This window comes from Vreelandella vilamensis (assembly GCF_031451755.1).
Classification (GTDB): domain Bacteria; phylum Pseudomonadota; class Gammaproteobacteria; order Pseudomonadales; family Halomonadaceae; genus Vreelandella; species Vreelandella vilamensis.
The window spans coordinates 1-57,671 of sequence record NZ_JARWAN010000012.1 but is presented as its reverse complement, the minus strand read 5'-3'; the positions used below and the strand labels follow the sequence as shown (position 1 = coordinate 57,671).

Genomic DNA, 57,671 nt, shown 5'->3' with positions numbered 1-57,671 from the left:
TTAAGCGGCCATTAAAGATCATTAGATAGCGGGTGTTTGGGTGAAGGTGCCGTCCCGATAATCGCGCAATGCTTGATCTAACTCATGTCGTGTGTTCATGACGAAAGGCCCGTAGTGTGCGATTGGTTCATGATGTGGCTCGCCTGTCAGTAGCAGTGCTTGAGCGCCATTGTCTGTTTCAAGCGTGAGCGTATCACCGACACTGAAGCGAATTAGCTCACCTGCGCGAGCCGTTTCGCCCGCGCAAGTGAGTTCACCGCGAAAGACATAGGTACACAGCGTCGTGGCGGACTGCGTCAGCTCGAACTTTCCGTTAGCGGCAAGCGTGAGGTGACTTACACCGCTGTGCCCGGCGAGCGCATCAAGCGGGCCGCTAATGCTTTCGCCTGTTTAAGTAGCGCCACCCTCAGCGATTAATTTGCTGGAATGAGGGACATTATTGACGGTTTCCTGGCATTCTAATGGGGTTTTTTCGAAAATTAAGCGCATAGTTTTGCTCTAATGCGTCGAGGAAATCGAAATGTCACGTGTCACCCTTGCCCAGTGGCAAATGTTAGCCGCCGTGGTGGATCATGGCGGCTTTGCCCGCGCGGCGGAAGCTGTGCATAAAAGCCCCTCTACGCTTAATCACGCCGTTCATAAGCTGGAAGAGCAGCTCGGTGTGCAAGTGTTGGAGCCCGTTGGGCGACAGGTGCGTCTCACCGAAGCGGGCGAATTATTATTGCGCCGAGCCCGCCAGCTCATCGAAAGTGCGTCCTCGCTTGAGGATGTTGCCTCTAGGCTTGCGTCAGGGTTGGAAGCCGAGGTGGTCGTCGCCATTGATCAAACATTTCCTGAAGCGGCACAGGCGAAAGCCTTGGAGGTGTTTTCTGCCACTTATCCGCAGGTGCGCGTTCAGCTGCACGAAAGTGTGCTTAATGGTGGTATCGAAATGCTCTACGACGGGCGCGCCGATCTGGTTGTTTCCGGCCTTGAAGCCCAGGGTTTTTTGGGCGAGCCGCTGGTGACCGTGCGCTTTATCGCGGTCGCTCATCCGCAGCATGCGTTGCATCGACTTGGCCGGGCACTGGATCTGCGCGATCTGGCGCAACATCGTCAACTGGTGGTGCGCGATTCAGCACTGCGTCAATCGGCTAACGCCGGCTGGCTGAAGGCAGAGCAACGCTGGACAGTGAGCCACCTCAATACGTCGCTAGACATGGTTAAGCGCGGCCTAGGGTTTGCCTGGCTACCCGAAACGCGCATTGCCGATGAACTTGCCAGTGGTGAGCTGAAGCCACTGCCGCTGACCGCCGGCGGTGTGCGTGAAGTGCCCATTCAATTGATCTTTCGCGATCGTGACCGCGCCGGCCCCGCAGCCCATGCCATGGCAGTCGCGTTTAAACAGTCGGTTAGCGCCTGCGTGTCGGACGATTCGAAAGCATCGAACGTTGCACGGTAAAACATCCGCTTGAGCCGTGAGGGTCGAGGCGTATCCTGTTAATCATCGAACGATGACGTTAAAAGGAGGCGTCTCATGGGGTTGTTAGTCAACGGTGAGTGGCACGATCAGTGGTACGACACCCAAAAACATGGCGGTGAGTTTGTGCGCGAATCGGCACAACTGCGCGATTGGGTCGGTACAGATGGACCTGACGGCGTTGCGTCGCATCCGGCGGAAGCAGGTCGCTATCACCTTTATGTCTCGCTGGCATGCCCTTGGGCGCATCGCATACTTATCATGCGCAAACTCAAAGGGCTTGAGTCGCTAATGGGGGTATCTCACGTTAGCCCCTTGATGTTAGATCAAGGCTGGACCTACGACGAAGGCGAAGGCTCAAGCGGTGATCCCGTCAATGGTATTACCTATCATCGCGAGCTTTATACTTTAACTGACCCGCACTACACCGGTCGTGTGACACTGCCGGTGCTGTGGGATAAAAAGCGCCGCGCTATCGTCAATAACGAATCAGCCGATCTGCTACGTATTCTTAATAGTGCGTTTGATGAGTTAACCGGTAACCGGTTGGATTTCTATCCGCAAGAGCTGCGCGAGGAGATTGATGCCGTCAATGCCGACGTGTACGAGCACATCAATAACGGCGTCTATAAATCGGGGTTCGCGACAGAGCAAAGCGTCTATGAGAAACACGTGCATGCGCTGTTTGAGGCGCTTGAACGGATGGAAAAACGCCTAAGCGAGAAGCGCTATTTGGCCGGGGAGTGGCTGACCGAGGCAGATATTCGGCTCTTTACCACGCTGGTGCGCTTTGATGCGGTTTACCATGGCCACTTCAAGTGCAATCTTAAGCGGATCGAAGACTTTCCGAACCTAGCGAACTACTTGCGCGAGCTTTATCAGTGGCCGGGCATTGCACAGACGGTCAATATGGACCACATTCAGCGCCACTACTATTACAGCCACGATACGATTAATCCCACGCGTATCGTGCCTGCCGGACCGCTTTTAAATTTCCATCGCCCCCACGACCGCGAAAGGCTAGCGGGACAAGGAATTTTTAACGCTAGCGACGTTGCGCCGGCGCGCTGAAAAATACTAGCCAGCAAACAAGTGTGGTGTTAGTATGAGCGTTCCTCGCATGTGTTGACCCCTCCATCATTATGAATGCTTGAGACAGAAGCGCTTGAGCTAACGCAAGAGTCTTCCCCTTATGGAAGCTCATTGATGTGTGAAGATGGCGCGCCGCTTACCAAGCCCAACGGCTTGCTTTACAAGCCGGCGCAGAAGGTCGCCACAGCGGCTAGTTCGCAATTGCGAATTAGCCCTTAATGCTAGGTGCGACCGGCGTCTCCGACTCACTTTGACGCATTCCGATAAAACGGAAGCGGTGACTGATTGCACATTCTTTTGCATAACGTTTTTGTACACTTTACTTGTACACGGTTTTTGCAAATAGCGATTTTATAGCGCTATGTGAGTCATCGAGTCAGAGACGCTTTTGATGTTTTTTGCCGTGATAACCACGGCCTACCAAGGTGTGATTAATGACCACGACTTCTGTCGCCTCGCCGAGCTTCGGCGATCTGGCTCTGTTGCCTGCCGTTCTGTCTGCTGTTGAAACACAGGGTTACGAAATTCCCTCGCCGATTCAGGCACAAACAATTCCTGCGCTGCTAGAAGGGCGCGATATGCTGGGCCAAGCACAAACTGGCACCGGCAAAACCGCAGCGTTTGCATTACCGTTATTGTCACGTTTAGAGCTAACGCGTCGCGAACCTCAGGTGCTGGTCATGGCGCCGACTCGCGAGCTTGCTCAGCAAGTTGCTGCCTCGTTCAGCAAATATGGTCAAAACCTTAAAGGTCTAGAAGTGGCCACTTTGTGTGGTGGTCAAGAGTACCGTGAACAGCTCGGCGCGTTAAAGCGTGGCGCACAAGTCGTGGTGGGTACGCCAGGCCGTGTGATTGATCACCTGGATCGCGGAAGCTTGAAGCTTGATGGCCTCTCAGCATTAGTGCTAGACGAAGCCGACGAAATGCTGCGCATGGGCTTTATCGACGACGTTAAGCGTGTTGTTGCCGATACTCCCAAAGACGCTCAGCGCGTGTTTTTCTCCGCTACGCTGCCGCCAGAAATCGAACGTATCGTTAACCGCTATTTAGTCGATCCGGTGAAGGTGGCGATTGAGTCGGGTACCACTACCGGTGAGAACATCGAGCAGCGTATCGTGCGCGTCGATGGCGGTGCCAAGCTTGAAGCCCTGTCGCGTATTCTCGAAGTGGAGCCGGTTGATGGGGCCATCGTCTTTGTGCGGACTCGTGCCGCCTGCACCACACTGGTAGAGCAGCTAACGGCCCGTGGCGTAAATGCGGCAGGCCTATCCGGCGATCTCGACCAGAGCCTGCGTGAGCGCACGATCCAGCGCTTAAAGCGTGGTAAGGTCGACGTACTGATTGCCACTGACGTCGCCGCGCGTGGCCTTGACGTGTCGCGTATTACGCACGTTATTAACTACGACCTGCCCCAGGATGCCGAAGCTTATACCCACCGCATTGGCCGTACCGGTCGTGCCGGGCGCAGTGGCATCGCGATTACCTTTGCCGGTTTCCGTGAAGGCCGCAAAGTCGGCTGGATGGAGCAGGCAACTGGTCAGAAAATGACCGAAATGCCGCTGCCGGATGAAAGCGCTATTCGCGCCCATCGCGACGATGTCTTCTATCACCGCGTCATCGCCTCCTTAACCAAGGGTGCCGAAGAGCAGCGTGCGCTGATTGAGCGTCTGATCGAGGAGGGTTACGACCCCATCGAGTTGACCTGTGCATTTGCCGCCATGGCGCGCGCTGACGAAGCGCCGATTGGCCGCCTGCAGGCGCCGCGTAAAGAGAAGCCTTCGCGTGAGGGCGGCGGTAAGCCCGCTGGTCGTCGTGAGCGTGGAAGCGCCCCGAGCGAAGGCATGACCCGCTACCGCGTTTCCGTGGGCCATAAAGACGGTGTTAAGCCCGGCCAGTTGGTTGGCGCTCTGGCCAATGAAGGGGGTATCGAAGGCGCGCGTATCGGTCGTATCGATATTCGCAATGCTTTCTCTGTCGTTGAGTTACCTAACGGCTTGCCAAGCTCGATTCTGGCTAAGATGTCGCGCGCTCGTGTTGGCGGTCGTCCGTTGGAAATCAGCGAAGACAGTGCTCCAGATCGCGCACCGCGCCGCCGCCAAGAAGGCGATGCGCCGGTACGCCGCCGTGAGCGTGCGTGATCGGCTAGTGCTCAGGCGCTAAAAGGGGCTCGCGCTTTAAAAGCGTGAGCCCTATCGTTCCGTCTGGCACCGTGCGTTATCTGTGCCGACCCCATTGACCCCGTCGAGCCATCGGCGGGGTCAATGTCGTTTTATCACAGTTGCGCAATAAAATGCGTGAATAGCCGCGTGGCTTCCGGTGTTTCGCTAACCCCCTCCTGCAACGCGTGACTGTCTTGCCCCTGTTTTGCTAATGCGTCGCGCTGATGGGCTAAATACGCTCGCATCACCGGCGGGGTGAACTCCGGGTGAAACTGCACGCTCCACTGTCGCGGCCCGTAGCGCAGCGCTTGATACGCATCATGGGTGTTATTTGCCAACACCGTGGCGCCCGGTGGCGGCGTAATGACCGACTGTGCGTGAGTTAAGTGGGCAGGAAACGCGCTGGTCAGTTGGCGAAAAAGCGCGTCTTCCGTGCCCGCTGGCGTCAAGTAGACGTGGTAAGTGCCCGACTCGCGCCCCGCCGGGTGGTAGTCGCTAACCCCGCCAAAGGCCGCTGCCATTAGCTGATGGCCATAGCAAACGCCGAGCATCGGCACATTGGCGGAAAGCGCTTCGCGCAGCCAAGGTTTGAGGTTCTCGCTCCAGGGTTCGGCGTCGCTAACCATGCTGTGCGAGCCGGTAATCACGATGCCCGCAAGCGTCGATAGCTCGGGCAGCGTTTGGTCGCGTGGCGCGTCAACCACCCTAAGCGTCATATTGGCTGAAAGCGCCGGACGTATCTGTTGGGCGAATAGGGCTTCGAAGTCGCCGTGCTGGGCTACCACATCAGGAAAGGCGTCGCCGGTTTTGATAATCGCAATGTGTTTGACGGCTGAATCACAGGGCATTGAACGTCCTTCTCGGGTGTTAATCGATGTCGAGCTGCTATATTCGCTTCAGCGGCTGATTAGCTGTTAAGATTTTAAATGATTATGTTTCCCATGACGAAAGAGGATTGAACCATGCCACAAGTGACTCGCGCGGGTGAACCGATGGAAGTAGCCGGCACGCTGCCGACGGTGGGCGAGACGGCCCCGGCATTGACGTTGACCAACGTTGAGCTAAAAGACGTCACGCTTGATGATTACGCTGGCAAGCGCAAGGTGCTAAACATTGTGCCGAGTGTTGATACGCCCACGTGCGCCACGTCAGCGCGGCGATTTAATGAGGTGGCATCAACACTCCCTGAGACCGTAGTGCTGGTGATCTCGGCGGATTTGCCGTTTGCGACGCTGCGCTTTTGCGGTGCGGAAGGTTTAGACGATGTTGAGACGCTTTCGACGTTCCGCCATCCGGAATTTCGCGAAGCTTGGGGCGTGGCGTTTAAGAATAACCGGATGGAAGGGCTCTGCGCTCGTGCGGTGGTCGTGCTTGATGCTGATGACCGTGTACTGCATAGCGAGCTGGTCAGCGAGATCAAAAACGAGCCGGATTACGACGCCGCGCTTGCCGCGTTAAAGTAGCCGCCGTTTCGCCGCTTTCACTAAGGCGCTGATAAGGCGCTGCTGGGGGCGGTTGAAAATGAGCCACTCAGGATGCCATTGCACCCCGATGAGAAAGTCGTGGTTTCGTGACTCAATCCCTTGCACCAAGCCATCACGGTCGCGTGCCACGATATCGACGCCTTCCCCGGTGTGGTTAACCGCTTGATGGTGGAGGCTGTTGACGCGGCACCATGTCACTCCTAACAACCGGTGAAGCTTGCTATCTCCAACGATATCGACGGTCTTGCGTGGCAATACCGTGCGCCGCTGTTTTAACCCTTCATGGGTGGTATAGATGTCGGTATCCAGCGTGCCACCCAGGTGTATGTTAAGTAGCTGCGCGCCACGGCAAATACCCAATACCGGCGTTTGTTGCGGGATAAAGCGCGCTAACAGGGCCAGTTCTAGCTCATCTCGGTCAGGGTCGACGCGCACATCAAGCTGCACTTCCGCATCGTAAAGATGTGCTTGAATGTCATCCCCGCCGCCGATGATCAAACCGTCGAGATGTTCCGGGCGTGGGCGAGATGGGGAAAGCCGAACCGGGCGACCACCGTGTCGCCAAACGGCAAACCAATCAAACCAATAAGCCAAACGGCTTTTGCGGTCAGACGTAGTAATTCCAATCAATGGACGTGGCATTCAGCGGCACTCTCTGTTTAATCTGCAAATTCGATCAGTTCGACGCTATTAGCGCGTTTTAAGCGTAGCGCGGTTATACGCGTCGACGTTGCCACCAACGGCGGATATGCTCTGGCCAGCGAACATAGAAAGGCCGGTTTTGATCGCTGATATACGCCGCGCAGCATTTGTCGAGTTTATCGCGGTCCGCGGCGAGTTCTTCCACGTTGACCCAGCGGTTCCACTCTGTCACGGCTCCCCAATTGGGTTCGGATAGCTGCGCGTTAGGCAGGCGGTAATGGAACGTGGGGCGAGGTTTGGTGAGTTTGCTGTGCAGCAATTTATGTGGGTGATCCGGACAGCTGTGAGCAAATAGCGGCAACATATCCAATTCGCGGTTACGTGTCGGGTTGTCGTGTAAGTAGTCGTCAATCAAGGTCGTAAGATCAGGCCGATAAGACGCGGCGAGAATCTTGAGCGCGTACTCTTTGGGGAAAGGGTTGGCGTGAGGCAACACTTCGCGCGTGATGTCGACGTTGATTTCCTCGCGTAGCCAAGGAGCGAGCAGAACATAAGCGCGTAGCATCGAAAGCAGGTAATCAGCATCAAGCGACGCGGCTTCCGGGTTTAAGTGCAGGCCAAACCCGTAAAGTAAGCTGGCATCCGTGCCTTTGGCGCCGTGCGTGCGCAGGGCTTCGAAAAGCTCGTCAAGCTTAGGTAGCTCATCCCACGGCACGGGCGGGCAAACAATCTCGGTGGGTACCAGGCCGGTCACCATATCGCCGATCAGTTCACGTGTCTTTTGGTGAAACTCCACTCGCATCTGGTGCTGTTGGCGTGCCCATTCCGTATCAAGATACGCGCTATCATCCAATATCTTGCTATCCGGGTGAGCGTACTGGGTGTCGAGTTCAATACTGAAATTGCCCCAGCGCGTATCGTTGACTTCTAGCCGGTGGGGGCTGACAACGTTAAGCTCGCCGCCGAATATGTCACTGACAAGTTGCGCTGTATCGCGGGGCGGTAAACCGGCAAATTCAATTTCTACGCCAACTCGGCGGGTTTGGCCGTCAGCATTGACCTCGGCGGGAGGGGTTTTCAGCGTCATCTCGACATCCTGTGAGGTGAACAAATAAGTGCCCCAGCCTATCATAGACGGGCGTAGGGCGGTGAGTGCCATCGATGAGGAACGTTAAGAGTGAGGAGAGTTACGTGCGACAGCGCAAAACGGCAGTGAATGTGGCTGCCACCATGAGACGGGGCATGCTTGGAATACTGCTATTTTGCTTTTTGCTCGTGCCGCAAGCCAACGCGCAATTAGTTTCGCTACCTGGACTCACTAGCAGTGAAGAACAAAGCGAGGAGGTCAGCAGCGAATCGTTTCAGCAATCGTTGGATGATGTGGTCACGATGCTGGAAAACGAGCAGCAGCGCGAGCAGCTTTTACAATCGTTGAAAGAACTGCAAACAGCGAGCGCGGCAACGCAAGACGAGGTGATTGGGCCTCAAGGCTTGCTGGGAGCATTGGCCGACACACTGACCGATATTGGCCAGCAGGTGCAAAGCGGCGATTCGCCTGCCGAGCAGTGGTCTAAACAGCTCAGCCGTGGGGGAGAGGGGTTTAAAGCCCTCGTGCGTGATTTTAGCCGCGCAGAGCTCATTCGCACCGCGGCAGAGGGCGCTGTGCTCGCCGTGATTTGGGTAGTCTTATTGGTCGTGATGATCGCCTTGGGACGGATCTTTGCTACCCGCCAAGGCTGGCCGCACGATTTGCCCCGAGATCCACGTGGCTGGCTGCTCGCGGTACACTTTTTACGCCGTATGCTGCCGTGGGTGCTGTCGTTTGCCCTGGTTTTGGGGGTCGGGCAATTGCTGCCCTATAGCCCAGGGCGTGCTGTCGTACAGGTTATCGCTTATGTTTGTGTGTGCGGGCGCGCGCTCTCCGTTGTCTTTGAAACGGTCATCGCTTTCTTCAGCCGCGGTCACCGCTTTACCGCAGTGCGCTTGCTACAGCAGCGCGCACTGCGGGCGCTCTTTGTGATTGGTGCGTTGATTGCGCTTGGCGATGCTGTTAGCTCCAACCGTCTCGTCACCATGCTGGGCGATGAGCTTTCCGGGCTGGTATCGGTATTAGCCAACATGGTGGCCGCGCTGATTTCGGTGCGCTTTATCGTTAAGTTTAAGCGACCGATTCGCCATTTGATTTGCAACCGTCCGTATCGTCAACGCCGCGATGCCAGTACCACCGTAGAGCTAAGCCGGGTGCTGGGCGGCATGTGGCATATCCCTGCGCTATTGCTGGTGGTGGGGTCGTTGCTGGCGATTTTTATCACCGCGGGTGATGTGGGGACGGCATTGGCGCGCTCCATTGTTTCCGCCAGCCTCTTGGTACTCACGCTGGTGATAACGGGCCTTTTGCGTCGTCATGCCGAGCGGATGAGTAAACGTCGTCGTCACCGCCGGCATCGTTACAGCGAGTACCGCAAGCGCCTTGAACGCTTTGGTTTTGTGCTCGCGCACCTCTGCTCGTGGGGTGTTTTTGCTGAGCTCTTCATGCAGGTGTGGGGCAGCTCGCTTTTTGGCTTGGGCCAGCAGGGGGTGACAGGTGCCGCTATCGGCAAGGCGCTTTTGAGCTTAGGGGCAACGATACTGCTGGCATGGCTCGTATGGATATTTGCCGATACCGCGATTCAGCGGGCGCTGATTTCGTCGGCGCGCTCAAATGGGCGCCGCGTTAACAAGGCTAGGGCGCAAACCATCACGCCGATGATACGCAACGTGATGTTTGTCACGATCTTGATCATCGCCGGGATTGTGGGGCTGGCAAACCTAGGCGTTAATGTCACGCCGCTGCTGGCCGGTGCCGGTGTGATTGGTTTGGCGCTCGGTTTTGGGGCGCAAACGTTAGTGCAGGATTTGATTACCGGTATTTTTATACTGATCGAAGACTCTTTGGCAGTGGATGATTTCGTCGAAATCAACAACCACATGGGGACGGTCGAAGGGTTAACGCTGCGTACGGTGCGACTGCGCGACCTAGACGGTGTCGTTCATATCATTACGTTTAGTCGCATTGAGTCGATTCACAACATGTCACGGCAATTTGGTATTGCGTTAATGAAAGTGCGGATTCCCTTCGATATGGAAATTGATGCGGCGACGACGCTGATGCAAGAAACCGCCCAAACGCTGCGACAGGACCCGATGATGCGTCACCATATCTGGTCGCCGCTGGAGATGCAGGGCATTGACGCATTTGAAGACGGCTGCCCGATTTTGCGTATGCGCTTTCGCACCGCGCCGGAAATGCAGTGGGACGTCGCGCGAGCGTTTAACTTGTTGTTGAAACAGCGTATGGAAGCACAACACATTGATCTTGGTGTGCCGCGTTTGAGTGTCAATATGGAGGCGCGCTCCGAGTCGTCAAACGACGCGCAAAAAGATGAGAAAGAGGCAAACGATACTGCCTTAAGCCGCCCACAGGCGCATGCACAGGGCAAACCCCGCGGCGAGTCCCGCGCAAGCGCCAATCCCGAAGGTGGCAACGAATAGCCATGTGCCCCGAAAGCGCCGCCAGCGGTTATACAGCGTGACGGCGTGGCTGACCCGATCGACGAGCTCATCATGGCGTGAAATCGCGTGGTCCGGCGGTAAAGAGAAATCGTTGGCCACGCTGCCTTGCCAATGAGCGGCGTGGGTTAGCCCCAAGCGTGAACGCAAGCGGCCAATATCGCTCACCGTCGCGTGCACGTGGTCGTAGGCCTCGCGGCGCTCGGGGATGGCTAACACCGCTTCGGCATCTTGCTTTAATGCACTGTGCTGGCAAGTTGCAATGGCGCTTTGTAGCTCCTGCGGCGTGGCATGGGGCGATAGCGCTAAGCGCTGATACAGGTCACGCATAGAGAGTTAGTGTCCGTGGCTGCCTGTTAACCATAGGTTTGCATTAAGTAATCATACGCATTTTTGATGCGTTGAAAACGCGCCGACGCCAATGCGACTTGTTGCTCGCTTTCTGAGAAAAAGCGATCAGGGTGATGCAGTTGTGCCATGCGCCGATAAGCGCGGCGAATATCGTTTCGGTTAGCGCCCTGCGTCAATCCCAAAACCGCAAGCGCCCGTGATGTTCGATCCGGCGGCGTATGAGTGTGCGGCTTATCGTGTTGATGGCGTTGTTCGTGTTGTTGCTGATGGCGATGATTATCGCGCTGACGCTGCTGCGAGTCTTGTTGCTTTTGCTGGCGCTGGCGGGCTTTCTCCTGTTGAGCGCGCTCACGCTTAGCGCGTGTTTGTTCTTCACGCTCCTGGCGGCGACGCTGTTTTTCCTGCTCGCGCTCTTCGCGTTGCGCTTGTTGTTGCCGCTCGGCTTCTGCGGCACGTGCTTGGGCTTGCTCTTTTTCGGCGGCTTCTTGGGCTTTACGCTCGTAGTACTGTGGGTCGTGACGTTGCCAGTAAGCCTCGGTGCTAATGTCTTCCGGTGCCTTCAGCGTTTCACCGGTGAGTTCTTTAAACAGGGTGCTCAGCGTCTCAGGCGTCACTCCTAAAAGGTCCGCCAGAAAGCGCAAGATATAATGATTCGCCAGCGAAAGTGTACCGTCGTCGGTCGCCAAGGTAATCGCTTGATGCATAATGCTTAAGCTGCGCTCTTGCGTACACTCTTTGCGCAACACCTCAGAGGCGAGCTGAATTGCCTGCAAATCTTGCTGTTGGGCAATATCCATCACCGGATTCAATTCATGACCGTGGCGAAATTGCGCGGTCACCTGGGCAAGGCGACGGCGTCGTTGGCCGTCAGTAATTGGCTGGCGGTTAACAAGCACCCACGCCAGCAGCAGCAGCGTTGCCGTATCCACTTGGCTGCGGCTTTGGAGCAGCACCAGCTCAAAAGGGGAAAAACGGGCAATCGACATTCCCAGGCTCCAGGGCAATGGGGTAAATAATAGGTAATGGGATAAATGACGGGTAATGGTCGCTTTACACGCGGCAGATGGCAAGCCTCACGCGCCCAATGTCGAACGTTAGCTTAGTATGCGCCAGATCAACGTCGGTTGTATTGGAGGGTGAGGATATGGAAACTCACCTTTGAGACAACTACTCTTTAGTTAACGATACTTCTTTTCAAATTATCAAAACCGAGCTTATCAAAACCGAGTGGAGGAATGCTGAATGCAAGCTGCCGATATTATGACCCATGATGTGATCAGCGTCGGGCCGGATGACGATGTGACTGCGATTGCCAAACTGTTGCTAAACCACCGCATTAGCGCCGTGCCCGTTGTGGATGACGAGCAGAAAGTGATCGGCATTGTGTCAGAAGGCGACCTGATGCGTCGCGTCAAAAACGAGGGTGGCGAAGAGCGCTCGTGGTGGCTTTCACTGTTTTCGGGGCAGAAAGACCCCGGTGAGTACGTCAAATCGCATGGGCGTAAAGCAAGCGAGGTGATGACCCCCAACCCCTTCACCATCGATGAAAGCACGCCGCTGCATAAAATTGCGCGTTTGCTAGAAAAGCATCACATTAAACGCGTTCCCGTGGTGAGTGACAATAAATTGGTTGGTATCGTTAGCCGTGCCAATTTGCTTCAAGGCCTGGCAAGCGCTGAGGTTACCCACGCTGAAGCCCCTAGCGATGATCGCGCTATTCGCGAAGCCATCCATAAAGAAGTTGATGAAAATACCGGTGTGCGAGTCGCGGGAATTAGCATCATCGTAAGCGATGGGGTTGCTGAGCTTTGGGGGTTGGTTGACTCTAACGAGCAAAAAAGAGCGGTCCAGGTTGCTGCCGAAAACACCCCAGGGGTAAAACAAGTGGAGAACAATTTGGGCTTGGTGCCTAAAGGCGTAGGCGGCTACTAAACGCGCTTTCTTAAACCGGCTGATATGAGCATAAAAACCGCGCAGTGCAAGCTGGGCGGTTTTTTAACGCATTTATGCCCAGTGACGCGTAACAGCAACCACAAGAAAACGCAGTCATACGAACATGATTGCGGTCTGACCGTTATTCCTATACAGCATTGTCATTGATTGAGGTGTTATCGTACAATATTTGTACGAATAGATTTTGCCCTCACCTCAACGCGAAGATGCCATGCGACGCAAAGCTGACCTACCGCAAAAATCGTGCGCACACTGCAATCGCCCGTTTTCCTGGCGTAAAAAGTGGACGCGCTGCTGGAACGACGTGCGTTATTGTAGCGAGCGCTGCCGCCGCTCAGCCAAGCCGTTTCGCCGGGCTAAAGAGGCTAACGCATGATAACGCCTACCGTGGATATTGTTTGGCTGCACAATGAGTTGCGTGTGGCCGATAACCCGCTCTTGCGCTTTGAAAAGCCCCCCGAGCAACTTTTATGTGTCTATGTATTGGATCAACGTTGGCTGGAAGCCTCTTTTCCTGGTGAAACGTCTGCTCGGATTGGTCCGGCACGCCTGCGTTTTTTATGGCAAAGCTTAATCGAGCTGCGCGGCGAGTTGCTGCGTCGTGGTAGCGATCTTCTTGTACGCATTGGCTCGCCAGCAGAAGAAGTGGCCGCATTAGCGCAGCAGCTTAACGCTCAGTGTGTCCGTGTGGCGGCTCAATCCGGTGCCGATGAAATTGCCGATATAAAAGCGCTCAAGACCGAGCTTCCTGAAAGTGTAAGACTCGACGTGATAGAAAGCGGAATACTGATCAATCGAGAGGGCTTGCCGTTTCCTCTTGAGGCGCTTCCTGACAGTTTTTCCGCTTTTCGTCGCCGCGTAGAGGCGCATTGTACCCTCAACGAGCCGCTGCCTGCCCCGGTGACGCTACCGCCGTGGCCCGAGGCCTCGCGAGGCTTTCCTCCACTACAAAATGTGTGTGATATTACCGCCGCATGGGAGCCCGATGAGCGTCAAGGGCTGGCGTATATGGGGGGAGAGGCGGCCGGGTTAGAGCGCTTGGCAGAATATGTTTGGGAGCAACATGGCCCAGCGACTTACAAGCAAACCCGAAATGGTTTACTTGGGTCGAACTTTTCTACGCGTCTCTCGCCTTGGTTGGCACACGGTTGCATCTCGCCCAGCCAAGTGCATCAGGAAGTAAAAGCCTGGGAAGCCAAGCATGGCAGCGGTGAGTCAAGCTATTGGATTACGTTTGAATTGCTCTGGCGCGAGTATTTCCATCGCGTAGCCCAGCTTGAAGGCACGGCTATGTTCGGTGCACGCGAGCTACCCAAACCCTGCGCGCACTTCACGGCCTGGCGCGAAGGGAACACGGGCTTACCGTTTGTTGATGCCGCCATGCGTGAGCTGCGTCTAACGGGATGGATATCCAATCGCGCACGTCAGAACGCGGCAAGCTTTCTGGTAAAGGATTTAGGCGTTGACTGGCGCTTGGGTGCCGCGTGGTTTGAACACTGTTTGATCGATTACGATGTGGCCAGCAACTGGGGCAATTGGGGCTATATCGCAGGTATAGGCCGCGACCCGCGTCAGGAGCGTTATTTTAACGTGCTAAAGCAAGCGGGCCACTATGACCCGAAAGGTTTTTATGTCGCCAATTGGCTGCCGGAACTTCGCGCGTTACCCTGTGACCTCGCGCGCCAACAGCCCTGGCGTGTGCTGCCAGAATCCTTTTCACCCCCCGTGGTGGAGCCCGGCGCCTGGCAGCGCTGGCTAATTAATCACGCAGGCGCTTCGCACACCTAAGCGTAAAAGGAGAGCCAATGTCGCCACCGCAAGAAAAAAACACGTTGAACAGTCGTGGCAAAACGGCTTGGTTACTTGGCTTGGCGGGATTGTTGCCTTTTGGGTTGTCTCTCGGGATTGCCTTTTGGGGGCCAAGGGTGTGGCAAGTTAGCGCGGTGTACGGGTTTCTTTATTACGGCGCCGTGATTTTGTCGTTTTTAGGTGGTGTTCATTGGGGGGCCGTTATTCAACGTGCCGATCATCAGCGCCACCCGGGGGATATCCGTCGTTTGCTCATGGCGATGGTGCCAAGCCTTATGGCGTGGCCGGCGTTAATGTTCAGCCCCGTCACCGGTGTGTGGGTGATAATGATTGGCTTTGTGTTGGTGTGGGCGTATGACCTAAGCCGTGAAGGGCGCCTGGGTTGGCCGGCTTGGTACTTACTACTACGCTCGGTGCTGACCGTGGCCGTGGTGCTTGCGCATATCGGCATGATCACACGGCTTGGTAGCAGCGCTTGGGGCTAGCGTTTGAGGTCATTGTGAGTGATCATCGTGGCCATACTATGGACCCCCAAGGAAGACACTTGATGCCTCTATTTACCCCGCGCAGCGTGCTCGTAAGCTCTCTTTTGAGCCTGACATTGGTTGGATTACCCGCCGCTGCCGAACAAAACCTCCTGGCCGAAGTGGACACCCAAGCAGCCGTAGAGGTTCACTACGCTGATTTTCGCGCCTGGCGGGAAGATTTTCGTCAGTATGCCGCCTCGCAGGGCATAAGTGAGCGCACGCTAACGCAGGCATTAGATAACGTCCGCTTGCGCAAACGTGTGATTGAGCTTGATCGTTACCAACCCGAGTTCGTGCGCCCCATCTGGGAATATTTAGATACCGCCGTCTCCCGCACGCGGATTAATAACGGACGTGAAAAACTGGGCGATTACCGCGGCACAGCGGAACAAATGGAGCAGCGCTACGGTGTTCCTGCTGAGACCGTCGTCGCTATTTGGGGTATCGAGAGTAATTACGGTAGCAACTTTGGCAGCTTCTCGGCCCTCGATGCGTTTGCCACCCTGGCGTACGACGGGCGTCGACGTGACTTCGCTCGCGGAGAGCTTCTGGCCGCGCTGCGTATTATCGACAGTGGCGATATTGCCGCCGATAAAATGATCGGCTCCTGGGCCGGGGCCATGGGACACACACAGTTTATTCCCTCAAGCTATGAAGCGTACGCCGTCGACGGTGACGGCGATGGCCGGCGTGATATCTGGGGCAGTATTGCCGATGTGATGGCCTCTACCGCCAACTATCTCGCTAAGGCAGGTTGGCAGCCGGGCCAAACGTGGGGCACTGAGGTCACGCTGCCGGATGATTTCGATTACGCGCAAACTGAGCGTCGCAGCCGCGATGCCTGGTCGGCTCAGGGCGTGCGCGCGGTCAGCGGGGAACTTCCCGATCTTGGCGACGCCGCCGTGATCGTGCCAGCCGGAGCGGATGGCCCCGCGTTTATGGTCGGGCCGAATTTTCGCGCTATTTTGCGCTACAACAACGCCACCAGCTACGCCCTGGCGGTGGGCACGTTAAGCGATGCGATTGCCGGTCGCGAGGGTATTCAGCACGGCTGGCCCCGTGAACAAGCGCCGCTAACGCGTGACGATGTACGCGAATTGCAGCGCCAACTCAATGCCGCTGGTTACCACGTCGGCGGGGCTGACGGCATTATGGGGCCGAATACCCGTCGCGGCCTGCGTGAGTTTCAGCGTAATCAAGGCCTGACACCGGACGGCTTTGCTACCCAGGCGCTTTTAGAACGGTTGAAAAATCGCCAATAAGACACGTTTTCAGGAGACATATGATGCGCCGTTTTGCGCTGGCTGCATTTTGGGTCGCCATACGTTCTGCGATCAAAGGTTCTGCGATCATAGGTTTCGCAGTTATAGGTTTCGCGATCAGTGCGGCTCAAGCAGAAAAGATGCCGCAAGATTCAAACGCGGACCGCGTTTTTGGTTGGGTTGAAAATGCGGTCGTCAAGCCTTGGGATATCCAAGTAAAAGCGAAGTTGGATAGCGGGGCGTTAACCTCATCGCTTGATGCCCGCGATATCGAAACCTTCAAGCGAGAAGGCGAGGAGTGGGTGCGCTTTCGCCTAAAGCTTGAGAATCTAGCGAGCGGCGACGTGTTTAGCGACGTGATCGAACGCCCCCTGTACCGCGATCTGAGGTTGCGAGGCGCCGGTGGCCTAGACGAGCGCCCGGTGGTTCTTATCGAGGTGTGCATCGGCGATACCATCTACGAAGAACAGTTTAGCCTGCGCGACCGTGGGGATATGAATTACCCGTTGCTTCTTGGGCGCCGTACCATCCGCCATTTAGGGTTGCTGGATGTGCGCAAAACGTTCTTGCGCAAAACACCTGCGTGCGATGACGATGCACCGGTGGTGCCTCATAAATCCGATGATTAATGCTCGGTGTATGTCGTGAACGCTCAAAAAAGGCGCGCTAACAGCGCCGTCACGGCGGTTTCGACCCGCAAAATGCGAGGGCCAAGGTGCATGCCCTCGCAGCCCGCCTCAAGCAGTTTTTCGACTTCCCAATCAATGAAACCGCCTTCCGGGCCGATCAATAACAGCGCCGGCGACGTAACGCCGCGCGGGCAGGCGTTCGCCATCCCGGGGTGGGCGAGTAGCCCACGCCGCTCGGTGAGAAGCGTTGGCAGTATGTCCTCAACAAAAGGGCGAAACCCTTTACGCAGCGTCACCGTGGGCAGCATGGTATCTTTGGCTTGTTCAAGGCCGAGGATCAGATGCTGATGTATTTTTTCTGGCGTAAGCTCCGGCGACTGCCAGTAGCTTTTTTCCACGCGCTTGGTGTGCAGCAGCGTAATGTCTTTAACGCCTAAGGCCGTGACGTGCTCGAGGGTGCGGGCGAGCATGCGCGGGCGCGGAAGCGCTAGCACCAAATGCACTGGCAGCGCCGGAGGCGGTGGGGTGTCTAGCGCCTCTAGAGTAAAGCTTGCGTGCTCGCCATCCAAAGCGGTCAGCGTTGCCGTGCCCATCAGCCCCCCTTCAAGCCCCACCGTCAGGCGAGCGCCGGGCTTCGCGCGGTGAACCTCTTTCAAGTGGCGTAAACGGCGCAAGTCGCGAATAATCACGCGGTTTTGCGTGCTCGTGTCTTGCGGGTCTAATAAAATCAAATTCATGCGGTTGTTGTGCTCTACTGGGGCGTGGTGGCTAATGGACCGCGCGCTGTGCTTGCATAGCAGCGCAGGGCAGGCACAATAGCAATTAAGAGAATAACAGCTTTTTTCGTGTTTTAAGGAGAGTCGCCGTGCGCGTGATTCGTAAGTATGCCAATCGCCGGTTGTACGATACGCAGCAAAGTCGCTACGTCACATTGGAAGATTTGCGTCAGCTGATTTTAGACGAAGCGCCTTTCCGAGTGGAGGAGGCCAAAAGCGGCGAAGACATCACTCGCACGATTTTGCTCTCGATTATTATCGAACAAGAGCAAGCCGATAGTGAGGCTGAAGTATTTTCCAACGATTTGCTTGCCAAACTGATTCGCGTGTATGACATGTCCTCGCCGCTGCCGCTGGCGCGATACCTAGAGCAGGGCACGCAGCTGATGATGCAGCAGCAAAAACGCATGCAGAATCAGTGGCAGCAAGCGATGCGCCACTCGCCCATGGAGCTGATGCGGGAAATGGCCGAGGAGAATATGCGTTTCTGGCAAAAAACCTTTAACCAAGCCGGCCCTCCCTTCCACGAAGGAGAGAAAAGCGAAAAAAGCGATGAGCCTGATACATCAGAAAAAACCAACGATAAGTCCGGTAGCTAGCACCTAGCATCGCGGTGTTTATTGATACCGCCGCGATGGCACCAACCAGAAAAAAACCTACCCAGTGAAAGGATAAGCATGAAGGTTTTGATGATCGGCGGCGGTGGCCGCGAACACGCGTTGGCGTGGAAACTGGCCCAGTCTGAGCAAGTGGAAGAGGTGCTGGTCGCGCCAGGTAACGCCGGCACCGCGATTGAGCCGAAGCTCACCAACGTGGACGTTGCCGCCACTGACCTTGACGGCCTGGTGACGCTGGCCACCCAAACGCAGGTGGGCTTAACGGTGGTGGGGCCGGAAGCACCGCTGGTGGAAGGCGTAGTCGACCGTTTTCAGGCGGTAGGGCTCACTATCTTCGGCCCGACCCAAGCGGCCGCGCAGCTGGAAGGTTCAAAATCCTTCACCAAAGACTTTCTGGCCCGCCATCAGATCCCGACCGCTGATTACCAAACCTTTACCGCCGTTGAGCCTGCACTTGCTTACCTAAGCGAAAAGGGCGCGCCGATTGTGATCAAGGCCGATGGCCTTGCGGCGGGCAAGGGCGTCATTGTGGCGATGACCGAGGTCGAAGCCGAAGCCGCTATTCGCGACATGCTCGAAGCCAACGCCTTTGGCGACGCTGGCGCGCGGGTGGTGATCGAGGAGTTCCTGGACGGCGAAGAGGCGAGCTTTATCGTCATGGTCGACGGCGAAAACGTGGTGCCCATGGCCACGAGCCAAGATCATAAGCGCGCCTATGACGGCGACAGCGGCCCCAACACCGGTGGGATGGGCGCTTATTCGCCCGCGCCGGTGGTGACGCCCGAGGTCGACGCGCGCATCATGGAGCAGGTGATTTTGCCCACCGTGCGCGGCATGGCCGACGAGGGCAACGCTTACACCGGCTTTCTTTATGCGGGGCTGATGATCGACCCCGCGGGCAACCCCAAAGTGATCGAATACAACTGCCGCTTTGGTGACCCGGAAACCCAGCCGATCATGCTGCGCTTAACCTCGGACTTAACCGAGCTGTGCCTCGCGGGTGCCCAAGGCAAACTGGCCGGTAAGGCCTGCGAGTGGGATCGCCGCTCCGCCGTTGGCGTGGTGATGGCGGCCGGCGGTTACCCGGGAAGCTACCGCAAAGCGGATGTAATTGACGGTATCGACGTCGCCGAAAAGCGTGGCTGCAAAGTCTTCCATGCGGGTACGGCGCTTTCGAACGCGGGCGAAGTGACCACCGCCGGCGGGCGTGTGCTGTGCGTGACAGCACTGGGAGAGAGCGTATCAAAAGCGCAAGAGCAAGCGTATCAAGGGGTTAGCGCGATTCACTGGGAAGGAGTTGAATATCGTCGCGATATTGGCTACCGCGCGATTGTACGGGAGCAGGCACGCGATTAAGGTCAGGTACCGCACAACCAACCAAAGGAAACCGCTATGGAGCGCGTAAAGCTCGACTTTCCAGATGAGGCGCTGATTCACCGTCACCCTCTCGCGGTGCGGGTAACCGATATGAACTATGGCCGTCACCTCGGGCACGATGCATTGGTGTCGCTTTTGCACGAAGCGCGCTTGCAGGCCTTGCTAGCGCTGGACCTGCCCGAGTGGGATCTTGCCGGCTACCCTAGCGTGGTGGCGGATCTCGCCGTGCAGTACCAAAGCGAAGCGCACTGCCCGGAAATGCTGGTCGTCGAAACCGCCGTACCAATTCCGGAGGGCAAAGCGTTGACGGTGTACCACCGCGTGCTCAAGCGTGATCTTAATAAAGACAATAGCGAGCAGGTAGTGGCCACCGCGCGGCTCAATTTGCTGCTGATCGACCCAGCCGGCGGGCGCCCTGTTGCTGTACCTGAGGCGGTGAAGCAGGCGCTTTCAAACGCCCAATCCAAGGTGAGTGAGCACTAATGTCCCGCGAATACCCCATCATTGCCGTGACCGGTTCGTCCGGTGCCGGAACGACGACGGTCAGGCGCAGTTTTGAGCGCATGTTTCAGCGTGAAGACGTGCACGCGGCGATGGTGGATGGAGATGCGTTTCATCGCTATACCCGCAGTGAGTTGCATCGCATGTTCCGCGAGGAGCCTGAGCGAAAAGATGAGCTCTCACACTTCGCGGTAGAGGCCAATCTGCTTGATCGGCTCGAAGGGCTTTTTACCGAGTACGGCGAGCACGGCACTGGGCATTTTCGCCACTACATCCATGCCGAAGATAAGCAAAAAATCGAAGCCGGCTACCAGGTGGGCACGTTTACCGAGTGGCAGTCGCTCCCTTGTGGTACGGATTTGCTCTTCTATGAAGGCCTGCACGGGGGGTTGGTGACGCCCGAGTTTGATATTGCCCGCCATGTGGATTTGTTGATCGGCGTGGCGCCCACCATGAACTTGGAGTGGATCCAAAAAATTGATCGCGATACCAAGATGCGCGGCTACTCGCAGGAAGCGGTGATCGACACTATCCTAGGGCGCATGGATGACTACGTGCGCTATATCCAACCGCAGTTTTCGCGCACGCACATTAACTTTCAGCGTGTGCCAACGGTGGACACCTCCAACCCCTTTGAGGTGCAGGATATCCCCACGGATTCCGAGTCGTTCGTGGTGATTCGCTTTCGTGACCCGTCAACCGTCGACTTCCCGTGGTTATTGGCGATGATTCAAGGCGCATTCATGACCCGCCCGCATACGCTGGTGGTGCCAGGGTCGCGGATGTCGTTGGCGATGGAGTTGATCTTGGCCCCGCTGGTGCGTCACTTGCTCGCCCAGCGCCGCTTTCGCTAAGCTGGCGGTCAACGCAGACAACGTAGTCAATCACCTCCGGCTGAAGCCGGAGGCTTGTGAAAGCAAGCCAGGTTGACCAGGGAGAGCGGTAACCAACCCGCTACGTTGATAACAGGTCGTTAAGACTCACCAGTGGATGCTTCCTCAGTCCGCTGCTCTGAAAGGTCAGGATCATGCTGCGGTACGCCGCCCGGGCGAAAGGTAAAGCGCCGAAGGTTCTGATCGCTGCCGCGAGGCAGGAGCCGGTTATCGACATTCCCGAGGGGAGACGGGGCTCAAGCCCCGCGACACAAGGCCCGTAAGGGCATTAACACAGGAGAAAATCGCATGGCGGTTTTCGTATTGGACAAACAAAAGCGCCCGTTGATGCCGTGCAGCGAGAAACGCGCAAGGCTGTTGCTGGCGCGCGGTCGCGCCGTGGTGCATAAACGCTATCCGTTCACCATTCGGCTCAAAGATCGGGTGGGTGGTGACACACAACCGCTGCGCTTGAAACTCGATCCCGGCAGCAAGACGACCGGCTTGGCCGTGGTGCGTGAGGCCGATAATGGGCAGAACGTCCTTTGCTTGTTTGAGTTGGTGCATCGTGGCTTCCAGATTAAAAAAGCGTTGCAACAACGAGCCGCTTTTCGGCGTCGCCGCCGTTCAGCCAATTTGCGCTACCGTGCCCCACGCTTCGATAATCGCACCAAGCCCAAGGGTTGGCTGGCGCCCAGCCTTCAGCATCGTGTCGATACGGTGATGGCCTGGGTAGATCGATTGTGCAAGCTAGCACCGATCACCGCCCTGGATCAGGAATTAGTACGCTTTGATACGCAAAAGCTGGCAAACCCCGAGATCAGCGGCGTCGAATACCAGCAAGGCACCTTGCTGGGGTACGAAGTTCGCGAATACCTGCTGGAAAAGTGGGGTCGCGAGTGTGCCTACTGCGGCGCCACCGACACCCCGCTGGAAGTCGAGCATATCGTGGCGCGCAGCCAAGGGGGATCAAACCGGATTAGCAATTTGACCTTAAGTTGCCACGACTGCAATACCGAGAAGGATAGCCAGCCACTTGCCCGTTTTTTCGCCACGAGCAAAGGGCTGCGCCGTCGCTTGAAAGCCAACGGTCACACCGCCGAAGCGCGGCTTGAGCGGGTGCAGCGCCAACAGCAACGCCTGCTAAGTGACGCTAGCGCGGTCAATGCGACACGATGGGCACTGTTTAATGCCCTTAAAGCCACCGGCTTGCCGGTCGCCGTGGGTACGGGTGGTCGTACCAAGTACAACCGCCAGCATCTTGGCATCCCCAAAACCCATGCCCTGGACGCGGCCTGTGTCGGCCCACTCGATGCCCTGCACGATTGGCAGGTGCCGACATTAACGATCAAAGCCACCGGGCGAGGCAGTTATCAACGCACACGGCTGGATAAATACGGCTTTCGCCGGGGCGTTTTAATGCGCCAAAAGCAGGTACACGGCTTTCAGACCGGCGATATGGTCAACGCCATCGTGCCCACCGGCAAGAAAACGGGCACCCATACGGGCCGTGTCGCGGTGCGTAAAACCGGCAGCTTTAACATCCAGACCGAACAGGGTGCGGTGCAAGGCATTTCGCACAAACACTGCACCGTGATCCAGCGCGGTGATGGCTACGGCTATCACCTTTTACCGGCCATTAACCTGAGAGGAGATGTGGGGCAGGCGGTAGCGTAATCCAGGTCATGCTTCGCACGACGCGCTATCCCTCCCGGCACTAAAAGGTCCGGTTTTCCCGCGCAAAATCTGATGAAACGACAACGCAATGAAACTGTGTGAAAGATAACAACCTAGGAGCGTGCCATGGAGTGTTTGTTCTGCAAGATCATCAACCGCGAGATCCCCTCGGATATCGTCTACGAGGATGATGACGTGTTGGCGTTCAACGACATTAATCCACAAGCGCCCACGCATATACTTATTATTCCTAAAAAGCATATCGCCACCCTGAATGATATTGAAGAAGGGGACTTGACCATCGTTGGCCGGTTGCAGCACACCGCGGCCAAGTTAGCCAAAGAGAAAGGCTTTGCCGATGATGGCTACCGCGTGGTGATGAACTGTAACGAAATGGGCGGTCAGACCGTTTATCATATCCACATGCACTTGATGGGCGGGCGCGAATTTACCTGGCCGGCAGGGTAAAGGCGTAACAGAAGAGACGCCGTACACCCTTCGACAGGCTCAGGGCGAACGGTGATTGCGGACCTTGAACTCGTCAAAGGACGACACTAACAAAAAGGGGCGACCACGATGGCCGCCCCTTTTTGTAAGTACGCGCAAGCTTGTGTGCGCACAGCTTATGAGCACACACGGCGGTGGCGTTTACGCATCGATGCGCTTGTACTTCATCCGCTTGGGCGTGTCGTTGCCGACGCGTTTTTTGTGGTCTTCTTCGTAGTCGGTGTAGTTACCCTCGAAGAATTCGACGTGGGAATCGCCTTCAAAGGCGAGGATGTGCGTCGCGATACGGTCGAGGAACCAGCGGTCGTGCGAGATCACCATGGCGCAGCCGGGGAAGGCCAAAAGCGCTTCTTCCAGCGCGCGCAGGGTTTCGATATCCAGATCGTTAGAAGGCTCATCGAGCAGCAGCACGTTGGCGCCTTGTTTGAGCGTTTGCGCTAGCTGCAAGCGGCCACGTTCACCGCCGGATAACTCATCCAAGCGTTTCTGTTGATCGTTACCCTTAAAGTTAAAACGACCCACATAGGCCCGCGAGGAGACTTCATAACCGTTAATGTTAAGAATATCCTGACCGTCGGAGACTGCTTCCCACACGGTTTGCTTATCGTCTAACGCGTCGCGCAGCTGCTCAACGTAAGCGATCTCAACGGTTTCACCGACGATGACCTCGCCCGCATCAGGCTGTTCTTTGCCCGTGATCAGTTTGAACATCGTCGATTTACCCGCGCCGTTACCGCCGACAATCCCGACAATTGCCCCCGGCGGCACGGTAAAGGTAAGGTCTTCGTAAAGCAGCTTGTCGTCAAAGCGCTTGGTGACGTTGTGAAACTCGATGACCTTGTCGCCAAGCCGTGGGCCGGGCGGAATATAAATTTCGTTGGTCTCGTTGCGCTTTTGGAAATCGCCGGACTGCATTTCTTCAAAGCGATTGAGGCGTGCTTTGCTTTTCGCTTGGCGACCCTTCGAGTTCGAGCGCACCCACTCAAGCTCCTGCTTGATTGCTTTCTGGCGCGAGGCTTCCTGCTTGGCTTCTTGGCCTAGACGCTGCTCTTTCTGCTCCAGCCACTGCGAGTAGTTGCCTTCGAATGGAATGCCTTGGCCACGGTCGAGTTCGAGAATCCAGCCCGCGACGTTGTCGAGGAAGTAGCGGTCGTGGGTGATCGCCACCACGGTGCCGTTATAATCGTGGAGGAAGCGCTCAAGCCACGCCACTGACTCGGCATCAAGGTGGTTGGTCGGCTCGTCGAGCAGCAGCATATCTGGGCTGGATAACAGCAAGCGACAAAGGGCCACGCGGCGGCGCTCACCCCCGGAAAGGTTGCCGACTTTCGCCTCCCACGGGGGCAAACGCAGAGCCTCGCCAGCGACCTCAAGCTTACGCTCAATGTTGTGCGCATCGGCGGCTTCGATGATGTCTTCAAGGCGTGCCTGTTCAGAGGCTAACGCGTCGAAATCCGCATCCGGCTCGGCGTAAGCCATGTAAACCGCATCGAGTTTTTCCTGGGCCTCTTTCAGTGCCCCTAGTGCCTCTTCGACGGTATCGCGAACGTTTTTTTCGTCGTCGAGTTCTGGCTCCTGAGGGAGGTAGCCTACGTTGATGCCTGGCATCGCACGAGCTTCACCTTCAAACTCTGTATCGACACCGGCCATAATACGCAGCAGTGTGGATTTACCCGCCCCGTTTAAGCCCAGCACACCGATTTTGGCCCCTGGGAAAAAAGACAGCGAGATATCTTTGAGAATTTGTTTCTTGGGTGGCACGATTTTGCCGACCCGATTCATGGTGAATACGTATTGCGCCATGGAAATCCGATTAGTTGGTAAACGAAAATAGCAGCGTGCTGAAAGCACGATGACCAGGCACATGATGATAGTGCCGAGCGTCTGGAAAGGCCAGCATTGTGGGTGAATGCTCAGTGTATTCAGTGAATGAAATTACGCTGATTCATCCGCCCAATCGTCGGCGATGGCGCGTTGCAGGCGGCGTTCATCAAGTAATGCTTCAACTCGGCGGCGAGCGCGGAGTGTATCGCTTTTATGGGCGCGGCTGCGGCCATGGTAGTGATCATTCACCGCGTCATCATTAGCGGCATCACTGCTTTCCGTCTCATCGTGATCAAAATCAGCAGCGTTGTCGTCACGGCGTGAATACACATCACGATTTAAGGGGTCACGGCTCATTGTGAGGCTCTCCAACCCAGGCCGGCTAACCGGCAATATACGATTTCCCTACGCAACCGCGTATGAAATGCCTAGCGCATCAGCGCATAGCCGCTATATAGCGCTAGTAAGGCGAACGTTCAAGCTTTAATGGTATTTTTTAGTCGCCGCTTTTCTGCTGTTGTTGCAGCTTTTCCAGTGCTTGCAAGGCTTCTACCCGTTCGGTGACATCTTTTTGCACGCCGATGTAGTACATCAGGTGGTCGGATTCATCGTACACCGGGGTGATGGAAAGCTCGTTCCAAAACATCGTGCCGTCTTTACGGTAGTTGCGCAGCACCTCGCGCGAGGGGCGACCCTCTTTAAGCGCCTCACGAATTGCCTGAAGGGCATCCTGGTCACGGTCGTCGTTTTGTAAAAAGCGACAATCGCGATAGAGAATTTCATCGGCGCTGTAACCGGTTAAGCGTTCAAACCCTTTGTTGACGTAAATAAGAATATTCTCATCGCCTTCCTGCTCGGCAACCACAATGCCATCTTCGGAAGCATCAACAATACGTTCTAGCAATTCCGGGCTGATCAAGGGAGATCGTTTCATTAAAGGGTTCCTGTTGCAGCTCCAGTCCTTTCCGATGGCCATGAATCATTTGCCATGGCCAAGCGGCATTTCTGTTTGCGTTATCTTTGAGCGTCTTACCCTACATCTTGGCGAGCCCGGCCACGCTTTGCAATCATCGTGTTGAACGGCTTTTAGCGCAGCGTCACTCTACCTCAGGCAGTTGCTGTGCGCTTAGCATAGCGCCGAGCGCCGTCACCGCAAGCACGATCAGTAATGCTGAGCTGCCTAACCATTGGGCGAAGGCCCCGAATACGCCACCGACCACCAGCATTAAAACACCGGTCAGCGTGTTGGAAAGCGCGACATAAAGCGCGCGATTATCCTGGGTGGCCATGTCCATCAGATAGGTTTTACGCCCTAAGCGCACGCCATGGTGAATAATCACTAAAAGCCCGTAAACCAGTGCATAGGGCCAGATTTGCTGGGTCCAGGTACCCGGTAGCCACGCGAGTAGCGCGCCCAGTAGGCAACACACGGCAGTGCCTACCGCCGCATCCCTCATGACCCGGCGGCTGGAGGCATCAGCACGTTTGCCCCATACAGGGCTTGCCACCATGGCAGCAAGGCCGGAAACAATCACCAAAAAGCCTAAGCCGCCGAGTTCGGCGCCGCTTTGTTGTTGGCCGAGTAGGGCGATATAGGGCAGAGCTAAGGCGCTTGAGAGTAAAAGCGCCCGGGCGACGTTAAAGTGTAAAAAGGTGCGGTCTTCTTTTAACAGCGAGACCCCTAGCTTGACGCTGTCCCAGGCGTTTTCGCCACCTTCCACCGCACCGTCGGTTTCGCTAATACGCGAGGCACAAAAGGCATTAAGCGCCCAGCCCGCCGCGGCAACGCTTAGGAGTATGGCCAACGCCAACTCGCCCGGTCGGTCGTTGAACAGCATCAGCACCGCACCGGCAAGCAACGTGGCGCCACCGGCGACGCTGCCGCTCCATCCCATCAGCGTCCCGCGACGTTTTTTGGCGATGGTTTTGCCCATCACATCTTTGGTGGCAATCGATGACAGCCCCCGTGCCAGTGACAAGCACACCAGCGCAGCGAGCACCAAGGCGCCGCCGGGTGCACCGCTACCCATTAGCGCCAGCGCCGCTAGTGCCAGGGCCGCCAGCGCTTGGAGGATACCCCCTGCCACCCACACCCCTTTGCGTTTGGGTTTCAGGCGGATAAACCCGGCAACAAAAATCTGCGGCAGCAGCGCGCCGGATTCACGAATCGGCACCAACAACCCCACCATCCACACCGGCGCGCCGATAACTCCCATCAGCCACGGCAGCACTAAGCGGGCACTGGAAAGCTCATCGGCGAGCTTGTTGCCTAGTGATGCCCACAGGTGGCGCATAAAATTTTGTGGCTGATCCTCGCAGGCGCTCTCGGGAATGTCGTCGCACATGCGGGTGTTTTCATCCCCGGTGAGCCACTCATAAACCTGGGTTTGGGAAATCTCCGGCGCTGCCATTACACCTCCGTGACTGATATGTTGTGGCGCATTGCTGAATCCAGTAGGGCAAGCCCTAGTGTTGCTAAGCTCTGGTGTTGTTAAGCCTTAGTGTTGCCAAGGAGTGCTCGAATGTCACGTTTTAAGCCTATATCGTTATGACACAAGATCAACACGCCATTCTTTTTGGACTGGGTGCCGTGGCGCTGTGGTCGACAGTCGCAACGGCCTTCAAAGTCGCGCTTAACTGGATGAGCCCGCTTGAGTTGATGTGGCTCGCCTCATTGGTCTCTTGGGGGTTGATGGGGGCACTGGTGATCAAGCGCGGCCATTTAACGCAGGCGCTCAACCAAGGCTGGCGCACTGCCGCTTGGGCCGGGTTGATGAATCCGGTGGCTTATTACCTTGTGCTGTTTGCCGCCTATGACCGCCTCCCGGGTCAAGAGGCCATGGCGCTCAATTACACCTGGGCACTGGCGATGGCGTTTTTAGCGGTCCCCATTCTCGGTCAGCGCTTAACCCGCCTGGATATTGTCGCCGGGCTAATCGCCTACGCGGGGGTATGGGTGATCGCCACGCGTGGGGCGGTGTTTGACGTGGCTTTTGCTGACCCGCTAGGGGTCGTGTTTGCACTCGCCTCAACGCTTCTGTGGGCGCTTTACTGGCTACTCAACGCCAAAGATAAACGCGAGCCGCTGGTGGGGCAGTGGCAGAATTTTAGTGTGGGCGTGCCGGTGCTGACGCTGTTACTGCTCTTGGGGCCAGGGATGAACTGGCACGGTTGGCCCGCCTTGGGCGCGGGCGTTTACGTGGGGCTGTTTGAAATGGGGATAGCGTTTATTCTTTGGCAGTTGGCGGTGCATAAGGTCTCGCGCACGGCCAAGGTGTCGAACTTGATCTTTCTTTCGCCGCCGATTTCGCTTTTGCTTTTGCACGTAATCGTCGGTGAGCCGATTTTACCGTCGACGCTTATCGGCTTGGTGCTCATTCTCGCGGGGCTTGGCGTGCAGCAGCGCCAAAAAAGCCCATCACCATCGGTTCACTCTTGAACGGTTTGAGCAATCTCATTGCCTTGGGCTTTTAATAGCGGAGTCAGCGCGGGCCAGACGTTTTCCAGAATGACCGGTTGTGCTTCGGCGGTGGGGTGAATGTCGTCGTTCTGCATTAAATCATCGTCAAGGGCCACGCCTTCAAGTAAAAAGGGAACCAAGGGCACGTCGTAATGATCGGCAAGCTGGGTGAAAACGCCCTTGAAGGCGTCGCGGTAGGCTTGGCCATAATTGGGTGGGATATCGATCCCCAGCAGCAACACCTTGGCGTCGGCCGCCTGGCTCTGTTCAATCATCTGGGCGAGGTTAGCTTGCATCTGCTGCGGCGAAAGGCCACGCAAGCCATCGTTGCCGCCGAGCTCAAGAAGAACCAGCGAGGGGTTGTGTTGTCTGAGCAGGTTCGGGAAGCGCTGAGCGCCGCCGCTGGTGGTTTCACCGCTGATGCTGGCATTGATGACGTTGGCCTCATCGCCTAAACGCGCTTCCAATAGCGAGACCCAGCCGGCTTCTCGCTCAATGTTATAAGCAGCGCTCAGGCTGTCCCCCATGACCAAAATGGTAGGGCGCTCATCAGCACTAAGCGCACTTGGCAGGGTGAGCGCGATGATCATCAACAGCCAACCCATTTTGTGTACCAGCCATTGATAAACGTGCTGAATTGCGCCACGCCAACCTAATTTATACCAACTTACAGGGATGCTTTGCTTCATGTCCGACTCCTCTTCTTCATCCGTCTCTGCTTCCCGCGCCAATGCAACTGCCGCGCCCAGTGTGCTCAAGGCGCAGTCGCTGTGTAAGAGTGTCACGAGCGGCGAGCGTTCCCTTACCATCTTACACGAGCTTTCGCTCGACGTAGCGGCAGGGGAGAGCGTGGCCATTTTGGGCAAAAGCGGGTCGGGGAAATCGACGCTGCTAGGCCTGCTCGCGGGGCTCGATACCCCGACCGACGGCGAGCTTACGCTGTTTGGTAAGCGGCTCAGCCGCTTGGATGAAGATGGCCGCGCCGCGCTTAGGGCCGGGCGCGTCGGCTTTGTGTTCCAAAACTTTCAGCTTTTGCCCACGCTCTCCGCGCTGGAAAACGTGCTCTTACCGCTTGAGCTTTCCCCGCGGGCGGGGGAATCCCGAACCGCGCAAGATTGGCTCGCCCGCGTGGGGCTGGGCGAGCGCACCTCCCACTTGCCCAAGCAGCTTTCCGGGGGTGAGCAGCAGCGCGTCGCCATTGCGCGCGCCTTTGTCGCCGACCCCGAATTGGTATTTGCCGATGAACCCACCGGCAATCTTGATCCTGACACCGGCGCGCAGGTCATTGATCTGCTGTTTTCGCTTAACCAAGAGGCAGGCACCACGCTGATACTGGTCACCCACGATCACGCGCTGGCGCGGCGCTGTAACCGCTGCCTGCGGCTGGAAAGCGGCCGTTTAGTCCCGTTTTCACCTGAGTCGTTAGGGGAGGGCGCATGAGCCAGCACGCGCATTACCACAATGCTCGCCTTGCCTGGCGTAGCTTGAAGCGCGATTTACGCGCGGCTGACGTGCGGGCGCTTTTCGTCGCGTTGGTGTTGGCCGTGGCGGCCTCCACCATGATCGCGTTTTTTTTGGATCGCTTAGAGCGCGGGCTCGAGCGTCAGGCCAGCCAATTGCTCGGCGGCGATGTGGTGCTGGAACAGCGCGACCCCTTCGCGCCGGAATTGCGCCAAGAACTTGAAGAGGCCGGCTTTACCCTGAGCGATCAGGTGGATCTGGTGTCGATGATCAGCCGTGGCGAGCGGTTTCAGCCCGCCAGTGTTAAAGCGGTGGATGATGTCTATCCGCACTATGGTGTCTCGCGGGTGGCGCGCGGCAATGGCAGCGAGGAGCTCGCTTCCGGCCCGCCACGCGGGGAAGCTTGGGCCGACCCGCGCTTGGCTCAGCTGATCGATCTTGAGATTGGCGATCGCATTCAGGTTGGCCAAACCGAGCTTAGCGTCAGTGGCTTTATTGAGCGCGAGGCAGACCAATCCGCTGGCTTTGGCAGCTTTAACCCGCGCTTGATGATGCACCTCGATGATTTGGACGCCACGGGCCTGGTGCAAGAGGGCTCGCGGGTGGAGTTTGAAATTCTCGCCGCCGGCCCGCCTGAGGCGCTGGAGCGCGTGGAACCGCTACTGGCGGAATTACGCCAGCGCGGCGTGGAGGTGCGCGATATTCGCCAAGACCGCCCGCAGCTAGGTAACGCCTTGGAACGCGCGGAAAGCTACCTGGGCATCGCGGGGCTTGCCGCGGTGCTGCTCGCTGGCGTCGCGGTAGCAATGTCCACCCGGCGCTACGTCGAGCGTCATTTGGATACTGCTGCGCTTTTGCGCTGCTTTGGTGCTAGCCAGTACCAGTTAGTGAAAATTTTTGCTTTGCAGCTTTTAGGCTTAGCGTTGGTGGCAGCGCTGATTGGTGCGCTATTGGGTTTAGTTGGGCAGGCGGCGCTGTTGGCACTGTTGGTGAATTTTCTGCCCATGACGCTCCCCCCGCCTGGGGTGATGCCGCTTTTCTTAGGCATCTTCACGGCATTGGCGGTGTTAGTCGGGTTTGCCGGGCCAACGCTGCTGCGCATTAAACGCGTGAGCGCATTAAAAGTGTTGCGTCGTGAGCTCGACCCAATGCCACCTGCCGCTTGGTTGGTGGTTGGCGTGGCGGCGCTGGTGTTCGGTGGGTTGTTATGGCTCTACTCGGGAAGCCTGGCGCTGGCGCTGGCGTTACTGGTTGGCGGCACCGTCTTGCTCGCCGTGCTTTGGGGCCTTAGCACGCTGTTGTTAAACGGCGTGCTGCTGATCGTGCAGAGCTTGAGCGGGCGCGGCGAGTGGTCGCAGGCGCTGCGTTTGGGCGGGCGCCAGCTGGCGCGCCGTCGCCAGGCAGGGCTGGGGCAGTTGCTGGCGTTCTCGGTGACATTTTTCGCCATGGCAATGATGGTCTTGGTGCGCGGCGATCTGCTCACTGCTTGGGAGGCGCAGCTGCCGGAAAACACCCCCAACTACTTCGCCATTAATATTCAGCCCGATGAGCGCGACCCGTTCGAAGCCGCCGTCGACCCGCATGTCGAGGAGAAAAGTACGCTTTACCCCATGGTGCGCGGTCGTATTACCGCGATTAACGGTGTTGAGCCTCGTGAGGCGGTTTCGGCTGACGCGCGCGGCGATAACTCTCTGCGTCGCGAACTCAATCTCACCTGGCAGGCCGAGGTGCCCGAAGGCAATGAGGTGGTCGCCGGGGAGTGGTTTAAGACCGGCACCGACGCTGTTCGCGAGGCGAGCGATTGGATGAGCGCGGTAGACGCCACACCGCAGGCCTCGCCGGTGCCGATCTCGATGGAAGACGGCTTGGCCAATCGCTTGGGGCTAACGCTGGGTGATTCGCTGACCTTTAGTATCGGTAACGACGCTATTACCACCCAAATTACCAGCCTGCGTAGCCTAAATTGGGACAGCTTCAAGCCCAATTTCTTTGTCATCTTCCCGCCCGGCGTGCTGGAATCGTTCGCCCACAGCTACATCACCGCGTTTTATCTGCCTGACGGCGCGCAAGGGCTAACGCGCGAACTGGTGCAGGATTTCCCCGGGGTGACGCTACTCAACGTGGACGCCATCCTCGGCCAGGTGCGCGATGTGCTTACCCAGGTAACGCGGGCCGTGGAGTTGATTCTCGTATTGGTGCTGCTTGCCGGCATCAGCGTGCTCTACGCCGCGCTGACCGCCAGCCGCCCGGTACGTGCTCACGAGAGCGGGTTACTGCGCGTGTTTGGCGCCGGTAACCGCATGATCTCGCGTATCCAAGGTGCGGAGTATGCGCTGCTTGGCTTTGCCAGCGGGCTGATGGGCGCGGCGCTAGCGGAAATTGCTACCGGCGTGCTCTACGTTACCTTGCTGGATCTCGCACCACGGCTGCACCTTGGGCTCTGGGTCATGCTACCGCTCGGGGGCGCGCTATTGATTGGGGTCATTGGCCACGCGCTATCCCACAGCTTGCGCCGCCAAGCCCCCGCCGCAAGTTTGGGGCTTTTGGGGGAAGCTTAAGCTAAAACTAAGCTGGGGAAATGGCACGCTATTTGGACACCAAGGAATGTGTAACTATTATTGAGGGCGACGTTTAGCGCTTGGGTCAAAAAATAGTTTTGTAGCCGTTTACGGGAGACGTGCATGTACGCGATTGAGTTCGAAGCCGATATCAAAAACGGAGTGGTGAAGATTCCACCCGAGTACAGCGAACTGCAAAACCATCACGCCCATATTGTGGTGATGGTGAAAGACAGCGCTATTTCGCCATCATCTGGCTCACCGTTAGATTTCAGCAGTACTGAAATAGATGCATTTAAGCACCATGATGGCGTTGAAGTGCAAAGGAAAATGCGTGATGAGTGGTAGTTATCTACTTGATACTAATGCCATTATTTATGCGCTTAACCAAAAGCTTAAGTTGCCTGCTAACGGCTATGCGGTCTCAGTGATTACGGAAATGGAGCTATTATCATGGCCTTCTTTAACCCGTGAGGATGAAGCCAAGTTAAGAACATTGCTTGAGAAGTTAACAGTGATACAGCTAGAAAGGTCAATTCAAAGCACAGCCATCAAAATCCGCAGAACATCGTCCCTAAAACTTCCTGACAGCATTATTTCAGCCACTGCGTTAGGCGGCGGTTTGGTATTGGTGACGGATGATCAGAAACTTGCAGACCGCCACATTGGTCCTTCCATATCGCTAGATGAACTAGTCGCCAGCACGACATCTACATAACGCTAAGTTACCCAAAAAAATTACCTATAAAGAGAAAGGATGCCGATGACCGATCATGAGGAAAAAGCCCGCCGTTATGCGCTGCTAAAAGCACAGTTGGCGATGGCCAAGCGTCAGGATAAAGCCGTGGTACTGGTGTTGGCCGGGCACGCGGCGACGTACAAAAGTTTGCTGGTGAACCAGCTTAACCACTGGTTGGAAAACCGCCAAACGGAAGTGCATGCGCTGGCGCCGAGCGAAGAAGACCGTCTGCGTCCTTATTGGTGGCGCTACTGGCGGCGCGTGCCGGCGCGGGGGCGTGTGGGGATTTTCGTGCATGGCTGGTACGGCGATGCGTTGTTCGCCCGCGCCGAGCATCGGATTCAGGCCGGCGCGTTTGAGGATCGTTTAAACGAGATTAACGCGTTTGAGGCCACGCTTGCCCATGACGGGGTCGTGGTGATTAAGGTCTGGCTGGATATCGACGCCGCACAGCAGGCCAAGCGCCTGCACGAGATGAAGGCAGACCCCGCCCAGGCGTGGCAAATTAACGAGCGACATTGGCAGCGCCACGCACAGCATGAAACGATTGATCATCATGCCACACCCTTACGCGAGGCCACCCATGCGCCACACGCGCCTTGGCACTGTCTTATCAGCGAGTCGCTGGATCAGCAACTGCGCGATATCACGGAGCTATTGCAAAAGGCGCTGACGCAGCCATCGACGCTTCCAGCCCAGCCCGAACTCAACCGCGCGCAAACGGATACTCCTTCGCTTCACCGTTCGAAACATGATGATAAGAAACCCGCGAAAAGTGACTACCTGGAAGCGCTTACCGCCGCGCAAGCGCGCCTGGCCTATAACCATCGCCGCTGCCTAGAGCGCGGCATTCCGGTGGTGTTGGCGTTTGAAGGCCACGACGCCGCCGGCAAGGGGGGCAGTATCCACCGGGTGACTTCTGCGCTGGATGCGCGTTTTTACCGCGTTCACAGCATTGCGGCCCCCAGCGATGAGGAGCGCCTGCAGCCTTGGCTTTGGCGCTTTTGGCGTCGGCTGCCACAGGATGGCCGGGTGGCGATTTTCGACCGCACCTGGTACGGGCGTGTACTGGTTGAGCGCGTGGAAGGCTTCGCCGAGGCACAAGACTGGCAACGCGCCTACCGTGAAATCAACCACTTTGAAGCGCAGTTATTAACGCACGGGGCAGTGGTGGGCAAATTCTTCCTGGCGATCAGTAAAGAGGAGCAGCTAAAACGTTTTAAAGCCCGCGCGAATACGCCGCATAAACAGCACAAACTCACCGATGAAGACTGGCGCAACCGCAAGCGCTGGGGCGAATACCAACGTGCCATCAACGACATGCTGGCGCATACCCACACCCCCGGCGCCCCCTGGCACTTGGTCAACACTGACCAAAAACGCTGCGCCCGGCTTGCTGTGCTCGACGGCGTTAACCAATTGCTAGAAAGCCGACTGTAGGAGACCGATTTATCGGGCGAATTACCTTTATGAACCCCATTCATCACGATCCTGATCAAGATGCGATGAAACCCGTCGTGGGCTGCGTTATCATGGTGTACTTATTTTTCCTAGATCGCCCCTTCGCTACGAGGTTCACCGCCGATGTTCAGCCGCGACATGACAATTGCCGGATTCGATGATGTGCTGTTTGACGCCATGCAGAAAGAAGTGGAGCGCCAAGAAGCCCACATCGAGCTGATCGCGTCCGAAAACTACGCCAGCCCGCGCGTACTGGAAGCCCAAGGCAGCCAGCTGACCAATAAATACGCCGAGGGCTACCCCGGTAAGCGCTATTACGGCGGCTGCGAGTTCGTCGATATCGCCGAAAATCTTGCCATTGAGTACGCCAAAGAGCTGTTCGGCGCCACTTACGCCAACGTGCAACCGCACTCTGGTTCCCAGGCCAATAGCGCCGTGTTCCAAGCGCTGGTCAAGCCGGGCGATACCATCCTTGGCATGAGCCTCGACGCCGGTGGCCACTTAACCCACGGCGCCAAGCCCAACTTCTCCGGTAAGCACTACAACGCCGTGCAGTACGGCTTAAACGAACAAGGCTTTATCGATTACGATCAAGTCGCCGAGCTTGCCCGCGAGCACCAGCCGAAGATGATCATTGCCGGCTTCTCGGCTTACTCGCAAATAGTGGATTGGGCCAAGTTCCGTGAGATTGCCGATGAAGTGGGCGCTTACTTGCTGGTCGACATGGCTCATGTCTCCGGCTTAGTCGCGGCCGGTGTTTACCCAACGCCGTTGCCCCACGCTCACGTGGTCACCTCTACCACCCACAAAACCCTGCGCGGCCCGCGTAGCGGCGTGATTCTTTCTGCCGAAGGCAATGCGGACATCGAGAAAAAGCTGCAGTCCGCCGTTTTCCCCGGCGGCCAGGGTGGCCCGTTGATGCACGTCATCGCCGCCAAGGCCATCTGCTTTAAAGAAGCCATGGAGCCGGGGTTTAAAACCTATCAGCAGCAAGTGGTCAAAAATGCCCAGGCCATGGCCAAGGTGTTTATGGATCGCGGCTACGATATCGTCTCCGGCGGCACCGAAGATCACCTCTTCCTACTTTCGCTGATCAAGCAGGGCGTGACCGGTAAAGACGCCGACGCCGCCCTTGGCCGCGCGCATATCACGGTGAACAAAAACGCCGTACCCAACGACCCGCAAAGCCCATTCGTCACCTCCGGCTTGCGTATTGGTACGCCCGCAGTGACCACGCGTGGGTTTGGCGAAGAAGAATGCGCTCACCTAGCGGGCTGGATCTGCGACATCCTTGATGTGCTCGCCAGCGGTGAAGACACCAGCGCCATTGAGGCGGAAGTGAAGGGCAAAGCAGCTGAAGTCTGTGTACGTTTTCCGGTGTATAAGTAAGCGGAAATAACCCCACGAAAGCTTGGTAGGAGCGCAATTTGTTGCGCAAATAGGGCGCCGTAAGGCGCCCTTGGTGTTTAAGAGGGTTGGGTCATGAACTAGCCACTCTCACCAAAGCGATGTAACCTCACAGGGTCTTTAGGCAATAGAGGAAACTCCTATGACTTGCTCGCGTTGGTTTAATACCGCTGCATTAAGCAGTGTGCTTTTCTCATCCGCGCTTCTGAGCGCGCCGGCTTTTGCTCAGGACGATGCCGAGTCCGTGCGTTTTGCGGTACCGGCGTGGCCCGGGGTGACGGTAAAAACAGCGTTGACGGCTCAGCTATTGGAAGCGCTGGGTTACGAGGTTCGTCAGCAGGAGCTTGGCTCCACCATTACCTATGAGGCCATGAATCAAGGTGAGATCGACGTCTTCATGGCCGCGTGGCTGCCCGCGCAGAACGGCATGTACGAAACCGCCATGGAGCGCGGTACGATTGTCGATTTAGGCAATAATGTTGATGGCGCACGCTTAGGCTTTGCCGTACCCACCTACGCTTATGAAGCAGGATTTACCTCGGCTGAGCAGTTCGCCAACGAGGAATTTGCCGAGCGCGTTAACCGCACTATTTACTCGATCGAAGTCGGCTCCGGCATGAGCGATCTACTCAATACGGCCGCCGATAACAATGTTTACGGCTTAAGCGATTGGCGCCTGTCGGAAACCTCCACGCCCGGTATGCTAAGCGCCGCTGCCGATGAGATGAACCGCGGCGAGTGGGTGGTGTTTTCCGGCTGGACACCGCACTGGATGAACATTGAATATGACATTCAGTACTTGGATGACCCCGAAAACCTCTGGGGTGAAGGCGGCGGCGCAAGCGATGTCAAAACCCTTGTGACCAGCGACTTTGCGGAGTCCAACCCGAATGCCACGCGCCTGCTAGACCAAATCATCTTCACCGCTGATGATCAAAGCGCGATGATTTACGGCTTTAGTTACGAAGAGCGCGAGCCGGAAGCCGTTGCCCTTGACTGGATGCGCGATAACACCGAGCAAGTGCAAGCTTTTTTAGACGGTGTGACCACGCGTGATGGCGAGCCTGCCTGGGAAGCCGTAGAGCAGGAGCTTGAACTAAGCGCCGAATGAGCAATGTAGTACTCGTAGTTTAGCACTCGTAGTGTAGTGCTCGTTTCACACGCAACGGCGATAGCCTCTTATAGAAACGCCCCTACCACTTGTAGGGGCGTTTCTGTTATGCTTCCGCGAATAAATTCCCTCGCTTGACGTTTTTTCGATTCAACGGTGAACCCTTCATGGCAAAGCAACAGGAAGCAACGGATCTGCAACGCGCGTTGAAAACCTGTAAAGGCTCATTTGTATCAGTGGGCTTTTTCAGCATGTTCGTCAACCTGCTGATGCTCGTACCGCCTATGTACATGCTCCAGGTATATGACCGCGTTCTTAGTACCCAAAGCGTTGATACGCTTATCATGTTAACGCTTCTAGTAGTGTTTCTTTTTGCCGTGATGGGCGGCTTGGAATTGGTGCGCTCGCGCATGCTGGTACGGGTGGGCAACAAGCTCGATACCACGATTAATGAGCGCCTTTACAGCGCGATGTTTCGCCGTAGTTTGGTCGCGCAAGGCGGGCAAAGTGCGCAACCATTGAACGACCTTACCAGCCTACGCCAGTTTTTGACCGGTAATGGCTTGTTTGCTTTTTTCGATGCTCCTTGGGTGCCGGTGTATCTTGGCGTGCTGTTTCTCTTCCACCCTTGGTTGGGCATTTTTGCCACGTGCGCCGGCATTATTTTGCTTGTGCTCGCCATTGCTAACGAAAAAGCGACCAAAAACCTGCTAGCTGAAGCCAATAGCGAGCACATTCAAGCGCAGAACTTGGCGAACTCCAATTTGCGCAATGCCGAAGTGCTTCATGCGATGGGCATGCTGCCCGGCATTATGGGCCGTTGGTCTAAACGTCACCATGAGTTTCTCTCTAAGCAGTCGCAAGCCAGCGACCGCGCCGGCGCCCTGACAAATACTTCTAAAGTGCTGCGCTTGTTGTTCCAGTCGATGATTTTGGGCCTAGGGGCGTTCTTGGTGCTACGAGGCGACATGACGCCAGGCATGATGATTGCTGGTTCTATCATCATGGGGCGTGCGCTCGCCCCGATTGACCAGATGATTGGCGGCTGGAAAGGCTTCGTCAACGCCCGTGGCGCCTATGACCGCTTAAATGAGCTGTTGACGCAGATCCCGGCAGAGCAAGAGCGCATGCCGCTGCCTGCACCGCAAGGCAATATCAGCGTTGAGGGCGTGGCTGCAGCGCCTCCCGGCTCGCGTATGGCAACCATTCGGGGGATTAATTTCTCGGTAGAGAAAGGCGAGCACATTGGCATCATTGGCCCAAGTGCGGCGGGGAAATCCACGCTAGCGCGTGTGCTGTTGGGTATTTGGCCCTCACAAGTGGGCGAGGTACGCCTGGATGGCGGGGTGATTACCCAATACAACCGCGACGAAATCGGCCCTTACATTGGCTATTTGCCCCAAGATATCGAACTTTTTGACGGCACCGTCAGCGAGAATATTGCCCGTTTTGGCGATGTCGACCCCGAGAAAGTCGTCATCGCCGCGAAAAAAGCCGGCATGCACGAAATGATTCTAGAGCTGCCCAATGGCTACGACACGGTGATTTCCTCAACTAGCGGCGCGCTTTCAGGCGGTCAGCGCCAGCGTGTGGGGCTCGCCCGTGCGCTATACGGCAATCCCGTGTTCGTTGTGTTGGATGAACCTAACGCTAATCTGGATGACGCCGGTGAGCGCGCCTTGGCACAATCCATTGTGCAGCTAAAAGCGGAAGGCACCACGCTCTTTGTGATCAGCCACCGTACCAGCGTGCTGAAAAACATGGATAAATTGTTGGTGATGAAAGAAGGTCAAGTCAGCATGTTCGGCCCGCGTGACGAAGTGCTTGCTCAGTTTGCCAAGAAGCCGCGCGCGCAAGTCAGCCAAAACACCGCGCGCCTATCGGCCATCCCTGGCGGTCGCGGTGAGGAGAACTCGTAATGAGCGACGATCGTCCCAATAGCAGTTCCAATAACAGTTCCAATAACAGTCCCGAAAACACGCGTAACGTCCCCGCGACATCGGAAATTGACGTGACGCCCAAAGGCCCCGCCACCTTTGAAGGCGAGGCGCAAGAGAAGCTGCCAACCAGCGACAAAGGCTACCGTAAACTGGGGTTTGCCATTTTACTCGTGGCGTTTGGTGGCTTTGGCACCTGGGCGGCCACAGCATCGCTTGCCATTGCCGTGGTAGCACCGGGTAGTGTGTCTATTGAGTCATTCAAGCGCACGGTGCAGCACCTAGAAGGCGGCATCGTAGAAGCGCTACACGTAGAAGACGGTGACAAAGTCGGGGCCGGCGACACATTGATGGTGTTAAGCGACACCCAAGCGAGTTCGCAGTTAGAAATCGCTCGCTCACAGTACCTGATCAACCGCGCGATGGAAGCCCGCTTGCTGGCTGAGCAAGAAGGCGCCGAGATGATGACCGTCCCTGAAGACCTGCAAGACGTGGATAACCCCCGCGTTCAGCAGATACTTGCCGTGCAGCAGAGCCTCTTTGTCGCGCGAAAGCAATCGCTGAAGAGCACGCTCGAAGCGCTGGACGAGCAAATTGTACAGATGCGCGAACAGATCGATGGCCTCGAAGAGCGTATTAGCGTTAATCAGCGCCGTATTGCCTCCATGCGCAGTGAAGCCGAGGATTTTCGCTCGTTATTTCAAGAAGGGTTGGGGGATAACCAGCGCCTGCGTGAGCTTGAACGCCAGATTTTGCAGCTTGAAGGCAGCAGCGCAGAGTACCGCTCCAACATCGCACAGCTGAAATCGCAAATCAGTGAAAACCGCCTGGAGCGCGAAATTCAGCAGCAAGAATTCCAGAAAGAAGTCGGCGAGCAGCTGCGTCAAGCGCAATCGCAAATTGCCGAGGCAGAAGAGCGAATTGTCTCGCTGAGTGATCAGGTCGAGCGTACCGTGATCAAAGCACCGGTGTCGGGCACCGTGGTAGGGCTTGAAGTACACACCGAAGGCGCGGTGATTCGCGGTGGTGACAAGATCATGGATATCGTGCCCTCCAATGACGGTTTTGTGGTCGCCGCGCGCATTCCCACCCGCGATATCGATAATATCTTTGTGGGCCAACCTGCCGAGATCCGCTTTAGCGCTTTCAACCAGCGCTTGACCGATGTGATCGACGGTGAGGTGATCCACGTTAGCGCCGACAGCTTCGAAGATGAAGCCACGGGCGAGCAGTACTATCGTGCCCGCGTGCGGGTGACCGAAAAAGGGCGTGAGAAAATGACCGAGCAAATGCAGCTGCTCTCTGGCATGCCCGCTGAAGTGATGATCCGTACCGGCGAGCGTACTTTTGCGAGCTACATCGCCAAACCGATCACCGACATGCTGGCACGCGCCATCCGGGAGGACTGATGCAACGCACGACACGCGCCTGTTTTCGCCTTGTTCCTCTGGCACTGGCCATGGCCATGTCATCACCGCTTTACGCGCAAGACGACGTGCCTGCCGGTGATGACGCCATGGCCGAGTTTGAGTCGCTGGGTGACGCCGGTGTTGCAAAAACACAGTTGCCTTCGCTGCCCGGCCTTTTTGCCCGTGCATTGGACAATGACGCCAAGCTATCGCGCCAGCGCTACGAGCTAGAAGCCACTCGTGAAGAGCGCCCGCTCGCGCGCTCACAGTTGTTGCCCCAAATTAGCGCCAGTGGTGGGTACCTCTGGCAAGATTCCACCAACGTGCAAACCGAACCCGACGACTTCGGGCTCGATCAGCCCGCTCAGCGCCCCGGTGAGTTCGATGAGCATTACTGGCGCCTGCAGCTGCAGCAGCCGCTGTTTAGCCTAGAGCGTTGGCGTAAACTTAGCGTGGCCGATGCGCAAATCAGCGCCGCTGAAATTCAACTTGCCGTCGTCGAGCGCGACCTCGCCCTAAGCGTTAGCGAAGCCTATGTGAAAGCCTATTTAGCCTCGCAGCGATTGGGGCTTTTGACCTCGCAGGAAGAATCGCTGGAACTACAAGTACGTCAAGCCAGCCGCGCCTATGACCTGGGTGTTGGTAATCGCGTTGACCTGCTTGAAGCGCAGTCGCGCCTTGACCAAGCCATTGCCGATGCCGTCGAAGCCGAGAACGAGCTAGATAACGCCCTAAGCGAGCTTGAGCGCTTAACCGGCACGCGCCCTGATATGCGAGGGCTTGCGGTAGGCGAGCTTGCCGAAGTAGCACTGCAACGCGAATGGGGTAAGCCAGCAACGTGGATTGAACGCACCGGGCAGAACCTCAATGTGCAACTCGCGCGTGAAGAGCAAAACGCCACCGAAGCCGACACCAGCACCCGCCGAGCGGGCTACTACCCCGAGCTTAACCTCAACCTAAGCTACTCAGACCGCGAAAGTGACGATCAGCTGCGCAGCAGTGAAGACTACACGGCGACGGTTGAAATGAGCGTGCCGATCTACCGCGGTGGCTACACCAACGCCAGTGTCCGCCAGGGGGAAGCGCGCATCAAAGCCGGTCAGGCCGCCGTGGATAATGAGCGCAATCTCGCCGTGCAAGAAGTCCGCACACGGCTGCGCTCACTTAACGGCGGCATCCGCCGTTTAGAAGCGTTAAAGCAAGCCATTGAGTCCAGCCAGCTTTTCTTAGATGCCGCCGAGCGCGGCGAACAGTTTGGCCTGCGTGACATGGTCGACGTGCTTGATGCCCGCGCCAGCCTTTACGATCAACGCATTAAGTACGTTGATACGCTGGGTAATTACGCCCTCGACCGGCTCGCGCTGCAGTCCGCCGTCGGCGATTTGGAAAGCGATGACCTCGCCGACACCATGCAGCTGCTCGCCTCGATGACGGCGAACGTTAATGTGCCAACGGCTATGGAATAGCAGCCTGTGGCAGCAGACAAAGTCCAGCAAAGCAGTGACTGGCAGCGCCGTGCCATGCGCTGCTTGGATGCGGCTGTTGTCTTTGCTGGTGCCTATGTCGCACTGTGGTTCATGCCCCATGTGGAGAGCACGAATAGCGACTACCTTTTTCTTATACTAATCGGTAGCTTGCTATTCCCCGCGATGGGTGAGTTGTTAAGTCTTTACCAGCCGTGGCGTGGTCGCAGCCTCTATAGCATGTTAGGGGTTTATACCCTGAGCTGGGTAGCGACCATTTTGTTGCTAAGCTTGCTCCTTACACTGCTTCAAAGTGTACATCTCTTTTCACGCGTATGGATGGGCTCGGTAGCAGCTATCGTTTTTGTTATAGGCAATGCCACACGAATAGGTCTTTACCTTTACTTGCGCCACATGCGTGCGTCGGGCCGCAACATCAAACGCATACTTTTGATGGGTCCCACAGAGAATCTTGCACTACTAGAGAGCAATGTGATCAACGCGCCCCATGCTGGCTACGTGGTGTATGAACACTATATCGATGATGGCGATAAGCGCTTTCTGGTCAAGGTGAGGCAGCTTGCTCAGCAGAGCGTTTTTCAGCGCGACTTTGACGAGGTTTGGCTGGGGTACCCGCTTTCCGAGGGGGACCGCGTGCGCCAACTCATGGCGCTGCTCGCTGCAGTTCCCGCCACCGTGCGTTACTTCCCTGAATTGCCCGATATACGCCTGCTTAATCACCGTATTACCCAAGTGGCAGGGCTTTACTCACTGGAGCTCAATTACACACCGCTTAGTGGTTCGATGCGGGTAGTAAAAAACCTGGAAGATCGCCTGTTGGGGTTTTTGTTGTTTGTGCTTTTTTTGCCTGTGATGCTATCGATCGCGCTGGCGATTCGCTGGAAAATGGGCAGTCCCGTGTTGTTTAAGCAAGAGCGCCATGGTTTGGATGGTAAACGCTTTAGAATCTACAAGTTTCGTACCATGAGCCTTCACGAGAGCGGGGGGGCTAAGATTAAGCAAGCCATCTGCGGTGATCCGCGTGTGACAAAACTCGGCCTATTTTTGCGTCGTACCAGCTTTGATGAGCTGCCTCAGCTTTATAACGTTCTACAGGGCAGAATGTCACTCGTTGGCCCACGCCCACATGCGATGGATCATAACGACCACTATAAAGACCATATCAATATCTATATGCAGCGCCACCGCGTCAAACCTGGGATGACGGGTTGGGCGCAGGTCAACGGATTACGCGGTATCACCCAAGACGTGAAGCTGATGCATAAGCGCGTTGAATATGATCTCTATTACATTGATAACTGGTCGCTTGGTTTTGATTTCAAAATATTAGTGATGACGTTAACTCGCGGATTTGTTAACTCTCAACCATAGCGACACACTTAATTATGTCAACAATATGAGGAGTTAAGGTGATTATCCCCGTCATTCTATCCGGCGGCTCAGGGTCACGCTTGTGGCCCGTATCGCGCGAGCGCTACCCAAAGCAGTTCCTCAACCTTCATAAAGATGACATAAGCCTGCTGCAAGAAGCCGCAAAGCGCGTGACAGCACTTAAATATGCTCATGCGCCGATTGTGGTGTGCAACGAAATACATCGGTTTTTGGTCGCCGAACAGCTACATCAAATAGGTCTTGAAAACGCGCGTATTGTGCTTGAGCCCTGTGGGCGCAACACGGCGCCTGCACTGGCGCTAGCCGCTTTGGCTGCTGAACAGATAAAGCCTGGTGCTGAGTTATTGGTCATGCCGGCTGATCACGTCATCGAAGATGAAACGGCATTTATGCAGGCGGTGGAAGCGGGGCGGCAACTGGTTACCGCAGGCAACCTTGTTACCTTTGGCATTACACCTAATACGGCACATACTGGCTATGGCTACATTAAGCTTGGAAAGTGCTTGCAAAGTGGATTTGCCGTTGACGCCTTTGCCGAAAAGCCAGCACTGTCGCAAGCAAAAGCTTACCTGGCCAGCGGTGAGTATCTCTGGAACAGCGGTATCTTTCTCCTAGGTGCTACCGCTTATTTAGACGCATTGCGTGAATTTGCACCCGACATCCTTTTGGTGTGTGAGAAAGCATACGCAGCGGGTACCGAGGATATGGACTTTCTTCGCATTGATGCACCACTGTTTGCTGAATGTCGCAGCGAGTCGATTGATTATGCTGTGATGGAGCACACTCAAAACGCCGCTGTAGTACCCATGGACCCTGGTTGGAGTGATATCGGTGCATGGGATGCGTTGCATGAGCTGAAAGCGGATGAAGGTGAGGCAGGGAATGCGGTACATGGCGATGTGATGTTGCACGATACACGCAATAGTCTAGTCCGTAGCGAGTCGCGCCTGGTAGCGACTGTTGGTATTGAAAATATGATTGTCGTGGAGACGGGAGATGCCGTGCTGGTCGCTGATCGGCGTCGCGCGCAAGATATCAAAGAAATCGTCAACGCCCTCAAAGCCACGGGGCGTAGTGAAAGTCAAACCCATCAGCGTGTTTACCGTCCTTGGGGTTACTATCAAACCATGGTGTTGTCGGATAGCTTTCAAGTGAAAGAGATAGTGGTAAAACCAGGGGCCAAGCTCTCGCTGCAGATGCATCACCATCGGGCCGAACATTGGGTTGTAGTACAAGGCACTGCTAAAGTCACCCAAGGTAAAGGGCATGGTGATACCGAGCAGCTGAGTAGCTTTTTGCTATCAGAAGATGAGTCGACCTATATTCCCTTAGGCACTGTTCACCGCCTGGAAAACCCCGGCGTTATCTCGTTAAAGCTTATCGAAGTGCAAACCGGCTCTTATCTCGGTGAAGATGATATCATGCGCTACAGCGATGACTACGGGCGAAAGTAGTAATGATGGCTGATACATAGGTCGTGTTGAAGATGAACGCCTAAAATGTCACCTGCTGGAGCTAATTCACTGCTTGCTTTAAGCTATTACGCCTTGTTTATCTCGACATTATTAGCAGGCCATTATGCAAGCAGACTCCTTACAACATTTTCGTGATAAGCATGTCGCGATTGTGCATGATTGGCTGGTGGTCAATGGTGGGGCAGAGAAGGTATTGCATGGGCTAGCCGTGGCTTTTCCGCAGGCGGAGATATTCACGTTGGTCAACTTCATGCAGGAAGGCTCAGCGCCGTGGCTGAATAAGCACCGTATCCACACCAGCATGCTACAGCGTCTGCCATTGGCCCGTCGTTTTTATCGGCACTATTTGCCACTTATGCCGTATGCTATCGAGCAATTCGACCTACGCGGCTTTGATCTGGTGATCTCCTCAAGCCACGCTGTGGCTAAAGGGGTGATTACCCACCCCGGCCAGAGACATATCTGCTACTGCCATACGCCGATGCGCTACGCATGGGATATGAAAGAAGCCTATCTACAAGAGGCTAACTTTCGCCTGCCCGGCATGGAAAGTTACGTGCGCAAAACGCTCAAGCGTCTACGCCAGTGGGACTGCTTCACCGCCACTCAGGTAGATCACTTTTTGGCTAACTCCCACAACGTTGCTCGGCGTATCGCTAAATACTACCGCCGCGAAGCGGATGTGCTCTATCCGCCAGTGGATATCGAAGGGTTTGCACTCTATGAAGGACCACGAGAAGACTACTTCCTTGCCGCCTCTCGTTTAGTGCCCTACAAAAGATTGGATATTATCGTCCAAGCGTTTACACAAGATCCGCGAAAGCGCCCGCTTAAAGTTGTGGGTGACGGCCCAGAATTCAAGCGCTTGGCCCGCCTCGCCGCAGGGCACGACCATATCGAACTTTTGGGTTACCTTGAAGGAGGCGCGCTACAAACGCTTATGCAGCGCGCCAGTGCGTTTGTGTTCGCCGCCGATGAAGATTTTGGTATTTTGCCGTTGGAAGCCCAGGCTTGCGGTACACCAGTGATCGCCTACGGCAAAGGCGGCGCATTGGAAACGGTGAAAGGCGAAGAACACGGTGCCAGTGCAACTGGCTTGCATTTTGCCGAGCAGACGTCAGCAAGCCTTCTGCATGCGTTGGCACACTTTGAAACATTAACCTTTAATCCCCGTACATGCCGTCACCATGCTGAGGCGTTTAGCCATCACCAATTTTGGCAACAACTTGACATGCTGCTGTTTCGAACGGGGTTCTCACGTGCTTAAGTCCGTTTTGAAGCGGTGTTTACGCCCTATTTTAAAAAGCCTCCTTGCTTACGCCGCGCTTAGGCGGCTAGGGCAGCGCGTATTGATGCCATTTCCGCGTATTAAAGGGGCCGTCATCCGGCTCATTCAAGCGGGAAAGTATGGCAGTCTCGCGGCAAGCAACCCTATTGAGGGGTACGGGGAGCGCCAGCAGTGCCTCACCGAAGGACTTGAACAGCGTTGGAAGCAAGATATCCAATGAGTAATCTCACGCTATATATTGTTGATGCCAACCAATCACCTGCGTTGATGACGTCAGGAAGCGGCGTGCAAGCTTTAGTTGCTCAGCTGCCGTCAGTTGCTGAGTGTGCTAGCGTCCATGTACTGCTGCTGGGTTGCGATCAAATACAACTGATTAATTGGCACCGCGTACTGTTTCAGTACGGTATAGCGCCTTCTCACTGCCATGCACTGTTGCCTGATAGCGCCGAGATGCTGCACAGCATTGATCCTGCGCTTCTTGGGCAGGTGCAAAAGCATATGGTCGACGCGCTTGCGCCTGCCCGCATTATCGATGTGGCCAGTGCGGCGGTAATTAAGCCCGAGAGCGCAGAAGAGGCCGAGACCGGTCCATTACCTACACTGGCATTTATCTCCCCGCTGCCGCCACAGGCAACCGGCATCGCCAGTTACAGTGCAGAGCTACTCCCATACCTTGCCGAGCACTTTACCATTACTCTGGTGGTCGACCAGCCGGAAGTGGATCCTGAGCTTTCTACCTTTGAGTGCATTGATCCCCTAACCTTCAGTCGGCGCGCCGAGGAGTTTGCCTACACCCTCTATCAGGTGGGTAACTCTCTCTACCACGCTTACCAGTTCGGTCTGCTTAGGCGCCATCCCGGCACGGTGGTGTTACACGACTATTTCCTCTTCGATGCCATCTGGTGGTTAGAGGAGAGCGGGTTACGCACCAATGCGGTGCGTGAGCGACTCTATGCCGATCACGGGTATCCTGCTTTGGTTGACCACGCACGTGCTATTGATGGCGGTCGCGGTGCCGAGCAGTACCCGGTTAGCGGCTTGGTAACGCAATACGCAGGCGGTATTATTTATCACTCTGAGCATGCTCGCACACTGGCGCGCCGCTGGGGGCAAGGCGAACAGTCGCCGACCTATCACATTCCTCACCTACGCAATCTCCCCACGTGCATTAAATGCGCCCGAGCGCGCCAAACGCTCAACATCAGTAAAGATACCTTAGTAATCGCCAGTTTTGGTGGCATTAACCCCAAAAAGCTCACCCATGTGTTGGTGGAGGCCTTCTTTAACGCCGCGCCTGAAAATGCACAACTTGTGCTTGTGGGTGCCCAGCATGGCGGTGAGTATGGTCAGTTGCTTACGCACACTATTAAGCGTCACCCGAAGGGCCAGCGCGTCACGGTCACCGGTTATGCCTCACGCGATACCTACACCGCTTGGCTGCACGCTGCGGATATCGCTGTGCAATTGCGCACCCAATCGCGCGGCGAAACCTCCGGCGCCGTGTTTGATGCTATGGCGCACAGTATTGCTGTGATTGCTAATGCCCACGGCAGTAATGCCGAGCTTCCTGAGCATAGTGTCTACCTTTTGCCCGATCATGGTGAGCCCGCAGCGCTCATTGAGGCGCTGAGCCAAGCGTTGATCGCTTTGAGTCGCGATGCCGCCCGGCGCGAACGGCTTGCCTGTGCGGGGCGAGATCATGTAGCCAGCACGCTGGCTCCGGCGCGTATTGCCGCGCAATATCGCGATGCCATTATTGATGCGCCACGTCGCTCGCCGCGTTACCGCTACGAGCGCTACTTAGACCAACTCGCGACAAACCCTGCGCTACGCCAAGCAGCACGCACGCCGGATAAGGCCAAACGCCTGACATACGTACTCAGTGAAGCCGAGACAACGCCTACTGAAGAGCTGCCGAGGCTGTTGATAGATGTCAGTACCCTCGCGTGGGAAGATTTAAAAACCGGTATCGAGCGCGTTACGCGGCGAGTCTCCGATCACCTGTTGCGTCACCCGCCCAACGGCTGGCGCGTAGAGCTAATCCGCTGGGGTGGGGATGATTTTTATCTCGCCCGGGGGTTTGCCTGCGACCAGCTCGGCCTTGATGCTTCTCCCGGCCCCGATGTCCCTGTAGAAGCACGCCCGGGTGACTACTACGCCTCACTGGAGTGGGCGCCGCCGCTACTTAAACAAGCCGGGCATGTTATGCAGCGCATGCGCGCCAACGGGGTGCGCTTTTATTTCACTGTGCATGACTTGCTGCCGCTCTCATTGCCTGAGTGCTTCCCGGCACACATTCCCGCTACCATGCGGGAATGGTTCAGTGCCATTAGCGAACTTGCCGATGGCATCATGTGCGTTTCGCAACATGTCGCACATACGGTAGAAACCGAGCTAACGGCTCCGCATCGTGAAGGCCAGCACCGCCCCTGGGTGAAGCACTTCCACCTTGGCGCCGATTTTCAGCATCGAGAAACTCCATCGCCGCTGCTAACCAAAGCCGAACGCCAACAGCTCGCGCCGCTTGAGCAGCGCGATGGCCCGGTGCTGTTGATGGTTGGCACCATAGAACCGCGTAAAGGGCACCAACAAGTGCTGGACGCGCTGGAGCGGAGCTGGGCAGACGGCGCGTCGTTTAATTTAGTGGTGGTCGGTAAGCAAGGCTGGGATGTAGAAGCGCTCATCGCTAGGCTCAAGCGCCACCCGGAGCGTCAAAAGCGCCTCTTTTGGTTTACCAACGCTAGCGATGCGTTACTAAACACCCTCTATCAGCGCAGTAATGCTTTGGTAGCGGCTTCTTATGGAGAGGGATTCGGCCTGCCGCTGATTGAGGCTGCCCACCACGGCATTGCCATTTTGGCCCGCGATATTCCCGTCTTTCGTGAAGTGGCGGGCGAATATGCCGACTACTTCAAAGCGGATACTCCCGACGCGCTTGCCACTGCACTTAAACAGTGGGAAAAACGTTGGCAAGGAGGACGCACAGTCTCCTCAAATGGTATGCCATTTCTTAGCTGGTACCAGAGTGCGGAGCAGTGGGCTACCACTATTCTGAACGACCAGCCCAGCACAACCACCAAGGAACCCGTGTAATGCAGATGCTGCGCCGCTTACAGCACCAACTACCGCTGGTGATGCTGCTCACACGACAAGAGCTGATCGACCGCCACAAAAGCTCACTTTTGGGGCGTACCTGGACTCTACTCTCGCCTTTGATCAATATTCTGGTATTTGTGCTGATTTTTTCCACTATTATGGGGGCGCGCCTTGAAGGTTTTGGCGCCGAAGTGGATCAGTATACTTATAGTATTTATCTCATCAGCGGCATTCTCGCCTGGACAGTATTCGCCAAAAGCCTCAGTGCAATAACCAACATATTTATGGATCGCGCGGGAATGATTACCAAGGTCAATGTTTCGCTCAGGGCGCTGCCTTTTGCCCCCTTGTTGTCGGAAGCCATTGTGTACCTGATTGGCATGGCGTTTTTCGCTGTATTTCTGCTGCTCATTGGCTTTCCGATTAGTGAGCTGTGGCTCGGCGTACCGCTGGTGCTAGCGCTACAGCTCGCTTTTACTTATGGTCTTGGGCTACTGCTGGCTGTTTTGGCTGTTTATATCAAGGATATTCGCGAAGCCGTCGCTGTGCTGTTACCTGTGTGGTTCTGGCTTACGCCGATTGTCTACGTGGATGACATTATTCCGCCTTGGGCGCGTGAAGTGATCGCCCTAAATCCCCTCTTCCAGTTTGTCGACGCGTATCGTGCGCTGATTCTCTATCAGCAAATGCCTAATATAGCTGGGCTTGCCGTTATATTAGGGGTAACGCTCACGCTCCTTTATGTCGCGCTTTGGTTGCTCAATCGCACCGAGCGCGACTTGCGCGATAGTCTATAAGATGGCGCTATAACGCGTTCACTGACCAGGGAGCACTGTCGTGATTACCGTTGAACACCTACATAAGTCCTTTAAGCTCTTTGCTAGCCCTCGTGATCGCTTGAAAGAGGCGTTAACCGGTAAAAGTCACCATACACAGCATATGGCCCTGTGTGATGTGAGCTTTGGAGTACAGCCCGGTGAAATCCTAGGCGTGCTAGGACAGAATGGCGCGGGAAAGTCCACTCTACTCAAGCTAATGACCGGCGTTTTGTTGCCCGATAGTGGTCGGATCGATATTCAAGGCCGCGTGACCGGGCTGCTAGAACTTGGAACTGGCTTTAATACAGAGCTGAGCGGCGCTGATAACATCACCGCCAATGCGTTGATGCTAGGAATGAGCCGAGTAGAGATCGAACAGCGCCGCGAAGAAATAATCGCCTTTTCGGAGCTAGGCGATTATATCCACGAGCCGCTTCGCACGTACTCCTCCGGCATGGTAATGCGCCTAGGTTTTGCCATCGCCATTCATGCTGACCCTGCTTGCCTATTGGTTGATGAAGCGCTCTCGGTTGGCGATGGCTACTTTCAGCAAAAATGCATGCAGCGTATCCGCGACTTCAAAGCGCAGGGCGGTACGATATTATTTGTCTCGCATGATTTAAACGCTGTCAAAGTGCTTTGCGACCGCGCCATCGTGTTGGAAGGCGGACATATTGTCGCTAACGATACCCCGGCCACAGCGGTGAACCACTACAACCGCATTATGGCGAAGCAGGCTAGCCAAGAGGCCCAACGCCAGGGTGAAGAAAACGTTGCCTTTGGCACCCAGGAAGTCGTCGTAACCGCTTGCCAGGTGGAGGGCCAAGAAAGCCAAAGCCATATGATTTCCAGCGGTGAGGTGCTAAATATCCATTTGCGCCTGAAAGCCAATGCCACGCTTGAAGACATCGCCTTGGGGATTCTTGTCCGCGACCGTTTCGGTCAAGATGTGTTCGGCCAAAACACGCATCAACATCAACAAAAAATAGCGATGCAGGCGGGGGAGGTGCGCGATGTTTATGTTAGCGTCAAAGCAGATATTGCCGTGGGGAAGTACACGCTTTCCGCAGCGCTCCACCCTAGCGATCACCACCTCTCGCGCTGCTACTGGTGGCATGATCACCTTGCTACCTTTGAAGTGGCCGGTTATCGCGAAAGCAAGTTTTCCGGTATCTGCCGGCTGTCCTGCGAATTCTCTTTTCTGACCCGAGTAGACTAATGCAAGATGCAAAAGAGCAATCCCTTAATACGCTGATCAAGCGATTGCGCGAACAGGCTGCCAGTGAGGAGGCTCAATGCAGTGTACAGGCGGTCATGGCAAACCTGGCAGTCCAGTGGCGTAAGCGCCTAAAACCACTGTGTGAGCCACAACCTCCCACACTGTTTGAACCTAGAGCACCACGACTGGCTGAGCTTCTGTGCGCCCATCGCGATGCCGATACCTTCGTTGAGCGTGCCTACTGGCATTTACTTGGGCGTGAACACGATGAGGAGGGAGGTGCTTACTACCGTAAGTGCGTAAGTCTGCAAGGGCGCCTTCATGCATTAATTACGCTAGCCCAAGCAGAGGAGGCACAGCGTTACTGCCAACAATGCCACATTGCAATCCCGCTTTCTCTATTGCGATTGCAACGCTGGCAGCAGAGGTTTATGCAGCTGCGCCAACCAGGAGCGCGACTGTGGCAAGCTTTCCTGAATTGGCTATGGGAGCGGCAGGCGCCACGTTGGCGCGAGCAGGGTCAGCATTACGAAAGCTTGGCGCGAGCGAGGCACTTTCCTGATGAGCTTTATCTGGTTACTAGCACCCTGCTCGATATGGTCGACGCACTTGAGCATTTGCGGCTCAATGCTCCCAATAATGATGGCGCCTAAATCATGCGACTGCTTGTTACGGCTAACCACACCCCTTTTGTTAACGGCGGAGCTAATTACCACGTAGAGGGCTTGGTGTCTGCGCTACGCCGCTACGGGCATGAGGTTGAGTGCCTACGCTTACCGTTTCACTACGGTGAGAAGCACATAGAGCGCCAGATGGCCTTTGCCGAACAGCTCAACGTGATCGATCCTAATGACGCTCGCGTTGATCGTGTCATCAGTTTGCAATTTCCCGCTTACGGCGTGTGCCACCCAGACCATACCATCTGGCTAATGCACCAGCATCGCGCGTGTTATGAGCTTTACGATCCATCCCAGGCTAGCCCGGCACTCACGGCACTCAAATCTCAAGTTGAAGCATTTGATCAGCGCCATTTACACCAAGCCCGGGGGCTCTTTGCCAACTCGCCGCGCGTCGCCGAGCGGCTGAAGCAGTATAACGGCCTAGAAGCTGAACCGCTTTACCACCCCCCGCATCAAGCAGAGCGTTTCACCTGTGCTGATGATTGGGGGTATATATACTACCCTAGCCGCTTGGAGCCACTTAAACGCCAAGCCTTATTGATCGACGCCATGGCTCTCACGCGCAAGCCGGTACGGCTTATATTAAGCGGTGAAGGTAGCCAGCGCGAGGCACTGGAAGCACTCATTGAGCACCACGACCTAGGAAGCCGAGTGTGTCTTCTTGGTCGTGTAAGTGAAACAGAAAAGCGCACCCTTTATGCCCATGCCCGGGCCATTGCTTTTCCGACCTTTGATGAAGATTACGGTTATATCACCCTTGAAGCGATGCTGTCCGCTAAGCCAGTGATTACCTGTACTGACAGTGGAGGACCTACCGCCTTTGTCCGGCACGGGATAACAGGCTGGGTAGTTGGACCAAGTCCTCTCGCACTCGCGCAAGCGTTAGATGAGGCCTATTCGAATCGCGCCCATACACAGTGGCTTGGTCAACAGGCAAAGGAGGTCTATCACGCTGAGGGCATTTCCTGGCACAACGTTGTCACAAAACTGTTGCATGCCTAGATTTATATTTCCCACTATATTTATCTTTCCCCACTATCGCCCACTTCTAGTAGAGCCCAAAAAAGGGCCAAGATTCAGAGTTGATGTTTTGTCGTCGGCAAACGCGCAGCAAAATGCGTAAGCAGATCAATAAGGTATCAAAAATATATAAAGACATAGCAAGCTAGGCTTGACCTGTCTGCGCATGCTATTACAGTGAGTGCGAGGGGAGAGGTGATATGAACGAGTCTAGGCAGAAATAAATAAGCGCAACTGCCACTTGCATCGTCTCTGTACCTCACCTTATAGTAGTAGTTAGTGACCAGTGTTCGAAAACCTGGTTTCGTGTTTCATTTATGAACCACATGCAACGAGTGATGGTGGCTTATCGTGGTAACAACACCCTGCGCAAGGAGGCGTTCTTGAAGAACGTGTTTGGCAAGCGGTCCTCAAGGTTGCTCGTTTTGGAGCTTAACGTCCTTGGTAATGAGAGCGCGTCTAAAACAACTGTAAATGATCTCGCGCAGTGAATGATGTGACAATCATTGACTAAGTTTTGTGCGTGACATTACATTAGGCACGTTCCACTAGGTGTTGGTAATGTAGGTTGATCAGTTTAAGGCTCGGCCCATTCGCTGATAACCGCATTGCGATGAGGAACCCAACGAATACCTTGAGCGCTCAAGGTGGATAAGAGCCACCTCCCCTTTTAGGTGGTATCTTTTTTAAGCAAGGAGACTATAGTCCCATGGCAACACAAGAGAATTTGAATTTGGCTCAGCAATTATACGTAGCCTATTATGGCCGCCCCGCTGATGCGGAAGGTCTGGAATTCTGGGCAGAAGAAATTGAAGCCAGTGGCGCTGAAGCTGTCGTTAGCGCGTTCGGTAATTCAGCTGAGTACACCGCGCGTTTCGGGGATCTAAGCAATGAGGATCTAGTTAACGGCATCTACCAGCAAGCGTTCAATCGCGATGCTGACGCAGAAGGCCTGGCGTTTTACGTCGAGAAACTGGAAAGCGGTGAGCTGGGTCTGGCTAGCATTGCGCTAACCATCGTTCAAAACGCAACCAATACGGAAGAGCCAGATGCTACTACTCTGGCCACTAAAGTCGCGGCTGCTGACCTCTATACTGCTTCAGCAGGCGATGCGCATTCAGGCACGCAAGCCGATGATTACGCGGCAGAGTTTTTAGCGGATATCGGTGCAGATACTGATCTCGAAACGCTCGATATCGCAGCTGTTGTTGCTGGTATTCCGCAACCGCAAGAGCCGGCTGAGCCAGGCGTTCCGGGTGAAACCTTCAACCTCACTGAAGGTCGCGATGTTCTGACCGGTACCGACAACGACGACACCTTCTTGGGTCTGGTTGGTCAGAACCAAGACGGCGCCATCTCCAACGCATTCGCGACTGGCGATTACGTTGATGGCGGCGCAGGCCGTGACAAGATCGAAGCGTCTGTCATGGAAGATCAGGAAGTAGAGTCCGGCGCCGATGCTGCCGTCAACGCGCGTACCGTGAACGTCGAAGAAGTGTACTTCGAAGCGCTTGACCTTAACGGTGGCGAGTTTGGCGATACCGTGCGTGTTGACGCGGGTCGCATGGACTCCGTTGATCAGTATTGGTCTGACAACAGCAGTGCTGACCTCTTCATCGATGACGTGCGTTTGGGCAGCAAGCTGAGTGTCACCAAAGACGTGACGTTTGGTATGCGTGATGTCGATACCGATTCCAGCCTGACCGCTGCATTCGACACCAACTCGCTAACACGCGAAGGCGACACGCAGTCTAACTCTCAACTGCTGGTACGCGTAGCTGACGTGACAACCGCCACGCCTGAAGCGCCGCTCTCTAACGTTGAGCTGGACATCGGCTTCACCGTGGGTGGCAACGACTTTACGCTAGAAAGCGTGCAGTCTACCGACGGCACCTACCAAGGCTTGCAGGCGGCTGTTGAAGCAGCACTGGACGACCAGGGCTTAGGTAACTATACCGTTGAACTAGCGAACCCGTACAACCAAGTAACGGTTGGCGGCAACGTGGTTAACCTGCCGTTCACTGCTCAGGAAATCCTGGTCACTGATCCGGACGGTAATGAGTTCTCTCAAACCTCGTTCAACTACAACGCGATTGAATCCGTTGATGACGAGTTCCTGGTGGCGGGTAACGCCCAGCCAATCGATCCGGCGACTAGCACGCCGCTGATCGAAACTAACTTGGTGCTCGATAACGCCGGTCGTGGTTCCACAGCGGGCGACGCCATCATCGGTGGCATGTCCAACTCCGGTCAGGCGATTCAGAAGCTGAACCTGGTGGTTGACCGCGATAGCAAGGTGGATGACGTCACCTCAGCGACAGGCTTGTCTGAAGGCGAAGCGACTGCCTACAGTGCCTTTGAGCAGATTGTTGTAACCTCTGGCGAAAACCAAGGTGATCTGAGCATTGGTGGTCTTACGGGTGCCAGCGACATTGATTCCGAAAATCTTATCCCACTAGATGGCATCGGCAACGCCAAGCTATTCGACGCCACGGCGTTTGAAGGCGAGAACCTGAGCGTTACCGGTAGCGCCACGAGCGAAGCCGCTTACGTCTACAACACCGCTGGCAGCAATGACACCATCAATGTGGCTTACGATGTCGTAGATGCGGGTTCCAGCAACTTCTCTCTGAGCCTCGACACAGGTGCAGGTGACGACACTGTTGAACTCGACACTAACATTGTTGAACCCACTGCTTATTCTGCTTTCTTGGATCACCAAGACCTGCAAAACGTCCAGGTGAACACAGGCGCGGGCAGCGACTCTGTGATGATCGGTGACGATGGGTCAGTGGCGAACGTCGACGCCGGTGCAGGCAACGATTTTGTTCAAGTCAGCGACTCGACTGCTGCCAACACCGCGCAGTGGATTTTCAACGCCGACACCACGGGTTCTCCGTCTGGCCCGTTAGGCCAAGGCAACCAGCAGTTCAACGTCTTTAAGGCGAAGCTCCAGGTTGAATTCCAGGGCATCACCTCTGACGTGGTTGATATCGACTACAGCGACTATGTAACCACTAGCCGCAACATCAACGACGCCATCAAAGCGGCGATTGCCAACGACGAACAGCTGAGCCAGCTGCTTGCCGTCAGCGATCTGCGTGAAGAAGGCATCCAGGTGGATTCACTGGTTCATCGTGCGCTTAGCGAAGGCCAGCTGAACGTCGATTTCATCGCCCCGACGTACGACGAAAACACTGACGTTAACACCACGGATTTCGGTGACGACGCAGCCACCCTGTTTGGCGATCGTGCAGGCGTAAGCGAGCAAGAGCTTGAAGCCGCGTGGGAAACGTACTACCCGGATTCCGAAGGCATTAGCCAGGGTAGCGGTACCGGCATCTACAACGGTGTTGGCAACGCTGCTGACGTGTACGACGCATTGTTTGGTGAGCTTGACTACTCCACAGGTAGCAACAACCTGCCGGGTTACAACAAGCAGCAAACCGAAGGTGGTGCCAACACTACTGAGACAACGTTCAACGTTATTGAAGGCGGCTCTGGCGACGACATGATCGTCCTCAGCTCGCGTGAAGCCGGTGGTTTTGACACCGTCGTATTCGAAGGTAACTTCGGCGACGATACTGTCATGAACTTCAACACCGGTACTAACGGTGCTGTAAACACCGCAGCAGACCAGCAGGACTTCACCGCTTACCTGGATGCGACCGCCGCTGGCCGTGGTACTTCCGTGGAAGCTGATGAGCGTGTCAACCAGAAAGTGGGCTACAGCTTCACCAACGGCTTGAATGCCGGCGCGACAGCCAACTTGGCAGCAGACAGCATCGACCATAACGCCGTTGTCATGACCGGTATGAGCGAGCTGTTCACCGACTTCGCTGAAGACGCAGCGGATCGTCCGACCTCGTTCGACGGCATCACCAACGCGATGGTTGAGCGTGCTCTGGGTGAAAACCAGGCATGGGTTGACGAAGCCAACGCTTCTGGCGAAAACCTGGTGGGCTCTACCTTCGTTTTCCGTCTGGCCCACGATCAGCAGATCGAGCTAGACGCTGACGGCGAGCCGCTGGTGGATGACTTCATCGACGCGCAGAAAGAAAACGTCTATAGCGTGACGATTGGCTGGGACGCGGACGCTAACGACGGTGCCGGTGCTTACACCTTTGACGCGAACGAGCGCGGCTCGATCGAGTACGGCGACATGTTCTCGACGCTGGCTGACGTAGAAAGTAAGTCTGTTACAGGTACAGCAGACGCTACCGCGGCAGCGGAAGCGGCAGAAGAAGCTATTCGTGTAGAGCTGGTTGACGAAGCGCCGATCGACCCGATCGACCCGATCGACCCGCCCAATCAGGTCCCGACCATTACGGCCGAGACGTTCGAGGTTGCCGAAGACGCTGCTGATGGCGACGCGGTTGGCACCATTACCGCGAGCGATGCAGACGGTAGCATCACGAGCTTCACTATCGATTCCGGCAATGTCGATGTGGATGGTGACGATACGGCTGCCTTCAGCATTGATAGCAGCAGTGGTGAGATCACGGTTGCGGATGCTGACGATCTGGTGGCAGACGGCGCCAATGACCCGTTCAACCTGAGCGTAACAGTGACCGACAATGAAGGTGCTA

50 protein-coding genes are annotated in these 57,671 nt (G+C 56.0%); 38 read left to right on the top strand and 12 right to left on the bottom strand.

The annotated features are described in order from the left end of the window. Nucleotides 1–21: 21 nt before the first annotated feature. Nucleotides 22–378, bottom strand: coding sequence for a pirin-like C-terminal cupin domain-containing protein (locus QC823_RS08915; RefSeq protein ID WP_309656031.1), 357 nt, complete (start codon nt 376–378; stop codon nt 22–24). A gap of 142 nt (nt 379–520) precedes the next feature. On the opposite strand from QC823_RS08915, the gene QC823_RS08910 reads away from it, so the two are divergent. From QC823_RS08910 to QC823_RS08900, 3 genes are all read left to right on the top strand, one after another. Next, nucleotides 521–1,441 (top strand): LysR family transcriptional regulator, encoded by a 921-nt coding sequence (locus QC823_RS08910; protein WP_309655994.1) that lies wholly within the window; start codon nt 521–523, stop codon nt 1,439–1,441. A 75-nt stretch (nt 1,442–1,516) separates the two neighbouring features. Beyond that, nucleotides 1,517–2,530 carry a glutathione S-transferase family protein gene (locus QC823_RS08905; RefSeq protein ID WP_309655993.1) on the top strand — a complete coding sequence of 338 codons (1,014 nt, stop codon included), beginning with the start codon at nt 1,517–1,519 and terminating at the stop codon, nt 2,528–2,530. 455 nt (nt 2,531–2,985) lie between these two features. Further along, a complete protein-coding gene (locus QC823_RS08900; RefSeq protein WP_309655992.1) occupies nt 2,986–4,689 on the top strand; it encodes a DEAD/DEAH box helicase in 1,704 nt (567 codons plus the stop codon). A gap of 134 nt (nt 4,690–4,823) precedes the next feature. Here QC823_RS08900 and QC823_RS08895 read toward each other — a convergent pair whose 3' ends face one another. Then, entirely contained in the window at nt 4,824–5,558 is a 735-nt protein-coding gene (locus QC823_RS08895) for a glutamine amidotransferase (RefSeq protein ID WP_309655991.1), read from the bottom strand. A gap of 114 nt (nt 5,559–5,672) precedes the next feature. Here QC823_RS08895 and tpx point away from each other — a divergent pair, with 114 nt between their 5' ends. Then, entirely contained in the window at nt 5,673–6,173 is a 501-nt protein-coding gene (gene tpx / locus QC823_RS08890; protein WP_309655990.1) for a thiol peroxidase, read from the top strand. On the opposite strand, the gene QC823_RS08885 is transcribed toward tpx, so the two are convergent. Next, nucleotides 6,165–6,836, bottom strand: coding sequence for a gamma-glutamyl-gamma-aminobutyrate hydrolase family protein (locus tag QC823_RS08885; protein ID WP_309655989.1), 672 nt, complete (start codon nt 6,834–6,836; stop codon nt 6,165–6,167). The genes tpx and QC823_RS08885 overlap by 9 nt on opposite strands. A gap of 73 nt (nt 6,837–6,909) precedes the next feature. Then, entirely contained in the window at nt 6,910–7,923 is a 1,014-nt protein-coding gene (locus QC823_RS08880) for an amidoligase family protein (RefSeq protein ID WP_309655988.1), read from the bottom strand. Nucleotides 7,924–8,066: 143 nt separating this feature from the next. Between QC823_RS08880 and QC823_RS08875 the strand changes: the two genes are divergently transcribed. Next, a complete protein-coding gene (locus QC823_RS08875; protein WP_309656030.1) occupies nt 8,067–10,367 on the top strand; it encodes a mechanosensitive ion channel domain-containing protein in 2,301 nt (766 codons plus the stop codon). Here the strand turns inward: QC823_RS08875 and QC823_RS08870 are convergent. Then, a complete protein-coding gene (locus QC823_RS08870) occupies nt 10,284–10,715 on the bottom strand; it encodes a hypothetical protein (RefSeq protein WP_309655987.1) in 432 nt (143 codons plus the stop codon). The two genes, QC823_RS08875 and QC823_RS08870, sit on opposite strands and share 84 nt — an antisense overlap. A gap of 26 nt (nt 10,716–10,741) precedes the next feature. Continuing rightward, a complete protein-coding gene (locus QC823_RS08865; RefSeq protein WP_309655986.1) occupies nt 10,742–11,722 on the bottom strand; it encodes a J domain-containing protein in 981 nt (326 codons plus the stop codon). Nucleotides 11,723–11,978: 256 nt separating this feature from the next. On the opposite strand from QC823_RS08865, the gene QC823_RS08860 reads away from it, so the two are divergent. The 6 genes from QC823_RS08860 to rloA3 all read left to right on the top strand — a co-directional run bounded on the left by QC823_RS08860 (nt 11,979) and on the right by rloA3 (nt 16,916). After that, nucleotides 11,979–12,668, top strand: a complete 690-nt coding sequence (locus QC823_RS08860) for a CBS domain-containing protein (protein WP_309655985.1) — start codon at nt 11,979–11,981, stop codon at nt 12,666–12,668. 232 nt (nt 12,669–12,900) lie between these two features. Continuing rightward, nucleotides 12,901–13,065: a DUF2256 domain-containing protein gene (locus tag QC823_RS08855; RefSeq protein WP_309655984.1), complete on the top strand. Its 165-nt coding sequence runs from the start codon at nt 12,901–12,903 to the stop codon at nt 13,063–13,065. After that, nucleotides 13,065–14,477, top strand: a complete 1,413-nt coding sequence (locus QC823_RS08850; RefSeq protein ID WP_309656029.1) for a DASH family cryptochrome — start codon at nt 13,065–13,067, stop codon at nt 14,475–14,477. The genes QC823_RS08855 and QC823_RS08850 overlap by 1 nt, the downstream gene beginning before the upstream one ends. A 17-nt stretch (nt 14,478–14,494) precedes the next feature. Next, nucleotides 14,495–14,983, top strand: coding sequence for a DUF3429 domain-containing protein (locus QC823_RS08845; RefSeq protein ID WP_309655983.1), 489 nt, complete (start codon nt 14,495–14,497; stop codon nt 14,981–14,983). A 62-nt stretch (nt 14,984–15,045) separates the two neighbouring features. Then, on the top strand, nt 15,046–16,287 hold the full coding sequence (locus QC823_RS08840; RefSeq protein ID WP_309655982.1) for a lytic murein transglycosylase: 1,242 nt from the start codon (nt 15,046–15,048) through the stop codon (nt 16,285–16,287). Nucleotides 16,288–16,310: 23 nt separating this feature from the next. Further along, a complete protein-coding gene (rloA3, locus tag QC823_RS08835; RefSeq protein WP_479715091.1) occupies nt 16,311–16,916 on the top strand; it encodes a retropepsin-like aspartic peptidase RloA3 in 606 nt (201 codons plus the stop codon). A 23-nt stretch (nt 16,917–16,939) separates the two neighbouring features. On the opposite strand, the gene QC823_RS08830 is transcribed toward rloA3, so the two are convergent. Continuing rightward, complete coding sequence (locus QC823_RS08830) at nt 16,940–17,653, bottom strand: 16S rRNA (uracil(1498)-N(3))-methyltransferase (protein ID WP_309655980.1); 714 nt, start codon at nt 17,651–17,653, stop codon at nt 16,940–16,942. Between the two features lie 128 nt (nt 17,654–17,781). Here QC823_RS08830 and phaR point away from each other — a divergent pair, with 128 nt between their 5' ends. The 6 genes from phaR to QC823_RS08800 all read left to right on the top strand — a co-directional run bounded on the left by phaR (nt 17,782) and on the right by QC823_RS08800 (nt 23,204). Next, nucleotides 17,782–18,291, top strand: a complete 510-nt coding sequence (phaR, locus tag QC823_RS08825) for a polyhydroxyalkanoate synthesis repressor PhaR (protein ID WP_309655979.1) — start codon at nt 17,782–17,784, stop codon at nt 18,289–18,291. Nucleotides 18,292–18,369: 78 nt separating this feature from the next. Continuing rightward, entirely contained in the window at nt 18,370–19,665 is a 1,296-nt protein-coding gene (gene purD / locus QC823_RS08820; RefSeq protein WP_309655978.1) for a phosphoribosylamine--glycine ligase, read from the top strand. 36 nt (nt 19,666–19,701) lie between these two features. After that, nucleotides 19,702–20,169, top strand: coding sequence for an acyl-CoA thioesterase (locus tag QC823_RS08815; protein ID WP_309655977.1), 468 nt, complete (start codon nt 19,702–19,704; stop codon nt 20,167–20,169). Next, entirely contained in the window at nt 20,169–21,041 is an 873-nt protein-coding gene (locus QC823_RS08810; RefSeq protein WP_309655976.1) for a phosphoribulokinase, read from the top strand. The genes QC823_RS08815 and QC823_RS08810 overlap by 1 nt, the downstream gene beginning before the upstream one ends. Before the next feature lie 327 nt (nt 21,042–21,368). Continuing rightward, nucleotides 21,369–22,736: an RNA-guided endonuclease IscB gene (gene iscB, locus QC823_RS08805; RefSeq protein ID WP_309655975.1), complete on the top strand. Its 1,368-nt coding sequence runs from the start codon at nt 21,369–21,371 to the stop codon at nt 22,734–22,736. Between the two features lie 126 nt (nt 22,737–22,862). Then, nucleotides 22,863–23,204, top strand: coding sequence for a histidine triad nucleotide-binding protein (locus QC823_RS08800; protein WP_309655974.1), 342 nt, complete (start codon nt 22,863–22,865; stop codon nt 23,202–23,204). A 180-nt stretch (nt 23,205–23,384) separates the two neighbouring features. Here the strand turns inward: QC823_RS08800 and ettA are convergent, their stop codons facing one another. From ettA to QC823_RS08780, 4 genes are all read right to left on the bottom strand, one after another. Then, complete coding sequence (ettA, locus tag QC823_RS08795; RefSeq protein WP_309655973.1) at nt 23,385–25,046, bottom strand: energy-dependent translational throttle protein EttA; 1,662 nt, start codon at nt 25,044–25,046, stop codon at nt 23,385–23,387. A 132-nt stretch (nt 25,047–25,178) separates the two neighbouring features. Then, nucleotides 25,179–25,424, bottom strand: a complete 246-nt coding sequence (locus QC823_RS08790; protein ID WP_309655972.1) for a PA3496 family putative envelope integrity protein — start codon at nt 25,422–25,424, stop codon at nt 25,179–25,181. Nucleotides 25,425–25,563: 139 nt separating this feature from the next. Further along, nucleotides 25,564–26,001, bottom strand: a complete 438-nt coding sequence (locus QC823_RS08785; protein WP_309655971.1) for a PAS domain-containing protein — start codon at nt 25,999–26,001, stop codon at nt 25,564–25,566. Nucleotides 26,002–26,164: 163 nt separating this feature from the next. Then, the gene (locus tag QC823_RS08780; RefSeq protein ID WP_309655970.1) at nt 26,165–27,478 is read right to left on the bottom strand and encodes an MFS transporter; all 1,314 of its coding nucleotides are present in this window, start codon (nt 27,476–27,478) and stop codon (nt 26,165–26,167) included. Between the two features lie 137 nt (nt 27,479–27,615). On the opposite strand from QC823_RS08780, the gene QC823_RS08775 reads away from it, so the two are divergent. Further along, nucleotides 27,616–28,506 carry a DMT family transporter gene (locus QC823_RS08775; RefSeq protein ID WP_309655969.1) on the top strand — a complete coding sequence of 297 codons (891 nt, stop codon included), beginning with the start codon at nt 27,616–27,618 and terminating at the stop codon, nt 28,504–28,506. Here the strand turns inward: QC823_RS08775 and QC823_RS08770 are convergent. Then, complete coding sequence (locus QC823_RS08770; protein ID WP_422823629.1) at nt 28,497–29,117, bottom strand: arylesterase; 621 nt, start codon at nt 29,115–29,117, stop codon at nt 28,497–28,499. The two genes, QC823_RS08775 and QC823_RS08770, sit on opposite strands and share 10 nt — an antisense overlap. 97 nt (nt 29,118–29,214) lie before the next feature. Here QC823_RS08770 and QC823_RS08765 point away from each other — a divergent pair, with 97 nt between their 5' ends. The 20 genes from QC823_RS08765 to QC823_RS08670 form a co-directional block, all read left to right on the top strand. Then, nucleotides 29,215–29,967 (top strand): ABC transporter ATP-binding protein, encoded by a 753-nt coding sequence (locus QC823_RS08765; RefSeq protein ID WP_309655967.1) that lies wholly within the window; start codon nt 29,215–29,217, stop codon nt 29,965–29,967. Continuing rightward, complete coding sequence (locus tag QC823_RS08760; RefSeq protein ID WP_309655966.1) at nt 29,964–32,546, top strand: ABC transporter permease; 2,583 nt, start codon at nt 29,964–29,966, stop codon at nt 32,544–32,546. Before QC823_RS08765 ends, QC823_RS08760 begins: the two co-directional genes overlap by 4 nt. A 123-nt stretch (nt 32,547–32,669) precedes the next feature. After that, nucleotides 32,670–32,894: a hypothetical protein gene (locus tag QC823_RS08755; RefSeq protein ID WP_309655965.1), complete on the top strand. Its 225-nt coding sequence runs from the start codon at nt 32,670–32,672 to the stop codon at nt 32,892–32,894. Continuing rightward, on the top strand, nt 32,884–33,264 hold the full coding sequence (locus QC823_RS08750) for a type II toxin-antitoxin system VapC family toxin (RefSeq protein WP_309655964.1): 381 nt from the start codon (nt 32,884–32,886) through the stop codon (nt 33,262–33,264). Before QC823_RS08755 ends, QC823_RS08750 begins: the two co-directional genes overlap by 11 nt. A gap of 39 nt (nt 33,265–33,303) precedes the next feature. Further along, entirely contained in the window at nt 33,304–34,725 is a 1,422-nt protein-coding gene (locus tag QC823_RS08745; RefSeq protein WP_309655963.1) for a hypothetical protein, read from the top strand. 144 nt (nt 34,726–34,869) lie between these two features. Then, nucleotides 34,870–36,135, top strand: coding sequence for a serine hydroxymethyltransferase (gene glyA / locus QC823_RS08740; protein ID WP_309655962.1), 1,266 nt, complete (start codon nt 34,870–34,872; stop codon nt 36,133–36,135). Nucleotides 36,136–36,295: 160 nt separating this feature from the next. After that, nucleotides 36,296–37,264 carry an ABC transporter substrate-binding protein gene (locus QC823_RS08735; RefSeq protein ID WP_309655961.1) on the top strand — a complete coding sequence of 323 codons (969 nt, stop codon included), beginning with the start codon at nt 36,296–36,298 and terminating at the stop codon, nt 37,262–37,264. A gap of 167 nt (nt 37,265–37,431) precedes the next feature. Beyond that, nucleotides 37,432–39,183, top strand: coding sequence for a type I secretion system permease/ATPase (locus tag QC823_RS08730; RefSeq protein WP_309655960.1), 1,752 nt, complete (start codon nt 37,432–37,434; stop codon nt 39,181–39,183). After that, on the top strand, nt 39,183–40,610 hold the full coding sequence (locus QC823_RS08725; RefSeq protein ID WP_309655959.1) for an HlyD family type I secretion periplasmic adaptor subunit: 1,428 nt from the start codon (nt 39,183–39,185) through the stop codon (nt 40,608–40,610). The genes QC823_RS08730 and QC823_RS08725 overlap by 1 nt, the downstream gene beginning before the upstream one ends. Continuing rightward, on the top strand, nt 40,610–42,076 hold the full coding sequence (locus QC823_RS08720) for a TolC family outer membrane protein (protein ID WP_309655958.1): 1,467 nt from the start codon (nt 40,610–40,612) through the stop codon (nt 42,074–42,076). Before QC823_RS08725 ends, QC823_RS08720 begins: the two co-directional genes overlap by 1 nt. A 6-nt stretch (nt 42,077–42,082) precedes the next feature. Further along, nucleotides 42,083–43,465 (top strand): undecaprenyl-phosphate glucose phosphotransferase, encoded by a 1,383-nt coding sequence (locus QC823_RS08715; protein ID WP_309655957.1) that lies wholly within the window; start codon nt 42,083–42,085, stop codon nt 43,463–43,465. Between the two features lie 38 nt (nt 43,466–43,503). Beyond that, nucleotides 43,504–44,940, top strand: coding sequence for a mannose-1-phosphate guanylyltransferase/mannose-6-phosphate isomerase (locus QC823_RS08710; protein ID WP_309655956.1), 1,437 nt, complete (start codon nt 43,504–43,506; stop codon nt 44,938–44,940). A gap of 124 nt (nt 44,941–45,064) precedes the next feature. Beyond that, nucleotides 45,065–46,228: a glycosyltransferase gene (locus QC823_RS08705; protein WP_309655955.1), complete on the top strand. Its 1,164-nt coding sequence runs from the start codon at nt 45,065–45,067 to the stop codon at nt 46,226–46,228. An 85-nt stretch (nt 46,229–46,313) separates the two neighbouring features. Continuing rightward, nucleotides 46,314–46,469 (top strand): hypothetical protein, encoded by a 156-nt coding sequence (locus tag QC823_RS08700; protein ID WP_309655954.1) that lies wholly within the window; start codon nt 46,314–46,316, stop codon nt 46,467–46,469. Beyond that, nucleotides 46,466–49,342 carry a glycosyltransferase gene (locus QC823_RS08695; protein WP_309655953.1) on the top strand — a complete coding sequence of 959 codons (2,877 nt, stop codon included), beginning with the start codon at nt 46,466–46,468 and terminating at the stop codon, nt 49,340–49,342. The genes QC823_RS08700 and QC823_RS08695 overlap by 4 nt, the downstream gene beginning before the upstream one ends. Next, nucleotides 49,342–50,142 carry an ABC transporter permease gene (locus tag QC823_RS08690; protein ID WP_309655952.1) on the top strand — a complete coding sequence of 267 codons (801 nt, stop codon included), beginning with the start codon at nt 49,342–49,344 and terminating at the stop codon, nt 50,140–50,142. The genes QC823_RS08695 and QC823_RS08690 overlap by 1 nt, the downstream gene beginning before the upstream one ends. 40 nt (nt 50,143–50,182) lie before the next feature. Further along, a complete protein-coding gene (locus tag QC823_RS08685) occupies nt 50,183–51,382 on the top strand; it encodes an ABC transporter ATP-binding protein (protein WP_309655951.1) in 1,200 nt (399 codons plus the stop codon). After that, nucleotides 51,382–52,035 carry a hypothetical protein gene (locus QC823_RS08680; RefSeq protein WP_309655950.1) on the top strand — a complete coding sequence of 218 codons (654 nt, stop codon included), beginning with the start codon at nt 51,382–51,384 and terminating at the stop codon, nt 52,033–52,035. Before QC823_RS08685 ends, QC823_RS08680 begins: the two co-directional genes overlap by 1 nt. Nucleotides 52,036–52,038: 3 nt before the next feature. After that, the gene (locus tag QC823_RS08675) at nt 52,039–53,064 is read left to right on the top strand and encodes a glycosyltransferase family 4 protein (RefSeq protein ID WP_309655949.1); all 1,026 of its coding nucleotides are present in this window, start codon (nt 52,039–52,041) and stop codon (nt 53,062–53,064) included. A gap of 727 nt (nt 53,065–53,791) precedes the next feature. Next, on the top strand, nt 53,792–57,671 hold a 3,880-nt coding region (locus tag QC823_RS08670; RefSeq protein ID WP_309655948.1), incomplete at its 3' end, for a DUF4214 domain-containing protein.

Coding starts and splice junctions, on each gene's coding strand:
- QC823_RS08910 (WP_309655994.1), top strand. CDS start 521: ATGTCACGTGTCACCCTTGCCCAGTGGCAAATGTTAGCCGCCGTGGTG.
- QC823_RS08905 (WP_309655993.1), top strand. CDS start 1,517: ATGGGGTTGTTAGTCAACGGTGAGTGGCACGATCAGTGGTACGACACC.
- QC823_RS08900 (WP_309655992.1), top strand. CDS start 2,986: ATGACCACGACTTCTGTCGCCTCGCCGAGCTTCGGCGATCTGGCTCTG.
- QC823_RS08895 (WP_309655991.1), bottom strand. CDS start 5,558: ATGCCCTGTGATTCAGCCGTCAAACACATTGCGATTATCAAAACCGGC.
- tpx (WP_309655990.1), top strand. CDS start 5,673: ATGCCACAAGTGACTCGCGCGGGTGAACCGATGGAAGTAGCCGGCACG.
- QC823_RS08885 (WP_309655989.1), bottom strand. CDS start 6,836: ATGCCACGTCCATTGATTGGAATTACTACGTCTGACCGCAAAAGCCGT.
- QC823_RS08880 (WP_309655988.1), bottom strand. CDS start 7,923: ATGACGCTGAAAACCCCTCCCGCCGAGGTCAATGCTGACGGCCAAACC.
- QC823_RS08875 (WP_309656030.1), top strand. CDS start 8,067: ATGAGACGGGGCATGCTTGGAATACTGCTATTTTGCTTTTTGCTCGTG.
- QC823_RS08870 (WP_309655987.1), bottom strand. CDS start 10,715: ATGCGTGACCTGTATCAGCGCTTAGCGCTATCGCCCCATGCCACGCCG.
- QC823_RS08865 (WP_309655986.1), bottom strand. CDS start 11,722: ATGTCGATTGCCCGTTTTTCCCCTTTTGAGCTGGTGCTGCTCCAAAGC.
- QC823_RS08860 (WP_309655985.1), top strand. CDS start 11,979: ATGCAAGCTGCCGATATTATGACCCATGATGTGATCAGCGTCGGGCCG.
- QC823_RS08855 (WP_309655984.1), top strand. CDS start 12,901: ATGCGACGCAAAGCTGACCTACCGCAAAAATCGTGCGCACACTGCAAT.
- QC823_RS08845 (WP_309655983.1), top strand. CDS start 14,495: ATGTCGCCACCGCAAGAAAAAAACACGTTGAACAGTCGTGGCAAAACG.
- QC823_RS08840 (WP_309655982.1), top strand. CDS start 15,046: ATGCCTCTATTTACCCCGCGCAGCGTGCTCGTAAGCTCTCTTTTGAGC.
- rloA3 (WP_479715091.1), top strand. CDS start 16,311: ATGCGCCGTTTTGCGCTGGCTGCATTTTGGGTCGCCATACGTTCTGCG.
- QC823_RS08830 (WP_309655980.1), bottom strand. CDS start 17,653: ATGAATTTGATTTTATTAGACCCGCAAGACACGAGCACGCAAAACCGC.
- purD (WP_309655978.1), top strand. CDS start 18,370: ATGAAGGTTTTGATGATCGGCGGCGGTGGCCGCGAACACGCGTTGGCG.
- QC823_RS08815 (WP_309655977.1), top strand. CDS start 19,702: ATGGAGCGCGTAAAGCTCGACTTTCCAGATGAGGCGCTGATTCACCGT.
- QC823_RS08810 (WP_309655976.1), top strand. CDS start 20,169: ATGTCCCGCGAATACCCCATCATTGCCGTGACCGGTTCGTCCGGTGCC.
- iscB (WP_309655975.1), top strand. CDS start 21,369: ATGGCGGTTTTCGTATTGGACAAACAAAAGCGCCCGTTGATGCCGTGC.
- QC823_RS08800 (WP_309655974.1), top strand. CDS start 22,863: ATGGAGTGTTTGTTCTGCAAGATCATCAACCGCGAGATCCCCTCGGAT.
- ettA (WP_309655973.1), bottom strand. CDS start 25,046: ATGGCGCAATACGTATTCACCATGAATCGGGTCGGCAAAATCGTGCCA.
- QC823_RS08790 (WP_309655972.1), bottom strand. CDS start 25,424: ATGAGCCGTGACCCCTTAAATCGTGATGTGTATTCACGCCGTGACGAC.
- QC823_RS08785 (WP_309655971.1), bottom strand. CDS start 26,001: ATGAAACGATCTCCCTTGATCAGCCCGGAATTGCTAGAACGTATTGTT.
- QC823_RS08780 (WP_309655970.1), bottom strand. CDS start 27,478: ATGGCAGCGCCGGAGATTTCCCAAACCCAGGTTTATGAGTGGCTCACC.
- QC823_RS08775 (WP_309655969.1), top strand. CDS start 27,616: ATGACACAAGATCAACACGCCATTCTTTTTGGACTGGGTGCCGTGGCG.
- QC823_RS08770 (WP_422823629.1), bottom strand. CDS start 29,117: ATGATCATCGCGCTCACCCTGCCAAGTGCGCTTAGTGCTGATGAGCGC.
- QC823_RS08765 (WP_309655967.1), top strand. CDS start 29,215: ATGTCCGACTCCTCTTCTTCATCCGTCTCTGCTTCCCGCGCCAATGCA.
- QC823_RS08760 (WP_309655966.1), top strand. CDS start 29,964: ATGAGCCAGCACGCGCATTACCACAATGCTCGCCTTGCCTGGCGTAGC.
- QC823_RS08755 (WP_309655965.1), top strand. CDS start 32,670: ATGTACGCGATTGAGTTCGAAGCCGATATCAAAAACGGAGTGGTGAAG.
- QC823_RS08750 (WP_309655964.1), top strand. CDS start 32,884: ATGAGTGGTAGTTATCTACTTGATACTAATGCCATTATTTATGCGCTT.
- QC823_RS08745 (WP_309655963.1), top strand. CDS start 33,304: ATGCCGATGACCGATCATGAGGAAAAAGCCCGCCGTTATGCGCTGCTA.
- glyA (WP_309655962.1), top strand. CDS start 34,870: ATGTTCAGCCGCGACATGACAATTGCCGGATTCGATGATGTGCTGTTT.
- QC823_RS08735 (WP_309655961.1), top strand. CDS start 36,296: ATGACTTGCTCGCGTTGGTTTAATACCGCTGCATTAAGCAGTGTGCTT.
- QC823_RS08730 (WP_309655960.1), top strand. CDS start 37,432: ATGGCAAAGCAACAGGAAGCAACGGATCTGCAACGCGCGTTGAAAACC.
- QC823_RS08725 (WP_309655959.1), top strand. CDS start 39,183: ATGAGCGACGATCGTCCCAATAGCAGTTCCAATAACAGTTCCAATAAC.
- QC823_RS08720 (WP_309655958.1), top strand. CDS start 40,610: ATGCAACGCACGACACGCGCCTGTTTTCGCCTTGTTCCTCTGGCACTG.
- QC823_RS08705 (WP_309655955.1), top strand. CDS start 45,065: ATGCAAGCAGACTCCTTACAACATTTTCGTGATAAGCATGTCGCGATT.
- QC823_RS08700 (WP_309655954.1), top strand. CDS start 46,314: ATGCCATTTCCGCGTATTAAAGGGGCCGTCATCCGGCTCATTCAAGCG.
- QC823_RS08695 (WP_309655953.1), top strand. CDS start 46,466: ATGAGTAATCTCACGCTATATATTGTTGATGCCAACCAATCACCTGCG.
- QC823_RS08690 (WP_309655952.1), top strand. CDS start 49,342: ATGCAGATGCTGCGCCGCTTACAGCACCAACTACCGCTGGTGATGCTG.
- QC823_RS08680 (WP_309655950.1), top strand. CDS start 51,382: ATGCAAGATGCAAAAGAGCAATCCCTTAATACGCTGATCAAGCGATTG.
- QC823_RS08675 (WP_309655949.1), top strand. CDS start 52,039: ATGCGACTGCTTGTTACGGCTAACCACACCCCTTTTGTTAACGGCGGA.